The organism is Lysinibacillus sp. FSL M8-0337, from assembly GCF_038593855.1.
Lineage (GTDB): Bacteria > Bacillota > Bacilli > Bacillales_A > Planococcaceae > Lysinibacillus > Lysinibacillus sphaericus_D.
Genome location: NZ_CP151996.1, coordinates 865,070 through 922,740 on the forward strand (window position 1 = coordinate 865,070; position 57,671 = coordinate 922,740).

A 57,671-nucleotide genomic window follows, 5' to 3' on the forward strand; every position below is an offset into this window, starting at 1 on the left:
GTTTTGTTGGCGCTATTATTGGACCATTCGTATTCAAATTTGGAAAGATTGATTCTGCTGTCAGTAGAGGTGTAGCAGTAGGAAGTGCCTCGCACGGTGTAGGGCTTGTAAAACTAAGAGAGTATGGTGAGCAAGAATTATCGGTTGGTTCGCTTTCTATGGGGTTAACAGCGATTATAGGAGCTTTTCTCTGTCCGCTCTTTGTCTATCTATTTTTATAAAAGAAAGCCCTTTACAAGGCATAATGGGCTTGTAAAGGGTGCTAGCATTTTCGCTTGACACAAGCATAGTTAACTTTTTTCAATGATTAATTGAATGGTATGTGCAAGTCCTGTGTGTAGAGTACCTTCATGACGTATTTGTTCACCGGTAAAGAAATGAATAATTTTATAGGGCTGACACCACGTAAGCACAGATGCTGGATTATATAGGAAATTCATATTTTGTGGACCGCCTGTTGCATAGGACAATTGAGACGTGGAATATAATTCCATCATAATACGACCGCCGGGTTTAACCGAATTGACGATGCGTTGAAAAACGGCATGTTGCTGTTCTGCGGGAAAATGACCAAATACCATCACGGCAGCGTCAAATGTTTCTACTGGTAGTTCATCTTGCAGTAAATCTTGCAGTTGTGTGTTGACAGTAACGCCATGTTTTTTTGATAACTGTGCTGTTTTTTCAAGACCGCTTTTTGCATAATCAAAAGCCGTTACCACATGCCCTTTAGAAGCTAAATAAACGGCATTTCTACCTTCTCCTTCAGCATATGCGGCAACATTAACATACCCCTCTAAAAAATCTACATAGTTTTCTATAAACGCATTTGGCTGTTCGCCATAGACGTATTCAATTGTGTTAAATCGTTCATCCCATGTATTCATACAATTCACTCCCTTTATAAATATTGTAAGTAAAGGACAGCACATAAGCTATTTTTTTGCTTTATACAATTATTAATACAATTTTTTTCAATTTGATGAAAGTAGTGCAATAGAATTTAACTAATAGAATGAAAGAGTGTAAATATAGGGATAGAAAAAGAGTGGGGATTTTAGGTTTATAAAATAAAGGTATTTTATGCAAGTATGCTTACAGCTGTATGATTCAACTATAAAAAGCCACCCCTTCTAAAATGAAGAGGTAGCTTTGTTTTTTAAATAATTGCTCTGCGTTCTTTAATAACACGAATTGTTTGTAATGTTGTATCTTCGGGTCCTTGAACTGGTAAACCAGCTTCAATATTCATTTGAATATAACGAATATTTTCTTGTGTAATTATTTCCCCGGGAATAAAAATAGGTATTCCAGGTGGGTAGACCATAATAAATTCAGCGCAAATACAATTGTCTGCTTCTGCAAGAGGGACTACTTCTGTATCTGCATAAAAAGCATCACGAGGTGACATTGCAAGTGCTGGAATTTCAGGTACATTGACAACTGTTTCAGTAACAGCAGCTTCTGAATCAAAAGCTTTTGACATACGGCTTAAAGCATTGATAAGAAGATTAATCTCCTTTTTTGTATCTGCTAATGTCACTAAGCATAAAATATTGTATAAGTCTGATAACTCTACTTCAATATTGGCATTGTGACGAAGCCATTCCTCGGCTTGGTGCCCGGATATACCTAAATCTTTTACACTAATTAACAGTTTTAGTGGATCCATATCGTATGTTGCGGACGAGTGAAGCTTTTCCTTACCTGCACATTTTAAATGTGGAATTTGGTTAATGCGTTTACGCGCATCTTTTGCTAAACGTAGTGCATCCCCAATTAAATCATAGCCATGAATTGCAAGCTGACGACGAGCTGTGTCGAGCGATGCCAGTAATGGATAGGATGTGGATGTTGTTGTCAGCATAGAAAAGACTGCTTGTACGCGCTTAGCAGAAACTAGTCCTTCACGTACATTTAAAATTGAAGTTTGCGTCATGGAACCGCCAAGCTTATGTACGCTTGTTGCAGCCATATCCGCGCCTGCTTCCATTGCTGAGTATGGTAGCTCGTCATGGAATTTAATGTGCACGCCATGTGCTTCATCGACAACGACTGGAATATTACGGCGATGGACAATTTCGACAATGCGTTTTAAATCCGCAGAGAAGCCGTAATAAGTTGGATTAATAACAAGGACAGCTTTTGCGTCCGGATAAGCATTTAAAGCCTTTTCTACAGCTTCCGCCGAAATACCATGAGAAATACCATATTCACTATCTACTTCAGGATGAATAAAAATAGGAATTGCACCAGCGAAAACAATCGCTGACATAATGGATTTATGAACATTCCGTGGTACTAGAATCTTATCACCTGGACCGACGACGGTCAGTATCATCGTCATAATGGCGCCACTAGTACCTTGAACGGAAAAGAATGTATGATCAGCACCAAAGGCTTCTGCTGCCAGTGCTTGCGCATCCTTGATAGCACCTTTTGGTGAATGTAAATCGTCTAGTGGAGCAATGTTGATTAAATCAATTGATAAAACGTTGTCGCCGACGAATTCTCGGAAAGCAGGATCCATACCGTGCCCTTTCTTATGGCCTGGAATATGGAACTGAATTGGATGTCTGTTCCGATGTTTTAGTAATACGTCGAACAATGGAGTCTCTAATTGTGACAACGCAGGTACCACCTCACTTTTATAATATCTAAGAAAACAAATGAATTATAGCACCTAACGACATGAAAAAATAGACTTTAATTAAAAAAATAAAAGGATTTTTTCGTGATTACGAGAAGATAGTATGGAACGAAAGGAGAGATTCGATGAACTGGGAGACACGTATTACCGAACTATTGAAGATTAAATATCCAATTATTCAGGGGGGATTAGCTTATTTAGCATATGCTGATTTAGCAGCAGCTGTGTCAAATGCTGGCGGTTTAGGGCAAATAACGGCGATGAGTTTACGCGACCCAGACTTATTACGTGCGGAAATTCAAAAGCTAAGAACATTAACAGATAAGCCGTTTGGTGTAAACTTTGCTATTGGGATGCATGGCACAGGCTATGAAGATATGGTGCGAGTGGCTGTTGAAGAACATGTACCTGTTGTCACAATGACGGGCGGTAATCCCGCACCGATTTTTGATTTACTTGCAGGAACTGGCATTAAAAAGTTAGTGCTGGTTGCAGCCCGTAGACAGGCTCAGAAAGCTGAAGAACTAGGGGCAGATGCCGTAATGGTTGTTGGACAAGAAGGTGGTGGCCATCTTGGGCGTGATGACGTTGGGACAATGGTGCTCGTACCTCAAGTGGTGGATAGTGTGAAAATTCCTGTGATTGCGTCTGGTGGTATTGGTGATGGTCGCGGTTGGATGGCCGCACATGCACTTGGTGCAGAGGGCATTGAAATGGGCACGCGCTTTATTGCGACGAAGGAATGTGTGGATGCCTCACAAGCTTATAAAGACGCATTACTCGCGAGCTCTGAGGCAGATACAACGGTGATTAAACGATCTATTGGGGCGCCTGCACGCGCGTTACGGAGTGACTTCACAGCAAAAATTTTAGAAATAGAGCGTGAAACACCTACTTATGAGGCTTTAAAAGACTATATTAGTGGCAGTGCCAATAAACGTTTTATTTACGATGGAGAAAAGGATGCTGGCATTGGTTGGGCAGGACAAGTGACTGGCATGATCCATGATATTCCAACAGTGGACGAGCTAATTACAAGAATGGTTGCAGAAGCGGAAAGTATCCGGGTAAAATGGGGACACTAATGTAAAGGTGGTTAAGTCCAAATGGAATATTCATATCCGTTTTCAATTGATTGGTCAACTGAAGAAATTGTCGATGTTGTAAAATTTTTCGAAGGCATCGAACTTGCGTATGAAAAGGGCATTAAACGTGAAGTGATGCTGGCAAAATATCGTCGCTTTAAAGAAATTGTGCCTTCTCAAGCAGAAGAAAAAACGATTTTTCGCGAATTTGAAGAGGCTAGTGGATATGTTAGTTATCCAGTAGTGAAGCAAGCAAAAGAAGCGGATGATGGTACGATAATTAAAGTTGTACCAAAGCAAAGACGTTAAACGTTGGCTTGAAAATGGTGTGCTAGGGAATACTCTAGCATGCTTTTTTTAAAAAACCCGCCATGCCTTCTGCGAGACAGAAGTACATAATGGATTGTGTATATCTGTGCCCGTTGAAAGCAAAGCGGATTTGGAAACTTTATTATTTATAATGTTTTATTAAAATAATTATTCTTCTTAAGAAATCACTAGCATTATAGTGTTAATTTATAGTTGTCTGCATAAACTACAGCAATATCAATTTTTTCAAAAATGTTCACAGATTTTGGATTCTCCAATAACGTACAGTGACATAGCCACAACAAGTATTAATAATTCTTGTTGTGCAAAAATCCTCAACAACCTCAAAGAAGATGTTTCAGTCCTTTAGCTACGTTTGATAGTAATGGTTAATGGATAAATACCTCGTCCAAAATTGTTAAACCTTATAAATTCCAGTACTGCTTTAACTTATTAAGACATTTTGTTCTTGTAAGATTTTAATGCCACATTTTCAAAAATGAGTAGGGCATTTTATTTTTCTTGAATAATTTTATAAATCGGAAGTAATGTCGTGAATGTTTCCTCTACTAATTGTTGGAATTGACTAACAGACAATTTTATCGCTTCTTCTCGTGGAATATGACGGCCAACTAAAAATTCCCCTTTTTTAACATCACGTAAACGGATAAGCAATTCATCTAGTTTATCTTCCTTCGCGTCTTCCATGGAAATTGCCTCTGGTGACATATGATCCCCAGAAACAATAAAATCATTCGGAAGCTGTTGTAGCAAGGATTTGTTGGCTAGTAAACGTTGTGCCATTAAATTTTTTTGCGGTGCTTCATAAATAATAGCAAAGACGATGAATAAATGTGTGCTCCAAAGACCAATCTGAAAGTGAGGCAATGCTTTATAGCCTCTTTTATAAGGAGCAAAGGCAACCCAACTATCATTTGGTGGATTTACCGTTCTGCGGGCGTGTTTGGCAACATGGGGGTAAAATTCTTCTCCAAGATGACTGGAAAAGAAAGCAGAGAAGTTCTCTCCTAGTTTATTGAACTTTGGTCTTACACAGGAATTTAAGGCATCCATTCTTTGTTCTAAACCATTTATTTGAAACACATTAAAATCTTTATTAGTCCATTTTAGTGTAGGCATTTTTAAAAACTCCTTTCGATTATAAGGTTTATTTTATTAAAAATATGGGAAAAAATCTTATAACAAGAACTTTAGCGAATCGTATAAGGTTTTGGAAAAAAATAAAAAAGGGACGTGACTTTTATGAAACAAGTCGTAAAAATTATACGTAAAGTTGACATTGAAAAGCAATATGAACGCATTTTACAATTAGAATTAGATTATGAGCTTGCCTCACTTTTCTTAGCGATGAATGAGAAAGACGAAGGTGCAATCGCAAAAAGCAAAAAGCGTCTAGCTGAAATACAGATGGAGCTGGAAAGTTTGCACGCCTATGCGTAAAAAAAAATTAACCCCCATATGAAAATCACTTGCTGAATATTCCGACAGCAGGTGATTTTTGTTGTTATAAAGGGTAAAATAGACAATATACCATTGTTAGATAATGGAGTTTTCATCTTTTTCATTTGACGCTGCACATGCAAAGCTTTTAAAGGCGTCATATTGCACATGACGCTTGCACTTATTGTGGATAGTGTATAAGGTATTTTACTGACTAGAAGCAGAGTAAGTTTAAAGTGTGTAGCTACAATCGTTTAATTGCTTGAATACCAAGGATAAGCAAGTTTGTATGACGTGCGTAAATGTTTTCTATATTCGAGGGGTGGGTTTTTATGGATTTAAAGCAGATCGATCAATTTGCTAAAAGTATTATTGTTGAAGCGGGGAACCGTATTCGTAATGCATTTTCGTATAATTTAGTGATCGAGACAAAATCGAATGCGAATGACCTTGTTACAAATATAGACCGTGAAACAGAATTGTTTTTTATAGAAAAAATTAAATCTTTTGATCCTACCCACCATATTATAGGCGAAGAGGGTATGGGGGAAAAGGTTGAGTCATTAGATGGCGTTGTATGGATTATCGACCCGATTGATGGAACGATGAATTTTGTAAAGCAACATCGCCACTTTATGATTTCAATTGGAATATTTATTGATGGAGTAGGAAAACTTGGTTACATATATGATGTAATGCGCGAAGATTTATTTCATGCAATTGCTGGACAGGGTGCTTGGTATAATGCGTCACCGTTACGCAAGTTACAACCTGTGACCATTGAAGAGTCCGTTATTGGCATTAATGCACATTGGGTTGCACCAAATCGTCATATACATCATGAAAAAGTAATTGAACTAGTTCGTAAAGTTCGAGGTACGCGTTCTTATGGCTCTGCAGCAATGGAAATCGCCTTTGTTGTTAGTGGAAAATTAGACGCTTATGTATCGATGCGGCTATCTCCATGGGACATTGCCGGCGGAACAATTATTGCAAATGAAGTTGGGGCTATTGCAACCAATTTACATGGACGAACTGTAGATTTACTACATCAAGATACTTTTATTATTGCAAATCCTTCTATTCATCATGAATTATTAGAAAAATATATTGTGCCTTATGATGTATAACTTTAAAAAAACTGTTTAGGAATGTTGATTCCTAAACAGTTTTTTGTATGCGCTAATTTAAATCGAGCTGATAGTATTTTTTCGGACGACCTCGAGTGGTGGAAGTAGTGCTTGGTAATTCGACAGCTAAATTTTTTTCATGCAGTTGTTTTAAAATGCGGTTTGCAGAGCGCACAGTAATGCCTAAATGCTTGCTTAACAGTTCGCCATTGACGATAGTTGTGGCTAATCTTTCGATAACAGCTTCGATTTTTTGCAATTGTAATAAAGGAATATCATGGGTAACGCTTAATTTTTGTAAGAGCTGTTGTTTTTCGTTATCAAACTGCAATAAAGTGCCGTTTAGCAACGGACCAATTTCTTTTTCATGTTCAATAATATAGCCTTGCGTTTCCTTGGAAGAGCAGAGCGTTGCAGCCAATTTTGCGTATTTCTGACTTTCCGTTAAAGAGTTACCGATACCCCAACCTATTTTTACTGGAAATTGTAATGTATCATCTAAAAAATCTACAAGTTGACAATGAGTATAATCATCGGTTGTGATTAAAAATTGCTCATAGGTTGTAATAAGGGCCATATAAGAAGCTTCACGATGCACGATAAAGGTGCTTGCATAGCGTTGCTTAAAATCTAAAATGGCTTTATATAAAGCAATTTGTCGATATTCCAATTCATCGATATTGGATTTATCAATCGGAATTAAAATATGAACAACGACTACTTTATTTTGCTCAAGTTGTCGAAGCTGAAGCTGATTGACCAATTGATCCAATGTTAATTGCATAGCATGGAGTGATGGGTGAAACGCGATAAACGGTATATTTAGCTGTGCCAATCGCTCTCGCATTTCTGCAATGCGCGTAAAGCTTAAATCTACTTTATTGTCGCGATGTAACTGAATATGCCAATTAGCAGCCTTCTCAACAATATCGTTGCTTGCGAACTCGTTCATTGTTTGACTAAATAGATAGGGCTGTCTACCGATTGACCATTCATGAATGCCGAGGTATTCATTCTCTTCATAACAAAAATCAATGGCAATCCGATTCATAGCAATTGTATTGTCATAAAATAACTCTGTTAAAACACGGTAAAAATCTCGCTCTGAAATATCAAAATAGAGCATGGGGATAGCTGTGTTTGGAAAATATGTTTGCGAAAAAAAGTATGGGATTTGCCCGCTAAAAAGTGCACCATCTCCAGCTAGTAAATGTTGCTTCAGCAGCGCATTTAAATGCTCAAAATCTGTGTAGGAATGGTAATGGAAATGGCAAAAAGATGGCTTGATTTTCTCTAGTTGCGTTACCCATGAGAGAGATAATTTAGCGGTGAAAACATTAATTTTATACATAGAGTAAGCTCCTTAACTATAAATTAAATATTGAAAATATTCTAAAAATATGGTTTCTTTGTATTAAGGACACATGCTATCAATGTCTTAAATGAGGATTAAGATGAATAGCACAAGTCGAATAACACAGAGAAGGAGAGGGGCTTATGCAAAAAAAATTAGACACAGTAAAAAAATCTTGGATTGATAGAATGCTAGATAGTATTGAAAAGGCGGGTAATAAACTACCAGACCCCATCACGCTATTTATTATTTTAGCAGGTATTGTGCTTGTTTTATCATGGATATTATCGTTGTTTGGTGTTTCAGCAGTTCAACCAGGCACTGAAGATGTTATTCAAGTAAAAAATCTGCTAAGTCAAGAAGGTCTTATATTAATAGTAACGCAAATGGTCTCAACATTTACAGGCTTCGCTCCTTTGGGATTAGTGATTGTGACAATGATTGGTATTGGTTTAGCCGAGCAAACAGGGTTGATATCTGCCGTAATGAAAAAGCTAGTGCTGTCAGCTCCGACAAAATTAATCGTGCCATTTATTATTTTCACAGGTTTAGTGGGGAATCTAGCTGCCGATGCAGCGTTCATTATTTTACCGCCAATTGCAGCGATGATTTTTATGAGCATTGGTCGAAACCCACTAGCAGGTTTAATTATTACATATGCCGCAGTAGCTGGAGGCTTTAGTGCCAATATTTTAATTAGTTCACTTGATGTATTGTTATTAGGAATTACAGAATCATCAGCACAGATTGCAGATTCTGCCTACACTGGTCGAGCAACGATGAACTATTATTTTTTAATTGCTTCGACATTTTTACTAATTGGGATTGGTACATGGGTTGCCAAAAAGTTTACTGAGCCTCGTTTTGGCAACTTTGAAGGCACTGTTGAAAAGTTAGAGCCGCTAACAGCTTTAGAAAAGCGCGGTTTACGATGGGCAGGATTGGTGACAGTCATTTATATTGCAGTGATTGCATTTACGGTCATTCCATCTAACGGTCTTTTACGTGATCCGGAAACAGGGGGCTTTTTAAATTCACCATTTATGTCAGGTATTGTGCCGATTATGTTATTCTTCTTTCTTTTACCAGGTCTTGCCTATGGCATTGCGGCAAAAGAAGTGAAAAATGACAAAGAAGTGGCTGAGAAAATTTTTAAATCGATTGCGGATATGGCTCCGTTTATTGTTTTAGCATTTGCTGCTTCACAAATGATTGCCTTTTTTAACTGGAGTAATATCGGTGCTATTTTAGCTATTAAAGGAGCGGAACTTTTACAAGCATTAAATTTTACAGGTTTACCAATGATGATAGGGTTTGTTTTAATATGTGCTTTCGTTAACTTACTTATCGCCAGCGCTTCTGCGAAATGGGCTTTACTTGCGCCAATTTTCGTTCCAATGTTCCTTTATTTAGGCTATTCCCCTGCTGTTACGCAAATGGCCTATCGGGTAGGAGACTCTATTACCAATCCCATTACACCAATGCTACCGTATTTTGCTATTTTGCTATCGTTTGCCAAACGCTACGATAAAAATATCGGTATGGGGACACTAATTTCCGCGTTGCTACCATTTTCTGTGTTCTTTGCAATCGGTTGGATTATACTGTTCGCCATTTGGTTCCTACTTGGCTTACCACTGGGACCTGGAGATTATATATATTTAAAATAAGGGGTGTTACTAATGGCAGTATTACAGCAAGAGCAGTTAGTTGGTTTATTAAAACGATATGAAGAGGAAATGATTCAGCTTCGTCGTCATTTCCATGAAAATCCAGAGCTTTCCTTTGAAGAAATTGAAACACCGAAAACAATTGCTGCATTTCATCGTGCTTTAGGACATGAAGTACGTGAAGGTGTTGGGGGGAACGGTGTTGTAGCGAAGTTAGTTGGTGCTAAGGCAGGAAAAACGGTGGCATTACGTGCAGACTTTGACGCTTTAGCTATTACAGAAGAAACGGGTTTGCCATTCCGATCAAAAATAAAAGGGCGCATGCATGCATGTGGTCATGATGGACATACCGCTTCATTATTAATTTTGGCGAAGGCATTGAATCAAATGAAGGATAACTTAGCGGGGACAATTGTCTTTATTCATCAACATGCAGAGGAGCTTGCACCAGGTGGGGCGAAATCAATGATTGCTGATGGCTGTTTAGAAGGTGTGGATGTAATATTTGGTACACATTTATGGGCACCAACAGAACTTGGTAAGGTGCAAACAGCAATTGGGCCATTTATGGCTGCGGCTGATGGCATTTATATGAAGATTAAAGGAAAGGGTGGTCATGGTTCGAATCCAAGCGATACGAAAGATTCCATCTTGCTTGCAGCGCAATTTATTACAAATTTACAACAGCTTGTTGCACGTCGTATTAATCCATTGCGTCCTGCGGTAGTATCTATTGGTCATATTGAGGCGTTAAATCCTTTTAATGTCATTGCAGACCAAGTCTATATGAAAGGGACTGTCCGTACCTTCCATGAGGAGGAGCGCGATTTACTGGAGCGTGAAATTGAGGAGCTATTAAAGGCAACTTGTTATTTAACAAAAGCGGACTATGAATATGAGTTTCGTCGTGGTTACCCGCCAGTGGTGAATCATGCAGCAGAAACAGAGCATGTGATGGCGTCAGCAAGAAAAGTAGCGGATGTCGAAGCGGTTGAATTTGTTGACCCAACTATGGGTGGTGAGGATTTTGCGTACTATTTAGAGGAAATACCAGGGGCATTTTTCTTTACGGGGGCAAAAAATCCACAATGGCAAGAAGTCTATCCACACCATCATCCAAAATTCGATATTGATGAACGTTCATTGCGGATTGCCGCCAATGTTTTAGGTCAAGCAACGTTAGATTATTTGGCAAATGACCATTAAAGCAAAGCATCGCTTGTTTGCGTGCAGACTGGGAAGAATAGTAGCTAAGCATTTAACAATTTTATTGAGCAATATTAATAATAGATAGCCAAAAGAGGCGTTGTCTATCATGGACAATGCCTCTTTTTTTGCACAATATCACAGAAGGAGCTGTCCAATATTGGATAGCTCCTTCTGTGATATTGTGTCATTTTGGACACATATAGGTTGTTAGAAAGCAAATACTAACATTAAAGTAAGCCTTGTTCGCGAAGTTTACGCTTCATTTTAAAAGCTGTCATGAAAATGACACAAGTAGCTACAATACCTGCTATTACTCCCCAAATATTGCTTGCTGCTACTGAATACCCGATAGAACACATTGCTAGCACAGCTGCTAGTGCATAAATGGCCATTACGATTTTTCCGCGATTCATAACCGAGCCTCCTAATTTATAGTAAATTTGTGATTAAAAATATTTTTTTAGAATGATAGAAATTCTAATAAGGACATTTACATCCTTCTTGTGCTATAATATCACAGTTAAACATTCGAAAAAAGAATATGGAGTGGAATAATGACAAACTTACGTCAAGATCTTCGCAATATCGCAATTATCGCCCACGTTGACCATGGTAAAACTACCTTAGTCGACCAATTATTAAAACAATCTGGTACATTCCGTTCAAACGAACGTGTTGAAGAACGTGCAATGGACTCTAACGATATCGAACGTGAACGTGGTATTACAATATTAGCAAAAAATACTGCTGTCAACTATAACGGAACTCGTATCAACATCCTTGATACGCCTGGACACGCCGACTTTGGTGGTGAGGTAGAACGTATTTTAAAAATGGTAGATGGCGTTTTACTAGTTGTCGATGCGTATGAGGGTTGTATGCCGCAAACACGCTTCGTACTGAAAAAAGCGTTAGAGCAAAAGTTAACACCGATTGTAGTAGTGAACAAAGTAGATAAAGACTCAGCTCGTCCACTTGAAGTAGTAGATGAAGTATTAGAGTTATTCATCGAATTAGGTGCAGATGACGATCAATTAGACTTCCCAGTAGTGTATGCTTCAGGTGTAAATGGTACGGCTTCTTTAGATGCTGATCCATCTAAACAAGAAGAAAATATGAAATGTCTATTTGAAAAAATTATTGAAGCTATCCCAGCGCCAGTTGATAACTCAGAGGAACCATTACAATTCCAAGTAGCTTTACTTGACTATAATGACTTCGTTGGACGTATCGGAATTGGTCGCGTATTCCGCGGAACAATTTCTGTAGGTCAACAAGTTGCTCTGATGAAATTAGACGGTACAGTGAAAAACTTCCGTGTAACAAAAATCTTTGGTTTCTTCGGCTTAAAACGTGAAGAAGTTGAGACAGCAAAAGCTGGTGACTTAATCGCCGTTTCTGGTATGGAAGATATCAACGTAGGAGAAACAGTTTGCCCTGTTGAGCATCAAGAAGCGCTTACGCCTTTACGTATCGATGAGCCAACTTTACAAATGACTTTCTTAGTAAACAATTCTCCATTTGCAGGTCGTGAAGGGAAATGGGTTACTTCTCGTAAAGTAGAAGAGCGTTTACGTGCTCAATTACAAACAGACGTATCTTTACGCGTTGAAGATACAGATTCTCCAGATGCTTGGACAGTTTCAGGTCGTGGTGAGCTTCACTTATCAATCCTGATTGAAAATATGCGTCGTGAAGGTTTTGAATTACAAGTATCAAAACCACAAGTAATCGTGCGTGAAATCGATGGTGTTAAATGTGAACCATTCGAACGTGTTCAAATCGATGTACCTGAAGAAAATGTTGGTTCTATTATTGAATCTATTGGTACTCGTAAAGGTGAAATGCTTGATATGGTGAACAACGGAAGTGGACAAGTGCGTTTAACGTTCTTAGTACCAGCTCGTGGATTAATCGGTTATACAACTGAATTTATGTCGATGACAAAAGGTTTCGGTATTATCAACCATACGTTTGATTGCTACCAACCATTATTACCAGGGAAAATTGGTGGTCGTCACCAAGGTGTACTAGTTTCAATGGAAACTGGTAAATCAACAACTTATGGTATGATGCAGATTGAAGACCGTGGTACACTATTCTTGGAGCCAGGTACAGACATTTACGAAGGTATGATTGTTGGCGAAAATACTCGTGACGCTGATATCACTGTAAATATTACAAAAATGAAACAAAAAACAAACATCCGTTCAGCAAATAAAGACCAAACGAATGTTATTAAAAAACCACGTATTTTATCTCTAGAAGAAGCGCTTGAATACCTAGGTGATGATGAGTACTTAGAAATCACACCTGAATCAATTCGCCTTCGTAAAAAAATTCTAGATAAAAACGAACGTGAGAAAGCAGCGAAAAAATTAAAAAACGCTGAACAATAATTTTCCGCTGATATGAAAGGGAGAGGGAGTCTTGGATATAAAGTCCGCTTTATTGGGTGAACTAAATGTTATTCAAGTTGCTGCATCAACAAATGCAGAGGAAACAACAAAGGTTTATGGGAGAATGGCTGGTATTACAAGATTTCTGTATGAAAATTTACCAAGCTATGAAGTTGCAGGCTATGTTGTATTTCTTCTTGTCTTTGTACTTTCTGCAATTGTCTATAAATTAGGCTTTGCAAAAAAGTTAAAGCTATCTCAAAATATTGTCATTTATGTGTTCCTATTTTTGGGGTGTATTATGTTGACATTTTTCGCGTTATTCCTACCTATGATTGAAGGCCTCATCGTAGCGGCGTTAATTTTGATTGTATACAAAACACGTATGTGGCGAGAAAAAAGAGAAGAGCAACAAGCTGCCAATCAATGATAGTAGCTTGGCTCCTTTACCATAAAACTTACCTTAAGTTTTAAGGGCATAAAAAAGTCTTAGCATTTATTTGCTAGGGCTTTTTTTCTTTAATAGAGAAAATTTTTACGACTTAGGCAATCTACCTATGAAAGAACAGCTGTGCATCTATGTTCAATCAATTGAATGACATATGACAAAATGGTTGGCACCTAAATCTTCTAACGTGAATAAGTTAGTCTCGATAGGCTATTTATCAATCAAGGAGGAAATGGAATGCGTTGGCTTAAAAAAGGTTTGTTATTTAGTAGTATTGCTTTGTTGCTCCTTTCATTGGCAGCGTGTAATAAAGCGGAGCTAGAAAAAGTAAAGGTCGGAGAAGTGACGCGCTCGATTTTCTATGCTCCGCAATATGTAGCGCTGGAAAAAGGTTTTTTTGAAGAGGAAGGACTTTCTGTTGAGCTACAAACGATTGCCGGTGGCGATAAAACGATGACAGCGTTACTTTCAGATGGCATTGATATTGCCTTAGTTGGCTCAGAAACATCCATTTATGTAACAGCTCAAGGTGCGAACGATCCGATTCAAAACTTTGCACAATTAACACAAACAGATGGAACATTTTTAGTAGCCCGTGAAAAGATGGATAATTTTTCATGGGAAGATGTGAAAGGATCTACATTTTTAGGGCAACGTAAAGGTGGAATGCCACAAATGGCTGGCGAATTTGTCTTGAAAAAGCATGGCATTGATCCTACGAAAGATTTAACACTTATTCAAAATATTGATTTTGCAAATATCGCTACAGCCTTTGCTTCTGGAACAGGAGATTATGTTCAGTTGTTTGAACCGACAGCGAGTGTGTTTGAAAAAGAAGGGAAAGGTTATATTGTTGCTTCATTTGGCACGGAATCAGGCCATTTACCATACACGTCCTTTATGGCGAAAAGTAGTTACTTAAAGGATGATGCTAAAACAGCGCAAGGATTTACTAATGCGCTGAAGCGAGCACAAGATTTTGTACAAGAGAAAAGTGCGGCAGAAGTGGCAAAAATAATTCAGCCGTATTTTGAAAATGTTGATGTAGCGTTAATTGAGACGGTGGTCGAACGTTATAAATCACAAGGCTCTTATGCAACAGATCCAATTTTGGATGAAGAAGAGTGGGATAACTTACAAACAATTATGGAGGAAGCAGGTGAACTTCCTCAACGAGTAAAATATGAAGAGCTTGTGAATACAAAGTTTGCAAAAAAGGCTGCAGAGTAAATGGAATTTTTAAAACTAGATCATGTTCACCATAGTTATTTTTCTAGTACGCAGGCAAAGGAAGTTTTAAGAGATATTAATCTAGATATTCGTGAAGGGGAGTTTGTTTCTTTTATAGGACCAAGTGGCTGTGGAAAAACGACACTCTTGTCCATTATTGCTGGGTTATTTCCTGCAACGGAAGGCAAGGTTTTTATTGATGGCGAAATTATTGCGCCACATAATCAGGCACTTATCGGCTACATGCTTCAACAAGATTATCTATTCCCGTGGAAAACGATTGAGGACAATGTCACCATTGGTTTAAAAATCATGCAGCGGGATAATAAAACGCATAAAGTAACGGCCAATGCGCTCTTACATGAAATTGGGTTGCCACATGTCGGAAGTTATTATCCGAGGGAATTATCCGGAGGAATGCGTCAACGCGTAGCACTTGCAAGGACTTTAGCGGTTAATCCGAAAATATTATTGCTAGATGAACCTTTTTCAGCGCTCGATTATCAATCTAAGTTAAAGCTTGAAGATTTAGTTGTTGAAACATTAAAGGCCTATCAGAAAACGGCGATTCTTGTCACACATGATATTGGTGAGGCAATTGCTATGAGTGAAAGGGTATTTCTTTTCTCGGCTAATCCAGGCATGTTACACAAAGTGTTTGAAATACCTTCTGAGTTACAACAATTATCTCCGTTCGATGTAAGGCAACATCCAGCTTATTCAGATGTATTCCAAACGATTTGGAAGGAGCTGGAGAGTCTTGGATAATACATTGTTTAAACAATATCAACAATTGCTAAAGAAGGAAAAGCGCTTCGTTCGTCTATATCAAATCATTATTTTACTGGTCTTTTTTGGGGGGTGGGAGCTGCTCTCGAGGCTTGAATGGATTGACCGTTTAATATTTAGCTCACCAACCTATGTATGGCAAACGTTTATTGAAAAAGTAAGCGACGGCTCACTCACATTACATGTTGGTGTGACGTTAATGGAGACGATTATCGGCTTTATTGCCGGAACATTATTAGGGACCTTGATTGCAACTGTCCTCTGGTGGTCTCCGATGTTATCCAAAATTTTAGATCCGTATTTAGTAATATTAAATGCCATGCCAAAAGTGGCGTTAGGGCCGATTTTAATCGTTGCACTTGGACCAGGTTATTTTTCGATTATTGCAATGGGTGCACTAATATCTATCATCATTACTACCATTGTTGTGTACACTGCTTTTAAAGGTGTCGATCCCAATTACAGTAAAGTGTTACAAACTTTTGGGGCAACTCGTTGGCAAACTTTTAAAGAGGTGATTTTGCCTGCTTCTTTTCCTACAATTATTTCGACTCTGAAAGTGAATGTTGGTTTGTCATGGGTTGGTGTGATTGTCGGTGAGTTTTTAGTTGCCTCCAAGGGGCTTGGTTATTTAATTATTTATGGCTTCCAAGTATTTAACTTTAATCTTGTCCTTATGTCACTGCTCATTATCGCTTTCTTCGCGACAATTATGTATCAAGTTGTCGAATTGCTGGAAAAAGTGATTATCAAAAATAATGGTTAAGTAAAAAACGCAAAACCTGTACTAATAGGGTTTTGCGTTTTGTACTGTTAAATCTGCTAGAGACGAGCGCTTTTTAAATTGTATGAGTGCCTGTCACTTAAAATTCTTTGTCCATTTGTGGTGAGGTACGGTAAAAGCGGAAATTTCCCGTTTCAATACGTGCCACTGTATTTTCCTTAATTCGATCATGGCATGTGTCGCACATATACGTATGAATCGGACGATTACGTAGTTTTTTTGCTAACGGTAAATCATCATCTAACTGGTTAATAGTATCGCAAATGACACATTTTACGCGCATCGCATTCCCTCCCTATTCCGCACGAATGGCTAACACATTTTTGATAGGGCTGTCTACATTGGAGCCGTCTCCAAATAATACATGAACGGGTCCATCTTCAGTTAAAGGTTTGCCGTCCTGACTGTATTTAAAAATTAATGTCTGTGCTTCTTCAATTGTAAATGCATGTTCTTCCCCGTTTTTGCATTCAATGACGATTTTTGTCGCTTCGGGTTTAACTTCAGCATTTTTCAAGAAGTGACTTAATTCGATACCGAACGTGCCCGTTTCCATTCCTTTGCGGTCGAATTTTCGTTCTGATTTTAATGTTGGTGGGAAAGTAGCACCTTCCATGATTTCACGTGACCAGTGAGCACCGACTTCGCGCATATATTTTGTATCCGCATCTTCCTCTACTTCACTTGCATGGAAGTACGTATTTAAGTCTAATTTACGATCGTCAAAAATCCAAACTGTTGGATCTAATGTTAGTTGATACGAAACTGCACCCTTAATAGGAATAATTGTTTCCATAATAGAAATCCTCCTCAAATCTTGTATATCCATGAATTAGTATAACGCTAATGCAAGGAGATAATAAAGAAATATAATTCGGATTGTTTATTTTCCAACGAAGACACTTGCAATTTTACCGACTAAAAGATAAACTTTATTAAGATAGAATCGAAGAAATATCAGATAATGGGGGCGTCCTCATGGATACGAAATCACAAACTTCCTTTCAAGAGAAGGCTTTGGAGCTTTTAGTTGCTGATGCAGATAAAATTGCTCGCCTCATTCGAGTACAAATGGATCATTTAACGATGCCACAATGCCCTTTATATGAAGAAGTATTAGATACACAAATGTTCGGCCTTTCACGTGAAATTGACTTTGCTGTGAAGCTTGGACTGATTGAACGCGAAAAAGGCAAGGCCATTCTCGATTCACTCGAGAAGGAACTTTCTGTACTACATGACGCGTATACAGACAAATAAAAAGAAAAAACTCAAACGCTGCTTGCGATTTGAGTTTTTTTTCTAGAACGAGGTTTTCCAATGAAACAATACTTAAAACGATATGCTCAAAATTTTGATTACCCATTATTTTTTACGGTTTTGTTGTTAAGTTTATTTGGCTTAGTAATGATTTATAGCTCAAGTATGATGGTGGCAATCGTCCACAAAGAACAAGCACCTGATTATTTTTATCAAAAACAACTCATTAACTTAGCAGTCGCGTCTTTAGGATTTGTGGCCGCAGCATTTTTCCCTTATAAGCATTATGCAAATAAGAATATTATGTTGTTACTGACGATTGTGTTAATTGTGCTCTTTACTTGGGTAAAAGTAGCTGGTAATGGGGCAGAGGAAGTAGGCTCTCAAAGTTGGATTAGTGTACCAGGATTGGGGAATTTCCAGCCTTCCGAATATGCGAAACTATTTATAATTTTATATTTTGCAGCAGCATTTTATCGGAAATCTCAAAAATATACATTTGAAAAGCTTCAGCCAACAGAGATTTTTTATCCGATTTTCCTGTGGATACTTGTTGTAGCTGGTGTAGCCTTTGAAACAGATTTAGGGGCAGTTATTATTTTATGTGGTATCGCTGTATCTGTGGTCGCAGCAAGTGGTATTCCTTTTAAAACGTTTTGGAAGTTTTTTGGTGTTTTAGGTGCATTTGGTACAGCTATTCTAGGCATGCTCTGGCTATTTAAAGGTGAATTATTAAAAGGGAACCGTAAAGGACGTATCGAATCTTATTTTAATCCATTTGATTTTGAAAATGGAGTGGGTCACCAAGTTGTCAATAGCTATTATGCAATTGGCGGTGGCGGTCTAGAAGGTAGAGGACTCGGTCAATCTATTCAAAAATTAGGTTATTTGCCTGAGCCACAAACCGATTTTATTATGGCGATTGTAATGGAGGAACTTGGCGTTTGGGGAGTTCTAATCGTCTTAGGTGGTTTAGGATTTATTGTATATAAAGGTTTTTCCATTGCATTGCGAACAAAAGATCCACTAGCACGTATGATTGCTGCTGGGATTGCGAGCTGGATTGCCTGGCAATCGTTTATTAATCTTGGGGGTGTAACCGGGTTAATCCCGTTAACCGGTGTCACGCTGCCTTTCATTAGTTACGGCGGGACATCTATAATTTTGCTATCTTTAGCTATGGGGATATTGATTAATGTTTCCATGTTCGAAAAGGTAGAAAGAAGGAAATCACAAACATAAGGGGGATACCTATGGAATCAATCAACAAAATCCTTGTAGCCAATCGGGGAGAAATTGCAATTCGAATTTTCCGTGCGTGTACGGAGCTCAACATTCACACAGTCGCTATTTATTCACGTGAGGACAGTGGAGCATTCCATCGCTTTAAAGCGGATGAAGCTTATTTAGTAGGGGCAGGCAAGAAACCAATCGATGCGTATTTAGATATTGAAGGCATCATTGCAATCGCTAAGGATGCAGGCGTTGATGCGATTCATCCAGGGTATGGTTTTTTATCAGAAAACGTGGAATTTGCACGTCGTTGTGAGGAAGAGGGCATTTTATTTATCGGTCCAACTTCACAACATTTAGATATGTTTGGAGATAAGGTAAAAGCGCGTGAACAAGCCATTAACGCAGATATTCCTGTTATTCCGGGTACGGATGGTCCAGTTGCTTCAGTAGAAGAAGTACAAGCTTTTGGTGAACAATATGGATACCCGCTTATGATTAAAGCTTCTTTAGGTGGCGGTGGACGCGGCATGCGTGTTGTGCAAACAAAGGACGATGTTGCATCTGCTTACGAACGTGCCAAATCAGAGGCAAAAGCAGCTTTTGGGTCTGATGAAGTGTATGTAGAAAAATGCATACTTCACCCAAAACATATTGAAGTCCAAATTATAGGCGATAAAATGGGTAATATTGTGCATTTATATGAGCGTGATTGTTCGATTCAACGTCGCCATCAAAAGGTTGTAGAGATTGCGCCATCAAATTCAATTTCAGAAAATTTAAGAAATAGAATTTGTGATGCAGCAGTTCAAATAATGAAAAATGTCTCGTACATAAATGCAGGGACAGTTGAATTTTTAGTTGCGGGCGATGACTTTTATTTCATCGAGGTAAACCCTCGAATTCAAGTAGAGCATACAATTACGGAAATGATTACAGGCATTGATATCGTCCATGCGCAAATTAAGGTGGCGGCAGGCTACAGCTTGCATAGCGAAGAAATACACATACCGCAACAAGCGAATATTCCGATGATTGGTTATGCGATTCAAGCACGTGTGACAACCGAAGATCCAGCGAATGATTTTATGCCAGATACAGGGAAGTTAATGGTATATCGTTCAAGTGGTGGCTTTGGCGTTCGTTTAGATGCAGGGAACGGATTCCAAGGTGCCGTTGTTACACCGTATTATGATTCATTGCTTGTGAAAATTTCAACATCAGGTATGACCTTTAAAGAAGCGGCTGCGAAAATGGACCGTAACTTAAAAGAATTTCGTATTCGCGGGGTAAAAACGAATATTCCATTTTTAAATAATGTAGTAACGCATAAAAATTTCTTAGAAGGTTCGTTTGACACGAGCTTTATTGATACAACGCCTGAATTATTCAATTTCCCTGTGCGACAAGACCGCGGGACAAAGCTGTTAAGTTATATCGGTAATGTGACGTTAAATGGTTTCCCAGGGGTGGAAAACAAGGCCAAGCCTATATTCTCACAGCCGATTAAACCACTTGTAGATTTGAATGGGCAGCCGTTATCGGGTACAAAGCAAATTTTAGATGAGCAAGGTGCAAACGGTTTAGTACAGTGGATTTTACAACAGGATGAAGTGTTATTAACAGATACAACGTTCCGCGATGCACATCAATCCTTATTAGCTACGCGTGTGCGTTCACAAGATATGTATCAAATTGCAGATGAAACAGCACGTATGATGCATAACTTCTTCTCGCTAGAAATGTGGGGTGGTGCAACGTTTGATGTAGCGTATCGTTTTTTAAAGGAAGATCCATGGGAGCGCTTAGCGAAGCTACGTGAGCAAATACCGAATGTACTGTTCCAAATGCTATTGCGTGGGGCGAATGCTGTAGGCTACACGAACTATCCAGATAATTTAATTCGTGCGTTTATTGCCGAATCGGCTGCATCGGGTATTGATGTCTTCCGTATTTTCGATAGCTTAAACTGGATTAAAGGGATGGAAGTTGCCATTGATGCGGCAAGAGATGCAGGGAAAATTGCAGAGGCTGCGATTTGCTACACAGGTGATATTTTAGATGACGGACGTGCAAAATACTCCGTGCAGTATTACAAAGATATGGCTAAGTCGCTAGAGGCGTCAGGAGCCCATATTTTAGCGATTAAGGATATGGCTGGGTTGTTAAAGCCGGAAGCTGCTTACCGCTTAATATCGGAGCTTAAAGAGGCGACAAACCTACCAATTCATTTGCACACGCATGATACAAGTGGCAATGGGATTTATTTATATGCAAAAGCCATCGAGGCTGGGGTAGATATTTTAGATACTGCTCTCGGTGCAATGGCAGGTTTAACGTCACAGCCAAGTGCTAACTCGTTATATTATGCGATGAAGGGTAGCAAACGTGAAATTCGTGCAGAAATTGAATCGCTTGAAAAGCTTTCTTATTACTGGGAAGATGTGCGTAAATACTATAAAGATTTCGAAAGTGGCATGATTAGTCCTCATTCTGAAATTTATGTCCATGAGATGCCAGGTGGTCAATACAGTAACTTGCAACAACAAGCAAAGGCTGTTGGCTTAGGCGATCGCTGGGATGAAGTAAAACGCATGTATTCACGTGTCAACCTATTATTTGGAGACATTGTGAAAGTGACACCGTCATCTAAAGTAGTCGGTGATATGGCATTATTTATGGTGCAAAACGAATTAAATGAAGAAACTGTTATATCTAGAGGGAAAACGATTGATTTCCCTGATTCTGTTATTGAATTTTTCCAAGGTTATTTAGGGCAACCACACGGGGGCTTCCCAGCGGCACTTCAGAAAGTGGTATTGAAAGAGCGTGAACCAATTACTGTTCGTCCAGGTGAACTGTTAGAGGCGGTTAACTTTGAGCAGCTTGAGGAAGTATTGGCGGATAAATTAAATCGTCCTGTTACGAAGAAAGATATACTCGCTTATGCACTTTACCCGAAAGTATTTGATGAGTATGCGAAAACGCTAGAGTCCTTCGGTAATATTTCAGTGCTAGATACGCCAACGTTTTTATATGGCTTAAAGCTAGGCGAAGAAATTGAAGTAGAAATCGAAAAGGGCAAAACATTAATTATTAAGCTGGTATCAATAGGTGAACCACAGCATGATGGTACACGTGTTATTTACTTTGAATTAAATGGTCAATCGCGTGAGCTTGTCATTCAAGATATGACGGTAGAAGTGGATGGCAGCATAGCCTTGAAGGCAGATCCAAGCAATCCGAACCAAATTGGGGCAACAATGCCAGGGACTGTATTAAAAGTCGTTGTATCTAAAGGCAGCCCTGTCAAACGTGGTGACCACTTGTTAATTACCGAAGCCATGAAAATGGAAACAACTGTACAGGCACCAAAAGATGGTATAGTGAAAGAGGTATACGCAAGTGCGGGAGATGCCATTTCAACAGGTGATTTATTAATTGAAATTGAATAATTAACGATAAAAAAAGGTTATTAGTAGCTATTGTAGCGCACTAATAACCTTTTTCTTAGTAGTAGAAAGTGCTTAAGGTGTGTTATAAATCCATTTTCAAAACAGATGGTTTGAAAAGAGCATTAAAGCCCACTTTCTTTCTCGACATTCAGCGTCTTTAGCCATTGCACTGACTTAGCCACAAATAGGTTGTAATTGTCTACCGTTTTATTGCTGAAGGTGCCTATTTGTTAACTACGAAGACATCAAAAAAATAATATAATCCAGTTGTTTCTTCGCAAAAATTAAAGCCACGCATTATTTTGAGGTTAGGAGGAAGGATGTGATGGAAAATAAAAAAGATTCGACAGCAACGTGCCGAATCTTTTTAGTTATTTATTTTTTTCATTATAGTTGCTACGTGCTACGAGCATAATCATGTAACAAAGAAGGCCGAATAAAAGTGAAATGAACAATGAGTGTAATAAAGCTACTGTTAAATTCAATCGAGTAAGGACTACTAACATACCTGCTAGAACTTGTAGAATAACGATGATGAAAGCAGTAATCCAGCCATAATAAATAACACGTTGTTGTTTGTATTCTTTTATAGCGTGCCAAGTTATGTATGTAATCCAAATGAAAATAATGATAGCTGCCAGTCGATGTCCCATTTGAACCCATTCGTACATATTGTTAGGTTGAGCAAACGGTGTTTCGTTGTAGCAAAATGGCCAGTCAGGACATACTAAACTAGAATCTGTATGTCGAACAAGTGCCCCTGTATAAACGACTAAATAAGAATAAATTGTGACAGCAATTGTATGCCAACGTAGTTTTTTCCCAATAAATACGTTATCAGCATCAAACTTCCGATCAACTTCAAATACAATCATAGAAAGAATCAGAACGGCTGCAAAAGAAATAAGTGAGATTCCAAAATGCAAAGCGAGAATGAAGTCTCCTTGTCCCCATAATACTTGAGCTGCTCCAATAAGTGCCTGTGCAATTAAGAAGAACATCGATAAAAAACCTAAAAATTTTACTTCACGAATATGACCAAGTTTCCGCCATGTCCAAATTGTTAGAACGAGAATTGAGATGGATACGACTCCTGTAACAAGACGATGGGAGAATTCAATTAAAACTTCTGTTGTAATTTCTTTTGGGATAAGAGAACCATTGCAATCTGGCCAGTTTCGACCACAGCCCAAGCCACTATCTGTTTTTGTAACGAGTGCCCCGCCAAGTAAAATAAGGAGCATTCCCACTGTAGCGGCAACAGCAAACCACTTCATATACCTGTTGTGTTGCATAAAATGAGTCACCTACTTTATCTATCAATATTACATGAAAGTAATGTTTCTGCTACTAGATGATATCTAAAATACAATTAAAATACAACTTGTAAAGAGAAGGGAGTATTAGATGTCGATTCCATTTCACAAATTGTTCATAATTTCGTACTTTAACCTTCACAATTCATTTTAGAAAATGTTTTACTATAGATATGTTGTTTTTAATTATATTTCTAGACAAAGCTAATTTTTACAACTTCATCTAAATTTCACTAAACGTCTAGAAATCAATCGCAAATTTCGCTATAGTTATTGTTAGCGGAATATGCTTACAAAAATGAAAGGAGAGGTAACATGTCAAACGGTCGTACGTTATCGGCTACTAGAAACACTGATCCAGAATCAACATCTGTTGTAAAAGATTTCTTAGCTTTGATAAAAATTGGGATCGTTAACTCGAATCTTGTCACAACGTTTACAGGGATGTGGCTGGCATTTCAGTTTACTGGTAGACATTTCTTGCAAGAGCTTAATGTCATCGTTTGTATCATGCTGGGTGCTGCATTAATAATTGGCGGTTCTGGTGCAATGAATAATTTCATTGACCAAGATATTGATCCCATTATGAAACGAACGAAGTCAAGACCGACAGTTACAGGTAGATTTAAGCCGAATTTTGTATTGACCATTGCCCTCTCATTTTTAATTGTAGGTGAAATTTTGTTATTTACGGCATCATTTGCAGCCGGCATGTGGGGACTAGTAGGAATATTCGCTTATGTTGTTCTGTATTCAATGTGGTCAAAAAGGAAGCATGTTAGTAACACGATAGTCGGAAGTATTTCGGGGGCGATTCCACCTGTAATTGGATTTGCAGCAGTTGAACCTGCACTCGGCCCAGGAGCACTTGCTCTCTTTCTTATTATGTTTGCATGGCAACCACCGCATTTTTATGCGCTTGCTATGAAACGTACTGAAGAATATCGTGCAGCTAATATTCCAATGCTACCAGTAGTGAAAGGTTTTAAACGAACGAAGTACTCAATGTTTTTCTGGATTCTTTTATTATTCCCGTTACCGTTCCTTTTACCTGAGCTTGGAATTGGATTTTTAGTGCTTGCGACTACTTTGAACTTAGGCTGGTTAATACTAGCTTTAAAGGGCTTTACCACAAAAGATGATATGAAATGGGCAAATAAAATGTTTATTTACTCATTGAATCATATGACGATCTTATTTGTGGCAATTATAATATTTGCGGTGTTCAGCTAAATTTAGGGATTCTTTCTTTCACAAGAATTCATATAGACAGAACCAATGTCCTAGGTACACATGAAAATACAACAAAGAAAGAGGGGTTTAATTAAGCTATGATGAAAGGGCTTAAAAAGTGGCGTCTTTTTTCACTTCTAGCAGTGATGATGGTTTTCCTTTCAGGTTGTGGTGAAGATTATATTTCTGCACTGAAACCATCTGGTCAAGTAGGTAAAGAACAATTCAACCTATTATTGTTGGCTACTGGAATTATGACGTTAGTTATAGTTGTAGTATCTGTTATCTATTTACTTGCATTCTTAAAGTTCCGCCGTTCAAAAGTAGGCGAAAATGTTATTCCTAAGCAAGTAGAAGGTAGTCACACACTTGAAGTAATTTGGACAGTTATTCCTATTATTTTATTATTAATCTTATCTGTACCGGTTGTTACAGCTACTTATAAATTTGCAGATGTTGCTGCAATGGACGAAGTAGATGAAGCAGGTAACAAAACGGCTCTAACAGTAAACGTAACTGCAAAATTATACTGGTGGGAGTTCGAATACCCTAACCAAGGGATTGTAACAGCTCAAGAATTAGTTGTACCAACAGGTCAAAAAGTTTACTTTAACTTAAAAGCTGCTGATGTTAAGCACTCATTCTGGATTCCCGCGATTGGCGGTAAAATGGATACGAACGTAGAAAACTTAAACAAATTCTACTTAGTATTTGATAAAGAATCAGCAGATCTTAAAGATGGCGTATTCTATGGTAAATGTGCTGAGCTATGTGGCCCTTCACACGCACTAATGGACTTTAAAGTAAAAACAGTTAGCCCAGAAGCATTCGATGCTTGGGTAGCAAACATGAAAGCAACTGAAGGACAAACTGCTTCTAAAGATTCAACTGATCTAGGTGAAGCAACATTTGCTAACAGCTGTTTAGCTTGTCACGCTGTATCTGGCGTAGGCGGTACTGGCGGCGTTGGTCCTAACTTAACTACATTCGGTGACCGTAACCGAGTTGCAGGTTTCTTAGAACATAATGAAGAAAACTTAAAAGCATGGATTAAAAATCCAGGAGAATTCAAACCAGGTAACTTAATGATGAATCCTGAAGGTACTGCACCAGTCTATGGTGATTTAACTGATGAAGAAATTCAAGCTCTTGCAACTTACATCATGGGCTTATCAGTAGAGAAATAATTTTTGTTTATGTAACAAACTTTGAGGGAGGTAAAAGTTGTGAGCTCATATACACAGAAAAAGGGCTTTGGAGCAGCTGTCTGGGATTACATTACAACTGTTGACCATAAAAAGTTAGCTGTAATGTATTTATTAGCCGGTACATTGTTCTTCGCTATCGCTGGTTTTGAAGCGTTATTAATGCGTATTCAGTTAATGAAACCAAATAACGATTTCGTGTCAGCTGGTTTTTTCAATGAATTATTAACGATGCACGGAACAACAATGTTATTCCTTGCTGCGACTCCATTACTATTCGCATTTATGAACATGCTTGTACCATTACAAATTGGTGCACGTGACGTTGCATTCCCGTTCCTTAACTCTTTAGGGTTCTGGTTGTTCTTCCTAGGTGCTGTATTCCTTCACCTGTCATTCTTTATGGGTGGCGCTCCTGATGCGGGCTGGACATCTTATGCATCATTATCTTTATATTCTCCAGGTCATGGTATTGACTTCTATGTACTTGGTTTACAAATTTCAGGGGCAGGTACGTTAATTTCAGGTCTTAACTTTATCGTTACGATTATTACAATGCGTGCTCCAGGTATGACATTTATGCGTATGCCATTATTCACTTGGACTACATTAGTAGCAAGTGCATTAATCTTATTCGCATTCCCTCCATTAACAATTGGTTTATTAATGATGTTAGTTGACCGTATGTTCGGTGGTAACTTCTTTGACCATACAATGGGTGGTAACACAGTAATTTGGGAACACTTATTCTGGATCTTCGGACACCCAGAAGTATATATTTTAGTATTACCAGCTTTCGGTTTATTCTCGGAAATTATCCCAGCATTCTCTCGTAAGCGTCTATTCGGATACTCTTCAATGGTATTCGCAACAATTTTAATTGGTTTCCTAGGCTTCATGGTTTGGGCTCACCACATGTTCACAACTGGTCTTGGGCCAACTGCGAACGCAATCTTCGCTGTTGCAACAATGGCAATCGCCGTTCCAACAGGTATGAAAGTATTCAACTGGATCTTAACTATTTGGGGCGGATCTATTAAAGTTACGACACCAATGCTATATGCACTTGGTTTCATCCCGTCATTCGTTGCGGGTGGTGTTACTGGGGTAATGCAAGCATCTGCTCCACTTGACTACCAATTACACGATTCTTACTTTATCGTTGCTCACTTCCACTACGTAATCGTTGGTGGTATCGTTACGGCTTTATTCGGTTCAGCGCACTTCTACTGGCCAATTTTCTTCAACCGTATGTTAAACGAAGCGCTTGGTAAATTGACTTTCTGGGTATTCTTTATCGGATTCCATTTAACATTCTTCGTGCAACACTTCTTAGGTTTAATGGGTATGCCACGTCGCGTATTCACTTACATGGAAGGTCAAGGTTGGGATCAGTTCAACTATATTTCTACAATCGGTGCATTGATGATGGGTGTAGGGGTTATCTTAATGGTAATCAACTGCTTAATGTCTATCAAAGGTAAACCAGCAGGTCGCGATCCATGGGGCGATGGTCGTACTTTAGAATGGTCAATTCCACAACCAATTCCATTCTACAACTTCCGTCAAACACCACTTGTTCGTGGTCTAGATCCATGGTGGATTGAAAAACAAGAAGGTAATAAAGAAGTGACATTTGCTGAGCCAATTGGTGATATCCATATGCCAAACAACTCTGCAATTCCATTCGTTATTTCTTTAGGTTTATTTATCGCAGCATTCGGTGCTCTTTATAATACAGATGCTGATAAACCATGGTCAATTTATGTGTTAATTATCGGTCTTGCTATTACATTTGGTGCAATGATTGTCCGTTCTGTGAAAGATGATCACGGTTTCCACTTACACAAAGAAGACATTCTTGAAATTGAAGAACAACTTTACGGTAAAGGAGGAAATAAATAATGGATTACAATACTAAATTTACTCCTCATACTTGGCCAGACCATCCTGAACAAGCAACGATGGAAGGTAAAAATAAAATCGTTGGATTCTGGATTTTCCTTGCCTGTGAAGTTGTGCTTTTCGCAAGTTTATTTGCTACTTATTTAGCACTTAAGAACAAAGGGCCAGCTGGCATGGAGTTCACAACACAAGGTTTATTTGAATTACCGTTAGCATTTGCCATGACGATGTTATTATTAACATCTTCACTAACTTCAGTTTATGCAATTTACCATATGCGTAATTTTAATTACAAAGGTATGCAAACTTGGTTAGCCATCACTTTACTTTTAGGTCTTGGTTTCCTTGCCCTAGAAATTTATGAGTTCCAACACTATGTGCATCTTGGTTTCACATTTGACCAATCTGCATTCGCAACTGCGTTCTATACGCTAGTAGGTACACACGGTTTCCACGTATCTTTAGGGTTAGTTTGGATTACAACTTTACTTATCCGTAACGCTAAACGTGGTCTTAACTTGTATAATGCACCTAAGTTCTTCGTGGCTGCCTTATACTGGCACTTTATTGACGTAGTTTGGGTATTTATCTTTACAGCAGTATACTTGATGGGAGTGATCGGATAATATGTCATCACATGATACACCTGTAGTTGCTAAGTCTCAAGCTCAATTTGAATATGATCGTCATCATAATGCCGTTCATATGCGTAAACAAGTAATCAACTTTGCGATTATGATTTTCTTAACATTTATCGCGTTCGCTGTCGTTGCAGCTGGTTTTTCTAAATACTTTATAGCTCCATTTGTTCTATTGCTTGCTGGCGTTCAAGTTGTCCTACAACTTTATGCTTTCATGCACTTAGAAGACAAAAAAACACACTTCGGTGGTGTGATTGCTTTCTTTATGTGGATGGGGATTTTAATCGCATTTACATTCTTCTTAGCATTTTTAACAATTATTTGGTGGTAATCACCAAAAATGAGCATGTTCTCTGCAATTTGCAGAGACATGCTTTTTTCGTTTACAAACAGAAATTGATTGCTTGTAAATTGTTCACCGTTCGTTCATTGCAGTATAGCTGTAAGCGTTTTATAATGGGAGTACTGAAGTTTTGATTACGTCTCGGTATAAATAGGTGTTATTTTATAGTGTCTGCTTTTTAAATCTAGGACATGTGCCAGAGGCTTAACTTTGTTTGTAGAAGTTTGTTTCCAAAATAAGTAGAATGTTTTAGCGTGCATTACACTTTTAGGTGTTAGCAATGTATGCTGAAATAAGGTAAAGGAGCGCTAATAGTATGCCACTTAGTATATTTGGTTTCCAAGCTTTATGGAGCCCGTATTTAATAGGGGTTCTCATTTTTATAACAGTAATTTATTTTTTAGTGACAACGAAATGGCGTAAAGATTTTAAAGTCAGTGAGCCGCTGAAAAAAGGTGAAGCGATTTATTTCGTATTGGCAATGATTACGATTTATATTATAAAAGGCTCTCCAATAGATGTTATGGCTCATATCATGTTTACGATGCATATGGTGCAAATGGCTATTCTTTTATTACTTGTACCAATTTTCCTTATTAAGGGTATTCCTTGGTGGGTATGGAAAGTTGCAATTGAAGCGCCAGTTGTCAAACCATTATTTAAAGTGTTAACATTACCAGTGGTTGCGATATTTGTTTTTATTGGTCTATTTTCTTTCTATCATTTACCGTCAGTTTTAGACTACATTAAATTAAACGAGACGTTACATGGTACATATACTTTTGTATTATTTGTTTCTGCTGTGTTAATGTACTGGCCTTTAATTCAAAAAATGCCAAATAGCTCTGAAATGAAACCCTTGCATAAACTAGCTTACATTATTGCCAATGCTGTTTTAATTACACCTGCGTGTGCATTAATTATTTTCGCACCGAATGCGATGTATGAAACGTATACGAGTGGTGAAGCTTGGTTAAAGGCAATGGAGCTATGTGTACCGGCCTCCACTTTATCTAGCTTGTCATTATCTGGACCAGAGCTATTTACAGATATGAAGCCTGTGGCGGATCAGCAACTTGGTGGAGTGCTTATGAAAATATTGCAAGAAATTATCTTTGGTGTATTAATCGGGGCTATCTTTACAAAATGGTATCGTTCTGAGCAAAAAGATCCTGATAAAATTACTGCCGATGCATTAAAAGCACACCAACAGAAATGGGAAAGAGAACAACATCAGCTGTAATAAGTGAAATTTATATTGTATAAGGGGTTTTGTGAATGGAATTGCAAATTTTGCCTACTATAAGTACATCATTTATCGTGATAAGTGCAGTACTTGTAGCAATTGGTTGGGGCTTAATTATAAAGGGAAAAGTAGAAGCGCATAAAAAAGTTATGTTAGCTGCTGGTGTTGCTGCACTTTGCTTCTTTATCATCTATGCTTCACGTACGGTCTTTATTGGTAATACAGCGTTTGGTGGCGGTGAGGATTTAAAACCTTATTATACATTCTTTCTAATTTTCCACATTACTTTAGCAACTGCTGGGGCAGTGTTTGGGATTGTTAGTATTATTTCAGGTTTAAAAATGAACATTAAGCTTCACAAACGCATTGGACCAATTACTAGTATTATTTGGTTTTTTGTAGCAGTCACAGGTGTTATGGTATACATGTTACTGTATATACTATTTGAACCAGGTGAAACAACGTCTGTTATTAAAGCAATTTTAGGATTTTAACGCAAAAATCTCCCTCCTTACTCTTTCGTAGGTGGGAGATTTTTTATAGAAGGCTGATTGAATAAAGATAGTGCTACAACAACGAGTAAAGGACCGATTAAAATACCGAGAAATCCAAATATTTTAAAGCCAACAAACATTGCGATAAAAGTGGAAAGTGATGAAAGCCCGATTTTGTCTCCAATAATTTTTGGTTCAATCATGCGTCGTATTAAGAAAAGAATGACTGTCAGCGCAATTAAGGCAATAGCAAAGACATAGTCACCTGTAAAAGCTTTGTAAATTGCCCAAGGAATTAGCAAAATAAACGAGTCTAAAAAGGGAATAATATCTAATACGACAAGTAAAAGTGCTAATATTAATGGAAAAGGTGTTTTTAACAAGTAAAATGCGATTAAGGCTACTGCAAAAATGCAAACACCAACAAGTAATTGTGCCTTCAAAAAGCCGAATAATGCCACTTTTACTCGTTCCCCAATAAAGAGTATTTTTTGTTGGTAATGAAAGGGGATAGGAGTCAGAAGTTTTCGATTAATGGCTGGTAAATCTAAAAGCAACATATATAACACAATCCAATAAACGAAAATATCAAACAATTGATTTGGTATATGTGTCAGTAATGATGACCAAACATTTATATTTGTTAACGAAAGGGCAAATTTTTCAATGGAAGAAAGTGCTCGTGCAATCATGAATTGAATTTGTGTTACGAGATCTAAAGGTAAATGATACGTATAGTTAGCTAGTTTAGATTGAATTTGAATCCAGAGTGCTGATAATTGGTTAAGATAATCTGGAATATGAATAATAATTGATGAAAATTGTTTCCAGCCTATAAAGCCTACCAAAATACATAGTAATAGTGTTATGCAAAAAAATAATAACCAAAAAATGGAGACGATAATTTTCCGTTTTTTTCGAAAGCGTTTGCTCATACGGATAATGAGCGGTTCTAATAATAATGCAGTTACATAGGCAAGAAGTATGGGAAAAGATAAGGATAAAAACCAAAGTATAATCAATCCTAAAGCGATAACGATTATTGGATGACGAAAAAAAGGTTGTTTAAGAAATTGTATCAAGAATCTCACCTACATCATTTGAAAGATATTGTTAGTATGAGAAGAAATATTTTTTTTACTCAAAATAAAAAAGACTGGACCACCAGTCTTTTCTTGATACATATCTATTTGTTATGACAAGCTCGCATTTTTTAAGATTGTTGCGCTTCGAAGCAACTCTGTCGTTAATAAGATGCAAGTGGTGAAGGCATTGGCTTTCACGAGAAAGTCGTTAGCGCTAATTATGCGTTAACTGGCTCCAATGCTTTTTTATTAGAAGGAGATTCAATTGCGAATGCTTCTAAGTCTAATCTTACTTTGTTTAAGATTTCGTCACATTTTTTGACAAGGTGAGCTGGGAAAACTTCATCTGCACCATACTCAACGCCGTGTGGATAGTAGTATTTACCAAGAACTGGTTTCATTAATGTTAGAACTGCATCGTGTGCTCCAACATCACCAGATTGCGCATAGGCGAATACACGTAGGTAGTAACGACCTTCACGAGTATCAAAACGACGGTCAAAAGTCATTCGTTCGTAATCCCAAGCACCATCACATTCTAAACCATTTTTTTTCATAATGTTTTCAATCAGTTCTTGGTCAGCTGTTAAATTTTCAAGGTTAGTGTTCTCAAAATACATCTAATAATCCTCCTTTAGCTTTTTATACAAAGTATACGCTCATTTTTATAATAGAGCATATTCGACATTGTTGCAATGACAACATTGTGTCAACACGTTTACAATTGATATAATAACTTACAATAATGGTGAAGAAAAGGAGTCGTGTATGAAAGCATTATTTCGCATTTTAATTGTCTGTGCAACAATTGCGTTTATCGGCTTTATGTTCTTTAATACTGCAAAAGAAAATGAGCCGCTCGAAGGACCGAATGCCAATTCAAATATTATTCCAAAAACAGAGCTGGAGCAGCCGGATGTAGGTGCGATGTCCCGTCCACAAAGTGGGATGTCGACATTTATTGGACAAGGAACTCAGATGATTGTAGAACAATACGGTGAACCAGCAAGAAAAGAGCCTTCATCATTTGGTTACGAATGGTGGGTTTATAACACAAGTGTGTCAACATTTTTTATGCTAGGTGTGCAAAATAATATTGTGACACAAGTATACATAGCCGGAGATAAGTTGGATGCTTCACCTTTTAAAATTGGTCAGAAGCGCGACGATATTTACCGAATGACAATTATTGATTATGAAGTGGCAGCGAATGTAGGAGAAAATATTTTTATTTTTTCTATGAGTGAAGAAGATATGCAGACAAGACTACTCGTTAAATTTGACGGGCTTTTTGCACAGCTTTATGTTGATAGCGAAACAGGTGAGCTACAAGGCGTTCGCTTTACAGATAGTGAGACGTTAGTCCTGCATCAGCCTTATGAAATGATTTATCAAGGTGAGCTTGTGAGTCCAACACCTCCATCCTCCTTTTTACAACAGGAAATTAATGAAGCAAGTGCTAGACAGCTCGATGATTTAATTAACGTCACACGAGCTCATCACCATTTAGCACCATTGGAACTTGATGAAAAATTAGAAGAAGTGGCAAAACTACACAGTGAAGATATGAAGGTACAAAATTTTTCTGGTCATGAATCACCAACGAACGGTGATTTAAAGAAACGTTTAGATGCACAGGGTATTGTTTTTAATAATGCGAATGAAAATCTAGCGACCGCGTACTTCGATGCTATTGAAGCAATGCATGGTTGGCAAAATTCACCAGAACATCGTAAAGTCATTTTAAATGATAAATATTCGGCAGTAGGGTCAGGTGTCTTTTTAAATTACTATACCCAAATTTTTATGGAACCGACGAAGCAAAAGGATGACAGTGAGAAAGATACGAGTGAAGAATCGGTTGAGAATTCAGAAGAATAATAAGGTGCCAGTCACTCACACAATTTTAGAGATTGTCTTGATGTAATCAAGACAATCTTTTTTTGTGTTAAAAATTGAATAGCTCTACTCTAGGTCATGATGTGCAAGATTGCACTTTATTGGCACTTGGAGCTACCTGTATTTTTCGTCACACCGTTATAAAGGCCGTCATATGATAGAGAACTGAAGGGAGGAATGAGACCTTGCAATTAGCTGAGCTATTGAAAGATTGGCCATGTAGTGTAACCGGTGGATCCATTCGCACAATAATTACTGGTGTTGAGGATTATGCACAAGCGGTGAAGCCTGGAGATATCTTTATTGTACGGAAAGGGAAAAAGACATCGGGCAATCGTTTTGTCAAAGAAGCACTGGCAAGGGGTGCAGCGGCCGTTGTATCCGAGGAAAGTATTGCCATACCATTCAACGATCAAAATATCCCTTTCGTGTGGGTGCCGAATACCGCATTGTTTTTATCTTATGCAAGTGCAAAACTAGCTGCTTTTCCGGCAGAGGCATTATCAGTTATCGCCATTACAGGAACAAATGGAAAAACAACGGTGAGCCATTTTGTTAGCCAATTACTACAAGCTGTACATAAAAATGTAGCAGTTATTGGAACAGTAGGCTTTTTTATTAATGGACAAAAACAACAAACTGAATATGAGCAATTAACAACACTGCAAGCAAAAGAGCTACATCCTATATTAAAACAATGTGTACGTCAAGGTGTGACACACGTTGTGTTAGAAGCATCTTCAATGGGTTTGCAACAGCATCGACTAGATCATTGTGATATTGACTGTGGCGTATTTTTAAATTTATCAGAGGATCATTTAGAAGACCATGGGGGACTTGAAGCATATAAGCGTGCAAAAAAGAGGCTAGCAGATTTATCGAAAAAATTGGTGTTAAATGGCGATGATAATTTTTGTCGTTCCGTTGGTATTTACGACAAGAAAAAATCATGCTCATTTGGTTTTGACAATCACAATGATTTACATATCCAAATTGTGAGTGAATCTGTTGGAAAAACAGTTATCTGTCTGCAAACGACGGCAAGTGAGCACATCATGGCTATACCTTTTGTTGGAAAGTATCATGTGCAAAATGCAGTAGCTGCACTAATGGCGGTGTGGCGTATAGGCTTCTCCATTGATGAACTTGCTGAGCATATGTGGGCGCTAAAGCTTCCGGAGGGTAGACTTGAGCGAATTGATAACCCGCTCGGTATTGATGTATATGTAGACTACGCACATACAGCTGAAGCATTGCAGGCTGTATTACAAACTTTCGATAGTAAGAAGACCATTTATCTTGTATTTAGCTGTGGAGGTAATCGAGATAAGGCAAAACGATTTGCCATGGGGGCTGTGGCAAGTAAGTATGCAGATGTTATTTTTTTAACGACTGATAATCCGCGTGATGAGGACCCGATCGTCATTAATGAAAGTATTATTGCAGGTTTCTCTGAACAGCAATACTATGAAATTTTTTTGGATCGTAAAGTAGCGATACATCAGGCATTGGCAAAAGCGCAAAAAGGAGATATTGTTCTTGTTGCCGGAAAAGGGCATGAACAAACGCAGCAAATAAAAAATCAAAAATTCCCTTTTTCCGACCAACAATGTATTAAAGATTATTTTTTAGAAGTTAAGACGGACGGCGCTGAATAACGAAGAAAGAAGCGGTAGCAATCGCCAGTTTACGCCCTGTCTCATCCTCGATATCACATTCCATGACAAGCGTTTGTCGTCCTTTATGAACAAAACGTCCTCGTGCAATTAATTCTTTGTTGGTCGTAGTTGCTATATAAGATATGTTAAGGTTAGTAGTCACAACATTAAAGCCTTCTGCAACAGAACGTGAAGCTAATCCCCCCATTGCTGCATCAGCAATTGTTGCAATAATTCCTCCATGTGGGACTTTAATAGTATTATGAATAACAGGTGTAACAGGTATTCGTACTTCACTCACTTCTGGTTCAAAGTTGCCTACCATATGTAAAGCGGCATTTATATACCGTCGATGTATGCCTTGTTGTTTATCGCGAATGCCATTGAGCAAGTGTAGCAATACTTCCTCATCCTCCGCTGTACTATGATGTAAAATAGTAGCGAGTAATTCTTCAATTTGCCCTTTAGATGATGTTACCAATTATAAAACTCCTTTATTTAGAATTATCATTAATGTAAAATTACCATAAAATCTGTTATGATGGGAAATAGATTGGGGGAATTAAAATGATGATGACCTCTGAATGGGCAATCATTTTGGATGAGGCCGATGCGCTTTGTGAAATGATTCTTTCCTCTGAACCTGCGCATACGCTAAAGCTCGCGTATAATGCTGTCTATAGTGATACGCAATTAGTCGAAGCTATTTATGCATTTGGTCGCATGAAGGAGCAATACGAAGATGTACAACGTTTCGGAAAATATCATCCGGATTATCATACAATTATGAAATCGATTCGTCAGCAAAAGCGAGCACTGGATTTAAATGAAAAGATTTCAGCATTAAAGTTAGCTGAAAATGATTTTCAAGATTTGCTTGATGAAATAAGCATGCTTATTGGTAAAACCGTATCGGAAGCAGTGAAAGTACCGGTTAGCAATCCGTTCTTTGCATCGAATTCTTCATGTGGAAGCGGTTGTGGCTCAGGTGGCTCTTGCTCGTGTTCAGCATAATTTAAGCAGTGCGAATCAACATTGCTTCATGTATAGACATAATACCTCTCGAGGTGTTGTGTCTTTTTTTGTGGAAATTTATAAAAGAATCCTTCTTTTTTGTAGGGAGGAGCAAATAATCTTATTTGTATATGATATTAGCTGAATGGAGTGGAATGCGCGACACTCCTGCAGGCACAGCACGAGCTAAAAATTAGTTGAAGCCGTGCTTGCGGAAAGAGAGCGCATGGAACGTAAATCAACGTGTATTATTTCTATAAAATCAGAAGCACGTCAAACGACATTGCTGCTATTTTTTTTACAAGAAAAATTATATAGTAAGTGTGTAAGTAAAGTTGGAAAAAGGGGTCAATGAAATGAAAATATATCGAATTGCTGTAATACCAGGAGATGGTATAGGAAAAGAAGTAGTACCTGCCGCAATAGAAGTTTTAGATAGGATTGCACAACTAGATGGGAGCTTTCAATTTGAATGGACAACATTTCCTTGGGGGTGTGACTATTACTTAGAGACAGGTAAAATGATGCCTGATAATGGTATTGAACTATTACGAGGCTATGATCAAATTTTTTTAGGCGCAGTGGGCATGCCTGATTTAGTACCAGATCATATATCTTTGTGGGGCTTGCTAATTAAAATTCGTCGTGAAATGAAGCAGTCCATTAATGTCCGTCCAGCAAAGCTTTTACAAGGCTTACCATCGCCGTTGCGTAATCCACATAACTTTGACTTTGTTGTTGTCCGTGAAAACTCAGAAGGAGAATATTCAGAGAGTGGTGGCCGTATGCATAGTGGGCAGGATGAAATCGCCATTCAAAATGCGATTTTTACGCGAAAAGGGACGGAGCGGGCTATGCGATATGCCTTTGAAATGGCTAAAACACGTCGCCAGCATGTAACGAGTGCGACAAAATCGAATGGATTAACATACAGCATGCCATTTTGGGATGATGTTTTTGCGGAAGTTGCGAAAGATTATAAAACGATAGGGCATACGACTAATCATATTGATGCATTAGCTGCCTTTTTAGTCATGAAACCAGAAAACTTTGATGTTATCGTTGCTTCCAATTTATTTGGTGATATTTTAACAGATTTAGGTGGTGCTATTATGGGAAGTATTGGTATCGCCCCAGCGGCTAACTTAAATATTGAACGCGACTATCCTTCAATGTTTGAACCCGTTCATGGTTCTGCACCTGATATTGCAGGTAAAGGAATTGCTAACCCCCTTGGGCAAATATGGACAGGTAAAATGATGCTAGATTTTTTAGGCTATCAAGAACTCGGCACAAAGGTGCTAAATGCAATGGAAGCCACTTTAGCTCAAGGCATAAAAACAGGAGATTTAGGAGGAACGGCTACAATGAGAGAGGTAACGGATGCAATTTTAGAACAGTTATCATAAGCGTTTTAAAAAGAGAAAGGTAAGAGCATTCAAGGAAATGGCTCTTACCTTTTTGTCTTTAGTCATGTTGTAGTAGTAATTCAACTGCGATATCAGGGCGATCGGTAATAATACCTTTTGCGCCGTTATGGATTAATTTATTCATAGTCACTAAATCGTTAATTGTCCAATAATGAACTGGAATGTTTAAGTTGTTTAAAAACTGAATAAACTTTGGTGAATCGAGCGACACGACACCTGACTTTGGAGGAATTTGGAATACATCTACTTTTGGGTGATATAAATGTCCAAATTGACTTGAGAATGAAGCGAATGCTTTACGAACATCTGACTCACCTGCGCCAAGTGCGACTTGATTTTGTGCATATAAATTAAAACGGTCAATTTGTTCACCATAAAAGCTAGTGACAACAACTCGATCCTCTACCCCTAATTCTTCTATTAATCGCCATAGTTTTGAAGGCATTAAACTACCTTCATACGTATCTGGTGCATCTTTAATATCAATATTGATTAACATATTTGGATAGCTTTCTAGCAGTTCACGTAGTGTAACAACGTCAACTTTTTTATCCCGATAAGGATATTCGCCTGATAAATCCTCGAATTGATAACCATGATTTAATGCGTTTATTTCTTCTAATGTCATTTCTGATACTGCACCATATCCATCAGTTGTACGGTCTACGGTAGCATCATGGAAGACGATAATTTCTTCGTCTTTTGTTAAGCGAATGTCTATTTCAAAGCCGTCTACACCTAGTTGTGCCGATTTTTCAAAAGCAAGCATTGTATGCTCGGGTTCTAAATGTGCTCCGCCGCGATGTGCCAAAATAATCGGGCGATCAAATTGTAATGCTTGTTTCCCTTCACGCTGTTGAGGTTTAGAAATAGCTTTACTACCTGCCCAAGCAGCTGCGCTGGCTGCTGCTATTGCAATAGCTATCTTCGTTTTCTTACCCATATTCGTCCTCCTTAACAATCAAATTAATATAAAAGGTGCTGGCGAATTCACTTGCAATGTTTAAGCTAAAGCACTTTTATCTAGCATGAGAGAATGTAAATCTGTCGATAAACGCGCTATGCTTTTCCATTATAACGGAAAAATGAGCGTTCTGTCAGCTAAACTCTGTTGCTATCATTTTCCGGTCTATGGTATGCTTTTATGTAAGAAATGAGGGAAAACTATATGAACGAACGACAAGGGCTAATCGTTTACGTCCATCAATTAAAACATGCGAAATCACTTCGAAAATATGGTCATGTTCATTACATTTCTCGTAAGCAAAAGTATGTAGTACTGTATTGCGATCGAGAGGACATTGAAATGATGACAATAAAATTACAACGCCTTCCATTTGTGAAAGACGTTGTGGAATCTTATCGTCCCTTCGTTAAAACTGAGTTCGAAAATGCAAAGCCGGATAAAGCGAAGGAATACGACTATAAAACGGGCCTATAACATTAATTTAATGCTGGGATATAGTGATGTAGTCTCATTATTCCAATTAAGTATTGATAAAATAGTTTTGGCTCCGAAAATATAGATGAGTGCTTTATTTCTACAACAACCGCTTTTCGACCCAGTTGTTCAATACTTTCTTCGAACATGATTTGACGCTTTGAAGGCTTGTCCTCTTGAAATGGGATCCCTTCGCGACAAATATAAATCGGCATGAATTTACTTTCTCCGACTGGTTTTAAAGCAATAGCTAAAGAAGCAACCTGTTTATCTTCTTTTGTAGACGTTAGTATAAAGGCTTGGTGAAAGCGACCTTGATTCGTTTTAATAATTTCAAGTAGTTCATAAACATCGCCATAGCCTTCTCCTAATTCTATAAATTGTTGTGGCATTTATATTGCACATCCTTTCCAATACACATAGTATCATGCTGCGGGAGGTCAAGCACATGAAATTTGCAATGAGTTTCTTTACAATTTTAGTATTAGTCGTTACAGGTGTGTTGTTTTTCCAATATCAAGCATATTCTTCTGATTTAGAATCAGGAAACGGTGGTCCATTCCACTATTCTCAAGAAATTGAGATTGTGTATCGTGAAAATAGTCTTGATATTCGTCATCATTTTAAAAATTTACCAAATCAAAAGGTGAAAATAAAATGGCCGGACGATGCAACAAACCCAACATGTTTTATCGAGAATGAAAATAGTTGTAAACGGTTATCAGAGGAAGCATCTTATTTTGCTAAAGGCGAAACAAAATCACAATCTGTTTCATACATAATCCCTATTGAGGGCGGACTGAAAGACAAAATGCTTCTTCAAAATGTATTTGCCACTTTATCGAATGGAGAAGTATCTTATTCTGTCATTCATATTTCAACAGATAGTAAAACTGTTGGTCAGTGGATTACAGGTTTACCTTTAGTAGGTCAGCAACAATTATCACTTGTTAACTATACGATGTTTAGTGGAAACGGTGCAGTTAGTGATATTTATTGGCAGGCTGGTAATTTAAAGGCACAAGAACAGACGCCTGTTTTAACAATTTATGCACAGCAGGCTATTTCAAACGATTTCTTAAAATCACTTGAAAATATAAAGTTTTTAAATGATGAGCATATAGCGATTATTCAAGAGAAAAATCCTGTTGCCCAACATGATGAACGTTTATTATTTTTACCGACGCTAACACCTCAAGCGGTGGAGCAGGAAGTGATTCTTTCGCAAATTCAATCGCAATATACATTTGAAAATTCACCGGCATGGTTGGCTGAAGTTGTGGCATCCTATTTAGTGAAGGATTCAATTGGCTCAGATAAGTCAAAGGCAATTGTGAAGACATTAAAAGAGTACATGACATCAGAACAACAGGTAGCATGGAAAGATGCGATGCACAATCTTGGACAAGAGCCGATATCGCCAGTTTCAATGGACAAGCTATTATCAACAGTATTGAATGCAAAAACTTCGTATTTCCAACTGAATGCAAGCCAAGAAAATGGTACGTATCCATTATTATTGGAAGATGAGCGTAGTATTTATGTAGATGGCACAATTAAAAAAGATGTTCATGTTATTTTATATGAAGGTCAAGTATTATACAGTGCTGATACATTGCTACCATACCTAGGTTATACAGCTAGTGAAGGGAAAAACGGCTATTATGTGAATAGTGATAATCGAACATTCCGTTTCCCAAAAGAATCTGGATTTTACGTGTTCAATCAACGTAGATATTCCACAATCTCTGATCCAATTATAAAAATTGTGGATCATTATTATGTAGAAGAAGCTTGGTTACAACGTCTATTTTTAGTAGAACTACAAAAAAGTGATGGTCGTATTCAAGTGTTAACACAAGAACAAGAATAATTTTTTGCAGCGGAGGATGTCTTTCGCTGCAAAAATGCTTTCTATATGTAGCAGAAAGTACGGTGAATTACATCTATGAGAGTAGTAGCAGGAGAACGCAAAGGAATGCCCCTAAAGGCTGTTGCGGGGAGTACAACAAGACCTACAACAGACAAAGTAAAAGAATCCATCTTTAATATAATCGGTCCATTTTTTGATGGAGGAACAGCCCTCGATTTATTTGCTGGAAGTGGCGGTTTAGGAATTGAATCGCTGAGTCGAGGTGTAGAACATGCTGTCTTCATTGAAAAAGACGCAAAAGCCTATCAGGTATTACAGGAAAATATCAAGAAGTGTCGATATGAAGATTGTTCAGAGCTGTTTCGCATTGATGCAAAGCGTGCTGTGAAAGCGCTGTTAAAGCGTGATATTACATTTAATCTTGTATTTTTAGATCCGCCTTACCACCATAAAGAATACTATGATTTAGTACAGGTGCTTGTTGAGCATGATAAAGTACAACGCAATGGTATTATTTTATGTGAACATGCAAAAGTGGTAGAATTGCCTTCTAGCTTTGGTGCTTTTCTATTACAGAGACAAGAAACATATGGCGGAACGATTATTTCGGTTTATCGTTGTGCTGGGGAAGAGGGAGAGTAAGTTGGAGAAAGTTGCTGTTGTTCCTGGAAGTTTTGATCCTGTTACATTTGGTCATTTAGATATTATCAAGCGTGCTGCAGATGTTTTTGATGTGGTTTATGTGGCAGTGTTAAACAATTCATCGAAGCATCCATTATTTTCTGTAGATGAACGGATGTCATTGATGGCGGAAGTTACAAAGGATTTGCCGAATGTCAGAATCGAGAGTTCTTCTGGTCTTCTGATTGACTATGCAAAAGAAAAGAATGCCAAAGCCATTGTTCGTGGATTACGAGCAGTTTCGGATTTTGAATACGAAATGCAAATTACTTCGATGAACCGTTTTCTAGATGAAACGATTGAAACATTTTTTATTATGACAAAAAATCAATATTCGTTCTTAAGCTCTAGCATTGTTAAAGAGGTAGCGAAATACGGAAGCGATGTCCGTGAACTAGTTCCAGCTTGTGTTGAACGAGCTTTAAAAGAAAAATATGGTTTTGCCAAATAATCTGTAGACTATAGACGGACTTGAAGAAAATCGAGTCCAGTCTATAGTCTTTTTTATATACAACCATTTTACGCGGCTTAAGCAAGGAAAATTCAGAATTGTTTGGGTGACTGGCACTATAGTAAGAAAAAAGCAGCATAAATTGTTGGCACAATGATTATGCTAAGAAGGCGAAATTTGATGTAAGGTCTGACAGAAAGCTTGGCTGATTTTGCAATAACAAAAATTTGTAAATGAATACTTATGCTTTGCATCGTTAACATTATGACAACGAGTAATGATAAATACGGGAAATCAGAAAACTCAGTAACCGTCATTTTTAATCCGTTTGTTACTTCAAGAATTGCTGCAATAGCAAGCTCAACTGTTTGTGGAATAGCAGGTAACATTTTATCTAATCCTTGTTGTAATATAGTTTGAATGGTTGTGAAAAAAATGATGGTTGTGCCAACTAATAGAATGGTTGGTGCCGTTTCTTTTATGCTCTCTGAAAATGGGGCTGTATATAAGACGGTATTGTGTACAGAAATGGTAGGAGGGTCGGTTTTACGAAATAAAAAATAACCAACTACTAAGCAACAAATATTAAAACTATGTAGTAAACATAAAAACAGCCAACCAAACGTATTACTGTTTAATAAATCAAGGCTGACAAAACCTAGTACGAAAAGAGGGCTTGGGGCATGACAAACGGCAAGTAAAAAGTTCGCCTCTTTTAGGTGTAATTGACCACTATTTTTTAAATATACAATTGTTGTGGCTCCTGTCGGGTATCCACCAAGTGCGCTAATAAGATAGGCTTGTACGTATAGAGAAATTCGTTTTGTTTTTGCACGCATAGGAGCGGTTAAACGAAGTAACCATTGCGTTAAAATAAGATAAGGCAATAAATAAGGGAATAACGCCTCCATAAAAAGATTTAATCCTAAATCGGTACCACTATGAGCAGTTTGTGGGAACAACAAGAGTAATAGGATAAGAAGTATGCAGAGCGCTATTTGAATTGTCGCAAACATGATATCATCTCGTTTCAACTTTTTGTCATTCACATAGGCAAATGCTAAAATCAATATATGTAAAAAAGGCAAAAACATGAACTAATAGTTTTGCGTGCGTCTTAGGAGGTGTCCATTCAATGAAGAAAAAAATTGGTCTTTATGCAGTGTTTTTAGTCGCGCTTTGTTTTGTTATGTTATACCGACTAGACGCTTATATTATGAAGCCTGGAAGTGCATACGATGTTAGTAAATTTGTCACTGTCGCCAATAATCATGCTGATGAGGCAGGTTCGATGAGTTTAATGACAGTTGCTATGCAACAAGCTACACCGTTTTCGTATCTCTGGGCGAAAACACAAAAATATGAAAAAATAATGGATATTAAACAAGTAAGAAATCCATTAGAGGATGACGAGGAATATAATGTTCGTCAACTGAAATTAATGTCAGATTCTCAATTCAATGCAAAATATGTAGCTTTTCAAAGAGCGGGCTTAGAGGCGAAAATACACTTCAATGGTGTATTTGTATTAAATGTGTTAGATGGTGGCGCTTCAGATGGATTTTTAAAAGCTGGGGATGAAATAACGAAAGTGGATGGTACAGAAATTACGAATCAACAAATGCTTGTGGAGCTTTTGTCCAAAAAACAACTCGGCGATCAAGTGACGATTCAGTTTTTACGCGATAAAAAGGAACAACAAGAAACGATAGCCTTGAAAGAAATTCCCCAAGCAGAGGAAAAGCGAGCTGGGTTAGGGATTACTTATGCAGAGAGTAAATCAATTGAAACTAATCCAAGTGTTACGATGAAAACCGAAGATATTGGTGGGCCTTCAGCGGGGCTTATGTTTACACTAGAAATATTAAATCAATTATTAGATGAGGATTTAACAAAAGGCTATGCTGTTGCTGGAACTGGTGAAATGTTAATCGATGGTTCTGTTGGGCGTATTGGTGGTATTGACTACAAAATTATTGCAGCCGATCGTGACGGTATGGAAATATTTTTTGCACCAGATGATGAAATTTCACCTGAGATGAAAGCGAAATATCCTGAGTTAGAATCAAACTATGCGACGGCTGTCAAAACGGCTAAAGAAATTGGGACGAAAATGAAAATTGTCCCTGTGAAAACAGTCGATGATGCGATTGCCTATTTAAAACAGCTAGCACCAAAATAATGCGATATTTTAACTGGTCAAACTGAAAAAGTGTTAGATTGCTGACAATCAATCTAACACTTTTTACTGTGCTGTCGTTACGTCTTAATTATGTGCTGTCCCCGCAGAAGTCTTTGTCTGAAGCTATCCTGCAACTAGAGCGTTGGATATAAGTGCTTTAGCATAATAATGAGATAGGCCCCCTCCCTTAGAAGGAGTTTAAAGCGTCCACTCGCAACGGTAGTAGCCATCTATTTTATTGAGTTAGGTCGTGTCGTTAAAATCGAATCGGCGGCATTTGATAATCTTTTGGCAATGTAGCTTGCTGTGCGCCTAGTTCTATACTAGAACTATAAACTTCAGCAGCATGTATATCTACTGCAAGCATCGCATCATTCGTAGAGGCAACTCGGCTTATTAAAGGCAATGTAAAGTCCTTTTTATGTACGCCTAAGTATGCTTGCCCTTTTGTACTCATACCAAGTAAGCGAATCGTAGAAGGGGCTTGAAAGCTTTTTAGTTGCTCTTTTGTAAAACCGGTATAAATATGTGTTAGCATGCGTTGTAGACGTGTCCATGTATAGCGTTTAGATTTAATTTTCTCCATAAAACTACTAAAGGAGTTGCTTGTTTTAGCTGCTTTTAGTAGCGCATGTTCAATACCTTCTGTAACTTCTGCATAGCGTGTTAACTCGCTTGCACTGTGTCTTATAAGGGTAAACTGTAAGAGCGGCCAAAAAGCCTCCCAACTAGCGAATTTCTTGTATTGTAAAATCCAATCTTGTAAATAATGAAAGGATGCATCCGGCAGTACTTCTTGCACACTTTGTAAAGATCCTGTCGAAGCGAGCGCTTTGCGAATTCCGGTTGCGCTTGCTATCGATGCCCCTTCCTGTAGTGCATCGTGATATCCTGCTGCTATACGAGGAATGGTTAAAGGTTTTATGGGGCTCCCTAACATCATAGCTGCTTCAATATAATGGAATCCTAGTATGTTGTTCGGTTGTGCTAAATCAATGTATGGTGCAGGGAACTTTTGAGAAAGCTGTTCATAGGCGTAATGTAAGCTTTTAGGATAGCTAACACCTGTTTGCACACTTTCTTTAATAAGCGAGTCGTATTCAGTACGGTGTTGCGAAATTAACTGATAGGTGTTCAAAAAGGGCTGAATGGAACCATCTTCACTACCAAAGGCAAATGCCTCACAGCGGATTGCCGACAATAATGAAATCGCCCCCTTTGCGAAATCAGTTGCAGGTGCGGTACTATAGACATACGGTAGCTCAATAACAATATCCACACCGCTAGCGAGTGCCATTTTTGTACGTGTCCATTTATCTACCATGGCAGGTTCACCACGCTGCAAAAATGTCCCGCTCATCACAGCGATTGCTATATCCGCTTGCGCTACTTTTTTTGCCTGTTCCAAATGATAAGCATGTCCATTATGAAAAGGATTGTATTCAACAACAATGCCGACTGCTTTCACATGTAAAACCCCCTTTATGTTTATTTTTCGCTTCTTGATTTTGACCAGTCAAGATGCTACAAATAGTGTTACAGTGCCTCTATCTGAAATTTTGCTTATAACTACTGATGATTCAATGTTGGTTAGGCAAGAGGCTAAATACAAATTAGATGTACTTAATTATAGGTGGGTTTTCGAGTGGTGACAAGAAATTATCTTGACATCTATTTTTACACATTATATAATCAACAGTGTTGTCTCGAGGTGATTAAACGAATGAAATGGTCAATTCATCAATTATCTAAATACCGTCAAGACGGAATGCCGATCGATACCTATGTCCAATTGGATGAGGTGATGGAGCGAAACCAGGATATTCGAGCAATTTCGCCCGTTCATGTAAAAGGGCTATGTACATTCGGTGCATCGCAAATGACTTGTCAGCTAACTGTGACAGCAACGTTAACACTACCTTGTGCTCGCACTTGGGAAGATGTTGAGTTTCCTATCGAAGTTGAGACAGTTGAAATATTCAGCTGGATTGACGAGGAAAAAAGAGGGGAAGATGACGGTGATATTCACTATATTGATGGTGAAGTAATCGACATGAAGCCAGTGATTGAGGAGCTAGTGCTTCTTGAGGTACCATTGCAAGTATTCAAAGAGAATACCGAAGGACAAGTGCAAGGTGGTAAAAATTGGTCTTACGCAACAGATGAAGACGTGGCGCTTCACAAAAAAACTGACGAACCAAAAGTGGATCCAAGACTAGCTGCTTTAGCTAAGTATTTTGATCAAACAGACGAATAGACGATCTGTAAGGAGGTGCCATCAATGGCTGTACCATTTAGAAGAACTTCTAAAACTGCAAAAAGAAAGCGTCGTACGCATTTCAAACTATCTGTACCTGGTATGGTAGCTTGCCCAAACTGTGGTGAAGCAAAATTATCACACCGTGTTTGCAAAGCTTGCGGACAATACAAAGGTAAAGAAGTAGTAAGCAAATAATACAGTGTTTGCTCACTTAAAAGGCTAGTAAAGAGACCATGGCTCTTTACTAGCCTTTTTGTTTGCTTGAAATAACAGAATTTTTCATAAATATTTTAAATTTATATAGTGCTATAACAATAGTGTGATACAATTTATTTAGCTTGCTTCAGTGAGGTTTCGAACTATTGCTGAATAAGTGATAAGGTTTTAGCGGATGTTGTGCATTTTCGGAGGGGGCTTTTCAAGTAGACTCCGATTAAGCCGACGCATAATTGATGGGGACAAAGGGGGAACTATAGTGGCTTATAGTATTGATAATCAAGATGGGATCATGACATTTACCATAAACCGTGAAGAAAAGCGTAATGCTGTGAATGATGAGGTAATGAATGGTCTTCGAGAAGTAATTACATATATACAAAATCATGACGATGTGCGTTTTTTAGTCGTGACAGGAGCGGGGGAAAAATCTTTTTGTTCAGGAGGGGATTTATCGGAGTTTCATGCTCTTGAAACAGAAGATGAAGCCTTTGGGATGTTAAGTAAGATGGGAGAAATATTATATGATCTTGCTACATTACCAGTACCGACGATAGCGCTAATTAATGGCACTGCTGTAGGCGGTGGGTGTGAGATTGCCACTGCTTGTGATTTTCGTTTAGTGGCTAGTCATGCTAAATGTGGCTTTATTCAAGGGACATTAGCAATTACAAGTGGCTGGGGTGGTGGAACCTACTTATTTGAACGAGGTTTACGCCATGACCGCGCAATGAAGATGCTAGTGGATGCAAAGCCATATCCGGCTGACTTACTATATGAGATTGGTTGGGCAATGCGTGTATTTGAAGGATCGAAGGAACTTGCTTTGAATGAGTTTATTGAACATATGCGCAAAATCCATCCTGCTGTGCACAAAGCGTATAAAGAAATTGAACTTCGTAAATGGCGAGAGCGTAATATGTATGAGCGTGTTATGGAGGAAGTTCGCACATGTGCAAAATTATGGGAAAGTGAAGCGCATCACGAGGCAGTTAATAATTTTCTAACAAAAAAGAACAGTAAGTAGTGTATAGTGGCAGTGATTAGCTCGAAACATAATCACTGTCTTTTTTCGTCCTGTGATTCTATTTTGCCTGATAACGCATATAGTAGTAAAAAATGTGAGGGTGATAGATTATGGAACTGAAAAAAAGAAAAGATCAATGGACGAAGGAAGACGATGAAAGATTAGCAGAAATTGTCTTGCATAATGTGCAAAACGGTAAAACGCAGTTAGAGGCATTTGAAATGGCTGCTAATGAGCTAGGACGTACAAAACAAGCATGTGGTTTTCGTTGGAATAAAACATTACGTGGGCAATATAGTCAATCGCTTTTAGCTGTTCGCAATCAACCTCAACAATCTATGCGAAGCCATTTGAAATTAGCGTTAACGAGTTTTGATGAATTAACGGAAGCCTATCAAAATCTTGAAATTAAACATCGTGAATTACAAAATGAGCATGAAAAGCTAGTGAAATGGTTACAGCAAGGTTATTCGTTAATGAAAGATTAACATTTTGGAGGAAAAATGCCTATTAGTAGAGATGGCGTTCATTTTCAGATGAGCGACAGTGCTTATAAGGAAATGAAGCTAAAGAAATCAAGGTGTAATCGCAAATGTTGACTATATGTTTACCTTCATTGTATGAAAACAACCATTATTGTATCGTAATTGCCAACCAATCTTGTATAATAGAAACACCTGCAAAGGAGGTGTCTCAGAGGTATTTCTGAGGCACCTCCTTCTATAGCGTAAGGCAAAGTAATGATTGTGTTATGATAGGACGAGTGTAGTAAATGTTGGAAAAATGTTGATTAGCTTTGTCAATTTAGGCTGTTTAAAAGTTTGCTTTTACTGTTAGATAGCCTCTTTTCATTAAGTGGAGGTGACGAACATTGTGAATGTAGTAGTTATTGGAGCTGGAGCAGTAGGCCAGCTAATGGCTAGTTTCCTTGCAGAAGCTCATATGCACGTAACGTTAGTGGTGAGAAGACAGGAACAAGCACATGAACTTCAATTAAAGCGCTTAACGAGGGTTCAGTTAGATGGAACGCAGACAGTGCATCAAATTGCTTCTACAGTAGAGTTGAAGACGGTATCAAAACCAGATTTGATTATAATAGCAGTTAAATATCGGCAACTACAAAATATTTATAAACAATTAGTAGAAGTTCCAAAGGAAGTGCCATTGCTATTTGTGCAAAATGGTTTAGCGCATTTTGATGAAGCTTTACGTCTACCGCAGCAAACGATAGCCTTTTGCTCGGTTTCTTTTGGTGCCCAAATAATTAATTTAACAACAGTCCAACATAGAGGGATGGGTCTATGTAAAATAGGGGTAGCGCGTGGGAACGATGGACTATTTCATCAGTTGCTACAGATGCAAAATCCTTTATGCCCAATAGAACTGGTTGAAAATGCCGAACAAATGCTTTTTGAAAAAGCGGTATTAAACTGTTTGATCAATCCATTAACGGCTATATTGCAAATAAAGAATGGTGAATTATTAACAAATAAGCATGCGTTCTTTTTAATGCATACCATATATCAAGAGTTAGCAGAGGCCTTTGTAGATATTCAACAGACGATTCCATTTTCGGCAGTAATAACTTTGTGTGAAAAAACAGGGAAGAATACATCCTCGATGCTAGCTGATCGCATACAGGGAAGAAAAAGCGAAGTGGATACGATTGTAGGGGCGGTCTTACAGAAAGCCTCAGCAAAAGGTTATCTTTTACCTACTTTGCGAACTTTATATCACCAAGTTCTAGCGATGGAAGAGAGCGGTGAGCAATAGTGAAAGATATTTTACATATAGTCATAAGTGTTATTATTTTTTGTCCTGTTCTGTTATTTGTAATTGTCTATGCTGTTAGTCGAAAGGTTAATATTAGAGGCACTCATGCATTTGGTGCCGCATCAGATGTCACGACGTTTTGGCTGTTTTTTTCTGTGCCATTGGCAATTGGTGCGCTGTGGGGAGTGAATGTGGGGGCTCTTTTAGTCATGCTAGCGATTGTGCTAGCGATTGTTTTTACATATGTTGATTGGCGTACGAAAAAGGAAATTGAAGTGAAGCCGCTCTTGCGAAAAATTTGGCGTTTTTTATTTTTAGTACTTAGTACAGCGTATCTTTTAATTTGTCTAGTCGGTATGATTCAATCTGTTGTAGAATATTTACAATCTGTATAAGCATTTTCTTTTCATGTTGAAGACAGAAGGGGTAAAATAATAGCATTAAAAAATGTTTACAAGGAATACGATGATTTAGTGAGTAGAGGAGTTTGTGTTAAATGAAACTGGAGTCAATCCAAGTACCCGTAAAAAATCGTGTGCTAGCAGATTACTGGTCGCCAAATACTGCCATTCATGAGTTTTTTGAATATGAATACAATGATAAGTCGTTTGCAATGCGAGCAAAATATTTAGAACAGCGAGCAGGTGATCAAAAAGAGTTAACAGCAATAATTCGTCAGTTTATGGAGCCACTTGGCTTATCAGATAAAGCGAATGAGCATTTGCAACAACTAGAGCAAGGAGCTGTTGCGGTTGTCGGTGGGCAACAAGCGGGTGTACTAACTGGCCCTCTTTACTCGGTTCATAAAGCAATTTCGGTCATAACATTAGCAAAAGAGCAAAGTGAAAAGCTTCAACGAGCAGTTGTACCGATTTTTTGGATTGCTGGGGAAGATCATGACTTAGAGGAAATTAACCATACATTTACAATGCGTGATACGGATATAAAAAAACGTGCGTATGGTGAGCGTTCGAGAAGAAAAACAATGGCTTCGACAACAAACTTAAACAAAGAAGCGATGACTCAATTAATTAATACGATCATCAAGGACTTTGGTGAAACAGCGCACACTGAAAGATTGTTCAATCAACTTTTGGATGCGTTAAACGAGAGTGAAACATTTACTGATTTCTTTGCTAGACTAATGAATACGTTGTTCAAAGACGAAGGTCTTCTAATGATTGATGCAGCTGATGTGAAATTCCGTCAATATGAACGTAACCACTTTGTCCAGCTGATCCATCATAGTAAAGAAATTGCAAGACTAGTAACAGAAAAAGAAGCTGCGTTGGATAGAGCGGGTTATGGTAAGCCGATATTAGCAACTGAAGATGCAGCTAATTTGTTCTATGTTAGAGATGGAGAGCGTTTTTTATTAGAAAGACGACAACATCAATTTGTTAATTTAGCAGCAAATATTAAGCTTTCGCAAGAAGAGCTTTTAACGATTGCACAGCAACACCCTGAAAATTTAAGTAATAATGTTGTGACACGTCCGTTAATGCAGGAAATGACGATACCTGTATTAGCGTTTGTTGGTGGACCTGGTGAGCTTGCATACTGGGCGACATTAAAGGATGCGTTTGCTGTATTAGGTTTACAAATGCCAATTTTTGCGCCACGTCTCAATATTACGATGATTACGCGCCATGTAGATCAACTATTGCGTGAATATCATTTAACGGTTGAGGATATATGGAATGGTAAAGCAATCGCTTTAAAGGAGCAATTTATTGCTGAAGTGCAAGATGCTGAAGCGAAGCGTCAAATTTCAGACATGCAACAACTGCTTTTAGAAAAATACGCTACACTTGAGCGCTATTTTGCAGAACAACAAATGTCATTAGATAAAATACTTGAAAAAAACAAAGAAAATCATGTTAGACAGTTTGAGTATTTACAACAAAAGGTAGAACAAACGGTGTTAAGTAAGCATGAGACTACTATTCGAAAATTTATGACACTTCAAAATGAGCTGTATCCAAATGATGGGTTCCAAGAGCGTTCTTATAATCCGTATCAATATATAAATGAGTTTGGACCTACGTTAATTGAAGAAATGATGAAGAAAACATACCATATTGGAAATCACCACTATTTCCTTTATTTATAATCTTGTAAACGTATGCCTTTAGGGCTATTAATAGCTAGGGTGTAAACATAGATTTGAAGAAATCTGTCGGTTTTACAGGAAAAAAGAGAGCTATCCTACTAAGGGTAGTTCTTTTTTTTATGCCCTTTAGCACAAAATGAAAACTTGTCTAAAGGTCTAAACACACATATGAGATGAAATTGTCAAGTTTTTTTTAAAAAAAGTGGAGGAAAGTGGGGCGATGTGGTACATTATTTAATAAAGTGGGGTGACTAGCATGTTCATGGGAGAATATCAACACTCTGTTGACGCAAAAGGACGATTAATCGTGCCCGCGAAATTTCGTGAAGCCTTAGGTGAAACCTTTGTTGTGACACGCGGACTTGATAATTGTTTGTTTGGCTATCCTATGGATGAATGGCGAAAACTCGAAGAAAAATTAAAAGGTTTACCGATGACAAAGAAAGATACTCGTGCTTTTGCGAGGTTCTTCTTTTCAGGGGCGACGGAAGTAGAAATAGACAAGCAAGGTCGTATTAATATTCCTTCAACTCTTATGCAACATGCTCATTTAATAAAAGAATGTGTTGTGTTAGGTGTCTCGAATCGGATTGAAATATGGGCAAAAGATGCTTGGGAAAGTTATTTTGCGGAGTCTGAACAATCTTTTAATGAAATTGCAGAAAATATGATTGGCTTTGATTTTTAATTTTTGCTTGAGACGTGAAAACGTCGACTGAAAAGGTTAAGGCCTGAGGGGAGCGATTGGTATGTTCGATCATACAACCGTGCTATTAAAAGAAACTGTTGATGGGTTGAACATCGATCCTGATGGTGTATATGTGGACTGTACGCTTGGTGGAGCAGGACACAGTGAATATTTAGTACAACAATTATCTGATAAAGGTCGTCTCATTTGTTTTGACCAAGATACGACGGCCATTGAAAATGCGAAAATTCGATTAGCTCCTTATTTAGAGCGTGTAACATTTGTTCATTCGAATTTCCGCTATTTAAAAGAAGAGCTACTAGCACTTGGTATCCAAGAGGTAGATGGCGTTTTATATGATTTAGGCGTTTCTTCTCCGCAATTAGATACGCCGGAGCGTGGTTTTAGCTATCATCATGATGCACCACTCGATATGCGCATGGATCAGACGGCAGCGCTTACAGCATATCATGTCGTGAATGACTGGGCGTACGAAGATTTAGTTCGTATTTTCTTCCGTTATGGGGAAGAAAAATTTTCGAAGCAAGTTGCTCGTAAAATTGAAGAGGCTCGTAAAACTGCTCCAATTGAAACAACAGGACAGCTTGTAGAACTTATAAAAGAGGGTATACCAGCAGCGGCTCGCCGTAAAGGTGGACATCCTGCGAAGCGCATATTTCAAGCAATTCGAATTGCTGTAAATGATGAGCTAGGCGCGGCAGAGGATTCGTTAGTCGATGCGATTGATATGATTAATGTAGGTGGCCGTATTAGTGTGATTACATTCCATTCGTTGGAAGACCGCCTATGCAAGACGATTTTTAAAGAAGCGTCATCTTTACCGGAATTACCACCAAATTTACCTGTAATTCCAGATGACATGAAGCCAACTTTAAAGCTTATATCTAGAAAGCCGATTCTACCTTCTGAGGAAGAATTAGCAGTTAACAATCGAGCTCGTTCAGCGAAGCTTAGAGTGGTGGAGAAAATTAACGACAAAGGGCGTGAGTAAATGGCAGCAGTACGTGTAAGGCAGCACCAACAGCAACATGTGCAACAACCAATAACACCACCTAGTCCACAACCCACTATCATACGTCGTAAAAAAACGAACCAGAAGTTTGAAAAAATGATGCTATTAGCTTTAGTGAGTATCATAGTTGTATTGTCAGTGTTAGTTTTGAATAATCAAGCAGCGATTCAAACGACAAGTATGGACATTCAAAAAATCGAAGCAGAAGCAGATGAGATTGCAAAACAGAATGTTGACTTAACAGTTCGTGTAAGTGAACTTTCTACATACGAAAATATATGGAAAAAAGCAAAAGAACTCGGTTTAACTCAAAATGAGAAAAATGTAAAGGTAGTGCCGGGAGAATGAAAAAAAAGAGATTTCGATTCCAATGGGGAGCCTTTCTATTACTAGTTTTTTATGGAGGGCTCTTTTTTCTATTATTCACGCGAATGATTACATTACAAGCGACAGGTGAAGTGGAAGGACAAGCGCTCGCTGCAAAAGCAGCGGCTAAATATAACAAAGAAAGTGCAATCACAGCAAACCGAGGCAAAATTTTTGATAGAAATGGACAAGTTATAGCTGAAGATACGCTTAGTTATCGACTCATTGCCGTAGTTAGTGATAAGGCTACTACAGATGAAAAGAGACCCCATCATGTTGTAGACCCTGAAAAAACGGCAGAAATCTTAAGTGAATATATCAAAATGGATAAAGAGGATATTTATAAAAGGCTAACGAAGCTCCGCAGTGATGGAACTTTGCCATATCAGGTGGAGTTTGGTGTGGCAGGTAGAGGCATTAACCATGAAGTCATGAGCAAAATTAAAGAAGAAAAATTACCTGGGATTTTGTTTGTTAGCGATTTAAAACGCTATTATCCGAATGGTGTTTTTGCTTCACATTTAATTGGTTTTGCTCTGAAAGAAGACAATAAGGACGGCACCGTAACGACGAAAGGGAAAATGGGGTTAGAACTTACCTATGACAAGGAGTTAACGGGTGTTAATGGCAAAGTAAAATATCAAACCGATGCCTTTAGTTACTTATTACCAAGCAGTGAAAAAATGGTGACACCTGCAAAAGATGGCGATAATATCTTTTTAACAATTGATAAAACGATTCAAAGTTTCGTAGAGGATGCTATGACGCAAGTTGAGAAAGAATATAATCCCGAGTCCATGATTGTCGTTGTAGCTGAACCGAAAACAGGGAAAATATTAGCGATGTCACAGCGTCCAACTTTTAATCCCGATACACGTGAAAGTACGAATATGAAGTGGCTTAACGCTGTAATTGAAGAAACCATTGAACCAGGTTCGACGATGAAGACATTCACGCTTGCTTCTGCCATCGACACTGGTAAATGGGTGCCATCTGAAAGATTTATGTCTGGGCAATATACAGTGTATGACCGAACAATTCGTGATCATAACCAAGTAGGTTGGGGTAGAATTACGTACCTAGAAGGTTTCCAACGTTCATCTAATACAGCAATGGCCAATTTATTAAAAAGTATTGGTGATGATGTATTTGTTGATTACTTAGGTAAATTCGGTTTTGGTAAGAAAACAGGCATTGATTTACCGAATGAAGCAACGGGTACGATTTTATCGAAATATCCAATTCAACGTGTGACAACGACTTATGGACAAGGTTCAACCGTGACACCGATACAGCTAATCCAAGCGATGACAGCGATTGCGAATGACGGTAAGATGATGCAGCCGTATGTTATCGATAAGATTGTAGATTCATCAACTGGTGAAATTATCCAACAACATGAGCCGGAAGAAAAAGGTCAACCAGTGTCAGCAGATACAGCAAAACAAGTACGTGAAATTCTTGCTTCGACATTAACATCAGAGTTTGGGACAGCGAAGGACTTTATCCTTGATGAATACCAAGTAGCTGGTAAAACGGGTACAGCCCAAATACCAAAGGCAAACGGAACCTATTCATGGGGAGCCAATCAGTTCTTGTATTCATTCCTAGGAATGGCGCCATATGATGATCCGCAACTCATTATGTATGTGTCGGTGGAAAAACCAAAGCTTAAAGGTGAGCTAGGTTCTGTACCAGTTTCCAAAATATTTAAGCCAGTTATGCAAAATAGTTTAAAACATTTAAATATCAGCCCTGCTGATGTTCAGCATGTAAATCATACAGCTATACAAGATTATACTGGTCAGCATGCAGAAGCTATTCAAGTTGAACTGGCAAACGATGGATTAAATCCAGTAATTGTTGGAGCTGGAGGAGAAATTTTAGAACAATATCCGAAAAGCGGCCAAAAACTTGTCAAAGGTAGTTTTGTCTTTTTGAAAACAGCAGGGGATATTGCATTGCCAAACTTTACAAACTGGTCATTACGTAATCTATTAGTTTTTAAATCCATGTCAGGTCTAGAAATTGAAGTTGTTGGAGAGGGCTTTGCAGTCAGTCAAAGTGTATCTGCAGGTACAGTGATTTCAGATAGTGCGCCAATTGTAGTGAAGTTGAAAACACCTGCTGAAAGCTTCGTACCAGACGTTGAAGCACCGTCCGAAGGAGAAATTGAACAGGTAGATGATGAATAGCCATTGAATAGAAGTCCACTTTATTTCATACGTTGTAAAAAACAAGGTGTGATGTCGAATGAAGTGGATTTCTATCCATTCCAAAAAACGTTTACGTATTTTATATGTTTTGTTTTTGTGTGTAGCTGTTGCGATAGTTATTCGGTTATTTGTGTTACAAGTATTTGACCAAAAAGAATTGACACAGAAAGCAGAAGAAAACTGGGATCGTGAAATTCCATTTGCCAATGAGCGAGGACATATTACGGACAGGGATGGTAATAGTATTGTGACCAATAAGCTGGCGCCTACCTTATATTTTATGCCTTCGCAAAGTAAAGATATTGCAGGAGCAGCCGCAAAAATAGCACAGGTACTCGAAGTAGACCAACAAAAACTGTTGGAAAAGATGCAGAAAAAGGCGTACTTAGTAAAGCTAGCACCTGAAGGGAAAAATATTTCCTACGAGAAAGCTGTTCAACTACAAGGCATGCAAATTGAGGGATTATATAGTGGTGTAGATTACTCAAGAGACTATCCTTATGGCACGCTTCTATCGCGATTTTTAGGTTTTACAGGATATGATGCACAAGGGCTAGCAGGTATAGAATATGAGTATGACAAACTATTGCGAGCAAATTCTTCAGCTATACGGCTTTTTACAGATGCCAAAGGTAATAACTTACCCAATGTTGCAAGTGCATGGAAAGCAGGAGAAGATGGGGCAACAATCGAGCTAACGATTGATGTCGATGTACAGCAAGTCGTTGAACGTGAATTATCACAGGCAATGGAACGTTATGAAGCAGATCAGGCAATGGCGGTAGCAATGAATCCTAATACAGGTGAAATACTAGCTTTAGCCTCCTATCCAACCTTTCATCCGGCTGAATATCAGCAGGTCGAGCCTGCTATCTATAATCGGAATTTGCCAGTATGGATGACCTATGAGCCAGGTTCTACATTCAAAATTATTACGCTTAGTGCTGCTTTAGAAGAGAACTTGGTGGACTTGGAGAAGGATACTTTTTACGATCAAGGCTTTACAATGGTTGCCGGTGCTAGATTGCGCTGTTGGAAGCGTGAAGGTCACGGACATGAAACGTTTTTAGAAGTTGTACAAAATTCTTGTAACCCTGGTTTTATCGAATTAGGTCAACGTTTGGGCAGTGAAAGATTATTACAGTATATTAAAGACTTTGGTTTTGGAGAAAAAACAGGTTCCAATATTGCTGGTGAAGCTTCAGGGATACTATTTTCGAAAGAGGCATTTGGCCCTGTAGAACAAGCGACCACTTCATTCGGTCAAGGGGTAGCCGTAACACCGATCCAGCAGGTGCAAGCAGTAGCTGCTGCGGTCAATGGGGGCAAGCTGTATACGCCGTATGTTGTAAAGAAAATATTTAATCCCGATACGGGTGAAACGATTAATGAAACAGAACCAGTTATTAAAAGACA

General features: G+C 38.2%; 58 protein-coding genes (2 of these 58 running past the window's edge). 43 read left to right on the plus strand and 15 right to left on the minus strand.

The annotated features are described in order from the left end of the window. On the plus strand, nt 1–221 hold the 3' portion of the coding sequence (locus MKY08_RS03885) for an LrgB family protein (RefSeq protein ID WP_069510345.1). 457 nt of this gene lie to the left of the window's left edge; the window shows 221 of its 678 coding nt (coding positions 458–678); the start codon falls outside the window, past its left edge; it ends in the stop codon at nt 219–221. Between the two features lie 69 nt (nt 222–290). On the opposite strand, the gene MKY08_RS03890 is transcribed toward MKY08_RS03885, so the two are convergent. Further along, nucleotides 291–887, minus strand: coding sequence for a class I SAM-dependent methyltransferase (locus MKY08_RS03890; protein WP_069510343.1), 597 nt, complete (start codon nt 885–887; stop codon nt 291–293). A gap of 272 nt (nt 888–1,159) precedes the next feature. Further along, on the minus strand, nt 1,160–2,629 hold the full coding sequence (locus MKY08_RS03895; protein WP_024362198.1) for an aminotransferase class I/II-fold pyridoxal phosphate-dependent enzyme: 1,470 nt from the start codon (nt 2,627–2,629) through the stop codon (nt 1,160–1,162). A 146-nt stretch (nt 2,630–2,775) separates the two neighbouring features. Between MKY08_RS03895 and MKY08_RS03900 the strand changes: the two genes are divergently transcribed. Together MKY08_RS03900 and MKY08_RS03905 are read left to right on the plus strand one after the other, a co-directional pair. Further along, the gene (locus MKY08_RS03900) at nt 2,776–3,735 is read left to right on the plus strand and encodes a nitronate monooxygenase family protein (protein WP_069510341.1); all 960 of its coding nucleotides are present in this window, start codon (nt 2,776–2,778) and stop codon (nt 3,733–3,735) included. A 21-nt stretch (nt 3,736–3,756) separates the two neighbouring features. Further along, complete coding sequence (locus MKY08_RS03905) at nt 3,757–4,044, plus strand: UPF0223 family protein (protein WP_069510339.1); 288 nt, start codon at nt 3,757–3,759, stop codon at nt 4,042–4,044. 513 nt (nt 4,045–4,557) lie between these two features. On the opposite strand, the gene MKY08_RS03910 is transcribed toward MKY08_RS03905, so the two are convergent. Beyond that, complete coding sequence (locus MKY08_RS03910) at nt 4,558–5,184, minus strand: DUF1054 domain-containing protein (protein ID WP_069510337.1); 627 nt, start codon at nt 5,182–5,184, stop codon at nt 4,558–4,560. A 123-nt stretch (nt 5,185–5,307) separates the two neighbouring features. Here MKY08_RS03910 and MKY08_RS03915 point away from each other — a divergent pair, with 123 nt between their 5' ends. Beyond that, nucleotides 5,308–5,505, plus strand: a complete 198-nt coding sequence (locus MKY08_RS03915; RefSeq protein WP_024362194.1) for a hypothetical protein — start codon at nt 5,308–5,310, stop codon at nt 5,503–5,505. A 332-nt stretch (nt 5,506–5,837) separates the two neighbouring features. Further along, a complete protein-coding gene (locus MKY08_RS03920; RefSeq protein ID WP_069510335.1) occupies nt 5,838–6,635 on the plus strand; it encodes an inositol monophosphatase family protein in 798 nt (265 codons plus the stop codon). 52 nt (nt 6,636–6,687) lie between these two features. On the opposite strand, the gene MKY08_RS03925 is transcribed toward MKY08_RS03920, so the two are convergent. After that, nucleotides 6,688–7,986 (minus strand): hypothetical protein, encoded by a 1,299-nt coding sequence (locus MKY08_RS03925; protein ID WP_069510333.1) that lies wholly within the window; start codon nt 7,984–7,986, stop codon nt 6,688–6,690. Nucleotides 7,987–8,132: 146 nt separating this feature from the next. On the opposite strand from MKY08_RS03925, the gene MKY08_RS03930 reads away from it, so the two are divergent. Both MKY08_RS03930 and MKY08_RS03935 read left to right on the plus strand, forming a co-directional pair. Beyond that, on the plus strand, nt 8,133–9,659 hold the full coding sequence (locus tag MKY08_RS03930; protein WP_069510329.1) for an AbgT family transporter: 1,527 nt from the start codon (nt 8,133–8,135) through the stop codon (nt 9,657–9,659). 12 nt (nt 9,660–9,671) lie between these two features. Next, nucleotides 9,672–10,865, plus strand: a complete 1,194-nt coding sequence (locus MKY08_RS03935; RefSeq protein WP_069510327.1) for an amidohydrolase — start codon at nt 9,672–9,674, stop codon at nt 10,863–10,865. Nucleotides 10,866–11,095: 230 nt separating this feature from the next. On the opposite strand, the gene MKY08_RS03940 is transcribed toward MKY08_RS03935, so the two are convergent. Further along, entirely contained in the window at nt 11,096–11,281 is a 186-nt protein-coding gene (locus MKY08_RS03940; RefSeq protein ID WP_024362189.1) for a DUF5325 family protein, read from the minus strand. Between the two features lie 141 nt (nt 11,282–11,422). Here MKY08_RS03940 and typA point away from each other — a divergent pair, with 141 nt between their 5' ends. The 5 genes from typA (at nt 11,423) to MKY08_RS03965 (ending at nt 16,500) form a co-directional block, all read left to right on the plus strand. After that, nucleotides 11,423–13,267 (plus strand): translational GTPase TypA, encoded by a 1,845-nt coding sequence (gene typA / locus MKY08_RS03945; RefSeq protein WP_025218736.1) that lies wholly within the window; start codon nt 11,423–11,425, stop codon nt 13,265–13,267. A gap of 31 nt (nt 13,268–13,298) precedes the next feature. Next, a complete protein-coding gene (locus MKY08_RS03950) occupies nt 13,299–13,697 on the plus strand; it encodes a YlaH-like family protein (RefSeq protein WP_024362187.1) in 399 nt (132 codons plus the stop codon). 255 nt (nt 13,698–13,952) lie between these two features. Continuing rightward, on the plus strand, nt 13,953–14,945 hold the full coding sequence (locus MKY08_RS03955) for an ABC transporter substrate-binding protein (RefSeq protein WP_069510325.1): 993 nt from the start codon (nt 13,953–13,955) through the stop codon (nt 14,943–14,945). Then, nucleotides 14,946–15,713 carry an ABC transporter ATP-binding protein gene (locus MKY08_RS03960; RefSeq protein ID WP_069510322.1) on the plus strand — a complete coding sequence of 256 codons (768 nt, stop codon included), beginning with the start codon at nt 14,946–14,948 and terminating at the stop codon, nt 15,711–15,713. Then, nucleotides 15,706–16,500 (plus strand): ABC transporter permease, encoded by a 795-nt coding sequence (locus MKY08_RS03965; protein WP_081327894.1) that lies wholly within the window; start codon nt 15,706–15,708, stop codon nt 16,498–16,500. Before MKY08_RS03960 ends, MKY08_RS03965 begins: the two co-directional genes overlap by 8 nt. A 97-nt stretch (nt 16,501–16,597) precedes the next feature. Here the strand turns inward: MKY08_RS03965 and MKY08_RS03970 are convergent, their stop codons facing one another. After that, nucleotides 16,598–16,801: a YlaI family protein gene (locus MKY08_RS03970; protein WP_024362183.1), complete on the minus strand. Its 204-nt coding sequence runs from the start codon at nt 16,799–16,801 to the stop codon at nt 16,598–16,600. 12 nt (nt 16,802–16,813) lie between these two features. Beyond that, on the minus strand, nt 16,814–17,314 hold the full coding sequence (locus MKY08_RS03975) for a hypothetical protein (protein WP_069510318.1): 501 nt from the start codon (nt 17,312–17,314) through the stop codon (nt 16,814–16,816). A gap of 182 nt (nt 17,315–17,496) precedes the next feature. Between MKY08_RS03975 and MKY08_RS03980 the strand changes: the two genes are divergently transcribed. The 3 genes from MKY08_RS03980 to pyc are packed head-to-tail and all read left to right on the plus strand — an operon-like array spanning nt 17,497 to nt 22,466. After that, on the plus strand, nt 17,497–17,778 hold the full coding sequence (locus MKY08_RS03980; RefSeq protein WP_024362181.1) for a YlaN family protein: 282 nt from the start codon (nt 17,497–17,499) through the stop codon (nt 17,776–17,778). Between the two features lie 60 nt (nt 17,779–17,838). Then, nucleotides 17,839–19,020: an FtsW/RodA/SpoVE family cell cycle protein gene (locus MKY08_RS03985; RefSeq protein WP_069510316.1), complete on the plus strand. Its 1,182-nt coding sequence runs from the start codon at nt 17,839–17,841 to the stop codon at nt 19,018–19,020. Between the two features lie 11 nt (nt 19,021–19,031). Next, on the plus strand, nt 19,032–22,466 hold the full coding sequence (gene pyc, locus MKY08_RS03990; RefSeq protein WP_069510315.1) for a pyruvate carboxylase: 3,435 nt from the start codon (nt 19,032–19,034) through the stop codon (nt 22,464–22,466). A 371-nt stretch (nt 22,467–22,837) separates the two neighbouring features. Here pyc and MKY08_RS03995 read toward each other — a convergent pair whose 3' ends face one another. Next, nucleotides 22,838–23,761, minus strand: coding sequence for a heme A synthase (locus MKY08_RS03995; protein ID WP_069510314.1), 924 nt, complete (start codon nt 23,759–23,761; stop codon nt 22,838–22,840). A 336-nt stretch (nt 23,762–24,097) separates the two neighbouring features. Between MKY08_RS03995 and cyoE the strand changes: the two genes are divergently transcribed. The 7 genes from cyoE (at nt 24,098) to MKY08_RS04030 (ending at nt 30,849) form a co-directional block, all read left to right on the plus strand. Beyond that, nucleotides 24,098–25,015 (plus strand): heme o synthase, encoded by a 918-nt coding sequence (gene cyoE, locus MKY08_RS04000; RefSeq protein ID WP_069510312.1) that lies wholly within the window; start codon nt 24,098–24,100, stop codon nt 25,013–25,015. Nucleotides 25,016–25,113: 98 nt separating this feature from the next. Continuing rightward, complete coding sequence (gene coxB / locus MKY08_RS04005; protein ID WP_069510311.1) at nt 25,114–26,202, plus strand: cytochrome c oxidase subunit II; 1,089 nt, start codon at nt 25,114–25,116, stop codon at nt 26,200–26,202. Between the two features lie 39 nt (nt 26,203–26,241). Further along, nucleotides 26,242–28,125, plus strand: a complete 1,884-nt coding sequence (ctaD, locus tag MKY08_RS04010; RefSeq protein ID WP_069510309.1) for a cytochrome c oxidase subunit I — start codon at nt 26,242–26,244, stop codon at nt 28,123–28,125. Continuing rightward, nucleotides 28,125–28,751 carry a cytochrome c oxidase subunit 3 gene (locus MKY08_RS04015; protein WP_024362174.1) on the plus strand — a complete coding sequence of 209 codons (627 nt, stop codon included), beginning with the start codon at nt 28,125–28,127 and terminating at the stop codon, nt 28,749–28,751. Before ctaD ends, MKY08_RS04015 begins: the two co-directional genes overlap by 1 nt. A 1-nt stretch (nt 28,752) precedes the next feature. Continuing rightward, entirely contained in the window at nt 28,753–29,097 is a 345-nt protein-coding gene (locus tag MKY08_RS04020; protein WP_069510307.1) for a cytochrome C oxidase subunit IV family protein, read from the plus strand. 328 nt (nt 29,098–29,425) lie between these two features. Next, a complete protein-coding gene (gene ctaG, locus MKY08_RS04025) occupies nt 29,426–30,352 on the plus strand; it encodes a cytochrome c oxidase assembly factor CtaG (protein WP_069510305.1) in 927 nt (308 codons plus the stop codon). A gap of 35 nt (nt 30,353–30,387) precedes the next feature. Further along, nucleotides 30,388–30,849, plus strand: coding sequence for a DUF420 domain-containing protein (locus MKY08_RS04030; RefSeq protein ID WP_069510303.1), 462 nt, complete (start codon nt 30,388–30,390; stop codon nt 30,847–30,849). A gap of 17 nt (nt 30,850–30,866) precedes the next feature. Here the strand turns inward: MKY08_RS04030 and ytvI are convergent, their stop codons facing one another. Next, nucleotides 30,867–31,931, minus strand: coding sequence for a sporulation integral membrane protein YtvI (gene ytvI, locus MKY08_RS04035; RefSeq protein ID WP_081327893.1), 1,065 nt, complete (start codon nt 31,929–31,931; stop codon nt 30,867–30,869). 221 nt (nt 31,932–32,152) lie between these two features. Beyond that, nucleotides 32,153–32,554, minus strand: a complete 402-nt coding sequence (locus MKY08_RS04040; RefSeq protein ID WP_024362169.1) for a YugN family protein — start codon at nt 32,552–32,554, stop codon at nt 32,153–32,155. 148 nt (nt 32,555–32,702) lie between these two features. Here MKY08_RS04040 and MKY08_RS04045 point away from each other — a divergent pair, with 148 nt between their 5' ends. Beyond that, nucleotides 32,703–33,815 (plus strand): CAP domain-containing protein, encoded by a 1,113-nt coding sequence (locus MKY08_RS04045; protein ID WP_069510301.1) that lies wholly within the window; start codon nt 32,703–32,705, stop codon nt 33,813–33,815. Between the two features lie 203 nt (nt 33,816–34,018). Further along, complete coding sequence (locus MKY08_RS04050) at nt 34,019–35,491, plus strand: UDP-N-acetylmuramoyl-L-alanyl-D-glutamate--2,6-diaminopimelate ligase (RefSeq protein ID WP_069510299.1); 1,473 nt, start codon at nt 34,019–34,021, stop codon at nt 35,489–35,491. On the opposite strand, the gene MKY08_RS04055 is transcribed toward MKY08_RS04050, so the two are convergent. Beyond that, on the minus strand, nt 35,469–35,972 hold the full coding sequence (locus MKY08_RS04055) for a PaaI family thioesterase (protein ID WP_069510297.1): 504 nt from the start codon (nt 35,970–35,972) through the stop codon (nt 35,469–35,471). The two genes, MKY08_RS04050 and MKY08_RS04055, sit on opposite strands and share 23 nt — an antisense overlap. Before the next feature lie 86 nt (nt 35,973–36,058). On the opposite strand from MKY08_RS04055, the gene MKY08_RS04060 reads away from it, so the two are divergent. Both MKY08_RS04060 and MKY08_RS04065 read left to right on the plus strand, forming a co-directional pair. After that, entirely contained in the window at nt 36,059–36,505 is a 447-nt protein-coding gene (locus tag MKY08_RS04060; RefSeq protein WP_069510296.1) for a YlbF family regulator, read from the plus strand. Between the two features lie 356 nt (nt 36,506–36,861). Next, nucleotides 36,862–37,914, plus strand: a complete 1,053-nt coding sequence (locus MKY08_RS04065; RefSeq protein WP_069510294.1) for a tartrate dehydrogenase — start codon at nt 36,862–36,864, stop codon at nt 37,912–37,914. 58 nt (nt 37,915–37,972) lie between these two features. Here MKY08_RS04065 and MKY08_RS04070 read toward each other — a convergent pair whose 3' ends face one another. Then, a complete protein-coding gene (locus MKY08_RS04070) occupies nt 37,973–38,878 on the minus strand; it encodes a glycerophosphodiester phosphodiesterase (protein ID WP_069510292.1) in 906 nt (301 codons plus the stop codon). 225 nt (nt 38,879–39,103) lie between these two features. On the opposite strand from MKY08_RS04070, the gene MKY08_RS04075 reads away from it, so the two are divergent. Further along, nucleotides 39,104–39,376: a YlbG family protein gene (locus tag MKY08_RS04075; protein ID WP_024362162.1), complete on the plus strand. Its 273-nt coding sequence runs from the start codon at nt 39,104–39,106 to the stop codon at nt 39,374–39,376. A 2-nt stretch (nt 39,377–39,378) separates the two neighbouring features. Here the strand turns inward: MKY08_RS04075 and MKY08_RS04080 are convergent, their stop codons facing one another. Then, entirely contained in the window at nt 39,379–39,768 is a 390-nt protein-coding gene (locus MKY08_RS04080) for a hypothetical protein (protein ID WP_025218748.1), read from the minus strand. A 56-nt stretch (nt 39,769–39,824) separates the two neighbouring features. Here MKY08_RS04080 and MKY08_RS04085 point away from each other — a divergent pair, with 56 nt between their 5' ends. The 3 genes from MKY08_RS04085 (at nt 39,825) to coaD (ending at nt 42,381) form a co-directional block, all read left to right on the plus strand. Continuing rightward, a complete protein-coding gene (locus MKY08_RS04085; protein WP_069510291.1) occupies nt 39,825–41,249 on the plus strand; it encodes an RNA polymerase II in 1,425 nt (474 codons plus the stop codon). Between the two features lie 75 nt (nt 41,250–41,324). Next, the gene (rsmD, locus tag MKY08_RS04090; protein WP_069510289.1) at nt 41,325–41,891 is read left to right on the plus strand and encodes a 16S rRNA (guanine(966)-N(2))-methyltransferase RsmD; all 567 of its coding nucleotides are present in this window, start codon (nt 41,325–41,327) and stop codon (nt 41,889–41,891) included. Next, the gene (coaD, locus tag MKY08_RS04095; protein WP_069510287.1) at nt 41,839–42,381 is read left to right on the plus strand and encodes a pantetheine-phosphate adenylyltransferase; all 543 of its coding nucleotides are present in this window, start codon (nt 41,839–41,841) and stop codon (nt 42,379–42,381) included. The genes rsmD and coaD overlap by 53 nt, the downstream gene beginning before the upstream one ends. A 116-nt stretch (nt 42,382–42,497) precedes the next feature. On the opposite strand, the gene MKY08_RS04100 is transcribed toward coaD, so the two are convergent. Further along, the gene (locus tag MKY08_RS04100) at nt 42,498–43,397 is read right to left on the minus strand and encodes a hypothetical protein (protein ID WP_227665412.1); all 900 of its coding nucleotides are present in this window, start codon (nt 43,395–43,397) and stop codon (nt 42,498–42,500) included. A gap of 119 nt (nt 43,398–43,516) precedes the next feature. Here MKY08_RS04100 and MKY08_RS04105 point away from each other — a divergent pair, with 119 nt between their 5' ends. Continuing rightward, nucleotides 43,517–44,563 carry a SepM family pheromone-processing serine protease gene (locus MKY08_RS04105; RefSeq protein WP_069510285.1) on the plus strand — a complete coding sequence of 349 codons (1,047 nt, stop codon included), beginning with the start codon at nt 43,517–43,519 and terminating at the stop codon, nt 44,561–44,563. A gap of 256 nt (nt 44,564–44,819) precedes the next feature. Here the strand turns inward: MKY08_RS04105 and MKY08_RS04110 are convergent, their stop codons facing one another. Then, nucleotides 44,820–46,031: a nucleotidyltransferase gene (locus MKY08_RS04110; protein ID WP_069510283.1), complete on the minus strand. Its 1,212-nt coding sequence runs from the start codon at nt 46,029–46,031 to the stop codon at nt 44,820–44,822. Nucleotides 46,032–46,286: 255 nt separating this feature from the next. Between MKY08_RS04110 and MKY08_RS04115 the strand changes: the two genes are divergently transcribed. The 12 genes from MKY08_RS04115 to MKY08_RS04170 form a co-directional block, all read left to right on the plus strand. Beyond that, nucleotides 46,287–46,820 (plus strand): YceD family protein, encoded by a 534-nt coding sequence (locus MKY08_RS04115; protein WP_069510282.1) that lies wholly within the window; start codon nt 46,287–46,289, stop codon nt 46,818–46,820. Nucleotides 46,821–46,844: 24 nt separating this feature from the next. After that, nucleotides 46,845–47,018, plus strand: coding sequence for a 50S ribosomal protein L32 (gene rpmF / locus MKY08_RS04120; RefSeq protein ID WP_010858320.1), 174 nt, complete (start codon nt 46,845–46,847; stop codon nt 47,016–47,018). Nucleotides 47,019–47,298: 280 nt separating this feature from the next. Further along, the gene (locus MKY08_RS04125; protein ID WP_069510280.1) at nt 47,299–48,066 is read left to right on the plus strand and encodes an enoyl-CoA hydratase/isomerase family protein; all 768 of its coding nucleotides are present in this window, start codon (nt 47,299–47,301) and stop codon (nt 48,064–48,066) included. A gap of 110 nt (nt 48,067–48,176) precedes the next feature. Continuing rightward, nucleotides 48,177–48,554, plus strand: a complete 378-nt coding sequence (locus MKY08_RS04130; protein ID WP_024362152.1) for a transcriptional regulator — start codon at nt 48,177–48,179, stop codon at nt 48,552–48,554. Nucleotides 48,555–48,939: 385 nt separating this feature from the next. After that, nucleotides 48,940–49,839 carry a 2-dehydropantoate 2-reductase gene (locus tag MKY08_RS04135; RefSeq protein WP_069510278.1) on the plus strand — a complete coding sequence of 300 codons (900 nt, stop codon included), beginning with the start codon at nt 48,940–48,942 and terminating at the stop codon, nt 49,837–49,839. Then, a complete protein-coding gene (locus MKY08_RS04140) occupies nt 49,839–50,234 on the plus strand; it encodes a DUF3397 domain-containing protein (RefSeq protein WP_069510275.1) in 396 nt (131 codons plus the stop codon). The genes MKY08_RS04135 and MKY08_RS04140 overlap by 1 nt, the downstream gene beginning before the upstream one ends. Nucleotides 50,235–50,335: 101 nt before the next feature. Beyond that, nucleotides 50,336–51,952, plus strand: a complete 1,617-nt coding sequence (gene bshC, locus MKY08_RS04145; RefSeq protein ID WP_069510273.1) for a bacillithiol biosynthesis cysteine-adding enzyme BshC — start codon at nt 50,336–50,338, stop codon at nt 51,950–51,952. 256 nt (nt 51,953–52,208) lie between these two features. Then, nucleotides 52,209–52,640: a division/cell wall cluster transcriptional repressor MraZ gene (gene mraZ, locus MKY08_RS04150; protein ID WP_069510271.1), complete on the plus strand. Its 432-nt coding sequence runs from the start codon at nt 52,209–52,211 to the stop codon at nt 52,638–52,640. Between the two features lie 61 nt (nt 52,641–52,701). Beyond that, nucleotides 52,702–53,652 (plus strand): 16S rRNA (cytosine(1402)-N(4))-methyltransferase RsmH, encoded by a 951-nt coding sequence (gene rsmH / locus MKY08_RS04155; protein ID WP_069510269.1) that lies wholly within the window; start codon nt 52,702–52,704, stop codon nt 53,650–53,652. Next, a complete protein-coding gene (ftsL, locus tag MKY08_RS04160) occupies nt 53,653–54,021 on the plus strand; it encodes a cell division protein FtsL (RefSeq protein ID WP_069510267.1) in 369 nt (122 codons plus the stop codon). It begins immediately after the preceding gene. After that, complete coding sequence (locus tag MKY08_RS04165; RefSeq protein WP_069510265.1) at nt 54,018–56,234, plus strand: penicillin-binding protein; 2,217 nt, start codon at nt 54,018–54,020, stop codon at nt 56,232–56,234. Before ftsL ends, MKY08_RS04165 begins: the two co-directional genes overlap by 4 nt. Before the next feature lie 58 nt (nt 56,235–56,292). Beyond that, on the plus strand, nt 56,293–57,671 hold the 5' portion of the coding sequence (locus MKY08_RS04170) for a stage V sporulation protein D (RefSeq protein WP_069510263.1). The gene runs 538 nt beyond the window's last position; only the first 1,379 of its 1,917 coding nucleotides appear in the window; it begins with the start codon at nt 56,293–56,295; its stop codon lies off the right edge, out of view.

What these genes read in the sequence shown, in the direction of transcription:
- ctaG (WP_069510305.1), top strand. Translation starts at nt 29,426, where the DNA reads ATGCCACTTAGTATATTTGGTTTCCAAGCTTTATGGAGCCCGTATTTA.
- MKY08_RS03940 (WP_024362189.1), bottom strand. Translation starts at nt 11,281, where the DNA reads ATGAATCGCGGAAAAATCGTAATGGCCATTTATGCACTAGCAGCTGTG.
- MKY08_RS04070 (WP_069510292.1), bottom strand. Translation starts at nt 38,878, where the DNA reads ATGGGTAAGAAAACGAAGATAGCTATTGCAATAGCAGCAGCCAGCGCA.
- MKY08_RS04075 (WP_024362162.1), top strand. Translation starts at nt 39,104, where the DNA reads ATGAACGAACGACAAGGGCTAATCGTTTACGTCCATCAATTAAAACAT.
- MKY08_RS04065 (WP_069510294.1), top strand. Translation starts at nt 36,862, where the DNA reads ATGAAAATATATCGAATTGCTGTAATACCAGGAGATGGTATAGGAAAA.
- MKY08_RS03900 (WP_069510341.1), top strand. Translation starts at nt 2,776, where the DNA reads ATGAACTGGGAGACACGTATTACCGAACTATTGAAGATTAAATATCCA.
- rpmF (WP_010858320.1), top strand. Translation starts at nt 46,845, where the DNA reads ATGGCTGTACCATTTAGAAGAACTTCTAAAACTGCAAAAAGAAAGCGT.
- MKY08_RS03985 (WP_069510316.1), top strand. Translation starts at nt 17,839, where the DNA reads ATGAAACAATACTTAAAACGATATGCTCAAAATTTTGATTACCCATTA.
- bshC (WP_069510273.1), top strand. Translation starts at nt 50,336, where the DNA reads ATGAAACTGGAGTCAATCCAAGTACCCGTAAAAAATCGTGTGCTAGCA.
- MKY08_RS03930 (WP_069510329.1), top strand. Translation starts at nt 8,133, where the DNA reads ATGCAAAAAAAATTAGACACAGTAAAAAAATCTTGGATTGATAGAATG.
- ftsL (WP_069510267.1), top strand. Translation starts at nt 53,653, where the DNA reads ATGGCAGCAGTACGTGTAAGGCAGCACCAACAGCAACATGTGCAACAA.
- MKY08_RS03925 (WP_069510333.1), bottom strand. Translation starts at nt 7,986, where the DNA reads ATGTATAAAATTAATGTTTTCACCGCTAAATTATCTCTCTCATGGGTA.
- MKY08_RS04015 (WP_024362174.1), top strand. Translation starts at nt 28,125, where the DNA reads ATGGATTACAATACTAAATTTACTCCTCATACTTGGCCAGACCATCCT.
- pyc (WP_069510315.1), top strand. Translation starts at nt 19,032, where the DNA reads ATGGAATCAATCAACAAAATCCTTGTAGCCAATCGGGGAGAAATTGCA.
- MKY08_RS03955 (WP_069510325.1), top strand. Translation starts at nt 13,953, where the DNA reads ATGCGTTGGCTTAAAAAAGGTTTGTTATTTAGTAGTATTGCTTTGTTG.
- MKY08_RS04060 (WP_069510296.1), top strand. Translation starts at nt 36,059, where the DNA reads ATGATGATGACCTCTGAATGGGCAATCATTTTGGATGAGGCCGATGCG.
- MKY08_RS04040 (WP_024362169.1), bottom strand. Translation starts at nt 32,554, where the DNA reads ATGTATTTTGAGAACACTAACCTTGAAAATTTAACAGCTGACCAAGAA.
- MKY08_RS04130 (WP_024362152.1), top strand. Translation starts at nt 48,177, where the DNA reads ATGGAACTGAAAAAAAGAAAAGATCAATGGACGAAGGAAGACGATGAA.
- MKY08_RS03910 (WP_069510337.1), bottom strand. Translation starts at nt 5,184, where the DNA reads ATGCCTACACTAAAATGGACTAATAAAGATTTTAATGTGTTTCAAATA.
- MKY08_RS03935 (WP_069510327.1), top strand. Translation starts at nt 9,672, where the DNA reads ATGGCAGTATTACAGCAAGAGCAGTTAGTTGGTTTATTAAAACGATAT.
- rsmD (WP_069510289.1), top strand. Translation starts at nt 41,325, where the DNA reads ATGAGAGTAGTAGCAGGAGAACGCAAAGGAATGCCCCTAAAGGCTGTT.
- MKY08_RS03920 (WP_069510335.1), top strand. Translation starts at nt 5,838, where the DNA reads ATGGATTTAAAGCAGATCGATCAATTTGCTAAAAGTATTATTGTTGAA.
- MKY08_RS04085 (WP_069510291.1), top strand. Translation starts at nt 39,825, where the DNA reads ATGAAATTTGCAATGAGTTTCTTTACAATTTTAGTATTAGTCGTTACA.
- coxB (WP_069510311.1), top strand. Translation starts at nt 25,114, where the DNA reads ATGATGAAAGGGCTTAAAAAGTGGCGTCTTTTTTCACTTCTAGCAGTG.
- MKY08_RS03980 (WP_024362181.1), top strand. Translation starts at nt 17,497, where the DNA reads ATGGATACGAAATCACAAACTTCCTTTCAAGAGAAGGCTTTGGAGCTT.
- MKY08_RS04115 (WP_069510282.1), top strand. Translation starts at nt 46,287, where the DNA reads ATGAAATGGTCAATTCATCAATTATCTAAATACCGTCAAGACGGAATG.
- MKY08_RS03995 (WP_069510314.1), bottom strand. Translation starts at nt 23,761, where the DNA reads ATGCAACACAACAGGTATATGAAGTGGTTTGCTGTTGCCGCTACAGTG.
- MKY08_RS03905 (WP_069510339.1), top strand. Translation starts at nt 3,757, where the DNA reads ATGGAATATTCATATCCGTTTTCAATTGATTGGTCAACTGAAGAAATT.
- coaD (WP_069510287.1), top strand. Translation starts at nt 41,839, where the DNA reads ATGGCGGAACGATTATTTCGGTTTATCGTTGTGCTGGGGAAGAGGGAG.
- MKY08_RS03960 (WP_069510322.1), top strand. Translation starts at nt 14,946, where the DNA reads ATGGAATTTTTAAAACTAGATCATGTTCACCATAGTTATTTTTCTAGT.
- MKY08_RS04105 (WP_069510285.1), top strand. Translation starts at nt 43,517, where the DNA reads ATGAAGAAAAAAATTGGTCTTTATGCAGTGTTTTTAGTCGCGCTTTGT.
- MKY08_RS04045 (WP_069510301.1), top strand. Translation starts at nt 32,703, where the DNA reads ATGAAAGCATTATTTCGCATTTTAATTGTCTGTGCAACAATTGCGTTT.
- MKY08_RS04165 (WP_069510265.1), top strand. Translation starts at nt 54,018, where the DNA reads ATGAAAAAAAAGAGATTTCGATTCCAATGGGGAGCCTTTCTATTACTA.
- MKY08_RS03975 (WP_069510318.1), bottom strand. Translation starts at nt 17,314, where the DNA reads ATGGAAACAATTATTCCTATTAAGGGTGCAGTTTCGTATCAACTAACA.
- MKY08_RS04080 (WP_025218748.1), bottom strand. Translation starts at nt 39,768, where the DNA reads ATGCCACAACAATTTATAGAATTAGGAGAAGGCTATGGCGATGTTTAT.
- rsmH (WP_069510269.1), top strand. Translation starts at nt 52,702, where the DNA reads ATGTTCGATCATACAACCGTGCTATTAAAAGAAACTGTTGATGGGTTG.
- MKY08_RS04020 (WP_069510307.1), top strand. Translation starts at nt 28,753, where the DNA reads ATGTCATCACATGATACACCTGTAGTTGCTAAGTCTCAAGCTCAATTT.
- MKY08_RS04100 (WP_227665412.1), bottom strand. Translation starts at nt 43,397, where the DNA reads ATGTTTGCGACAATTCAAATAGCGCTCTGCATACTTCTTATCCTATTA.
- typA (WP_025218736.1), top strand. Translation starts at nt 11,423, where the DNA reads ATGACAAACTTACGTCAAGATCTTCGCAATATCGCAATTATCGCCCAC.
- mraZ (WP_069510271.1), top strand. Translation starts at nt 52,209, where the DNA reads ATGTTCATGGGAGAATATCAACACTCTGTTGACGCAAAAGGACGATTA.
- MKY08_RS03915 (WP_024362194.1), top strand. Translation starts at nt 5,308, where the DNA reads ATGAAACAAGTCGTAAAAATTATACGTAAAGTTGACATTGAAAAGCAA.
- MKY08_RS04030 (WP_069510303.1), top strand. Translation starts at nt 30,388, where the DNA reads ATGGAATTGCAAATTTTGCCTACTATAAGTACATCATTTATCGTGATA.
- cyoE (WP_069510312.1), top strand. Translation starts at nt 24,098, where the DNA reads ATGTCAAACGGTCGTACGTTATCGGCTACTAGAAACACTGATCCAGAA.
- MKY08_RS03890 (WP_069510343.1), bottom strand. Translation starts at nt 887, where the DNA reads ATGAATACATGGGATGAACGATTTAACACAATTGAATACGTCTATGGC.
- MKY08_RS03970 (WP_024362183.1), bottom strand. Translation starts at nt 16,801, where the DNA reads ATGCGCGTAAAATGTGTCATTTGCGATACTATTAACCAGTTAGATGAT.